This is a genomic window from Tessaracoccus rhinocerotis, assembly GCF_007197885.1.
Classification (GTDB): Bacteria; Actinomycetota; Actinomycetes; order Propionibacteriales; family Propionibacteriaceae; genus Arachnia; species Arachnia rhinocerotis.
Genome location: NZ_VKKG01000003.1, coordinates 1 through 56779, shown reverse-complemented (window position 1 = coordinate 56779; position 56779 = coordinate 1). Strand labels below are relative to the sequence as shown.

52 protein-coding genes (1 of these 52 cut by a window edge) are annotated in these 56779 nt (G+C 71.3%); 21 read left to right on the top strand and 31 right to left on the bottom strand.

From position 1 onward, the window contains the following. Positions 1-42 carry the end of an SGNH/GDSL hydrolase family protein gene (locus tag FOJ82_RS16465; protein ID WP_221933101.1) on the top strand. 1392 nt of this gene lie to the left of the window's left edge, so 42 of the gene's 1434 nt are visible here — the last part of the coding sequence; its start codon lies beyond the left edge, outside the window; it ends in the stop codon at positions 40-42. Between the two features lie 123 nt (positions 43-165). Here FOJ82_RS16465 and glpK read toward each other — a convergent pair whose 3' ends face one another. From glpK to FOJ82_RS08415, 11 genes are all read right to left on the bottom strand, one after another. After that, the gene (gene glpK / locus FOJ82_RS08465; protein ID WP_143938056.1) at positions 166-1686 is read right to left on the bottom strand and encodes a glycerol kinase GlpK; all 1521 of its coding nucleotides are present in this window, start codon (positions 1684-1686) and stop codon (positions 166-168) included. 34 nt (positions 1687-1720) lie between these two features. Beyond that, entirely contained in the window at positions 1721-2491 is a 771-nt protein-coding gene (locus tag FOJ82_RS08460) for an MIP/aquaporin family protein (RefSeq protein ID WP_143938055.1), read from the bottom strand. A gap of 385 nt (positions 2492-2876) precedes the next feature. After that, positions 2877-3794, bottom strand: coding sequence for a hypothetical protein (locus FOJ82_RS08455; RefSeq protein ID WP_143938054.1), 918 nt, complete (start codon positions 3792-3794; stop codon positions 2877-2879). Beyond that, a complete protein-coding gene (locus FOJ82_RS08450; RefSeq protein ID WP_143938053.1) occupies positions 3787-4530 on the bottom strand; it encodes a hypothetical protein in 744 nt (247 codons plus the stop codon). Before FOJ82_RS08450 ends, FOJ82_RS08455 begins: the two co-directional genes overlap by 8 nt. Then, on the bottom strand, positions 4527-5210 hold the full coding sequence (locus tag FOJ82_RS08445; RefSeq protein ID WP_143938052.1) for a hypothetical protein: 684 nt from the start codon (positions 5208-5210) through the stop codon (positions 4527-4529). The genes FOJ82_RS08450 and FOJ82_RS08445 overlap by 4 nt, the downstream gene beginning before the upstream one ends. A gap of 23 nt (positions 5211-5233) precedes the next feature. Then, positions 5234-5860 (bottom strand): hypothetical protein, encoded by a 627-nt coding sequence (locus FOJ82_RS08440; protein WP_143938051.1) that lies wholly within the window; start codon positions 5858-5860, stop codon positions 5234-5236. Between the two features lie 7 nt (positions 5861-5867). Further along, complete coding sequence (locus FOJ82_RS08435; protein ID WP_143938050.1) at positions 5868-6791, bottom strand: hypothetical protein; 924 nt, start codon at positions 6789-6791, stop codon at positions 5868-5870. Between the two features lie 2 nt (positions 6792-6793). Beyond that, positions 6794-8197, bottom strand: a complete 1404-nt coding sequence (locus tag FOJ82_RS16875; RefSeq protein ID WP_185975690.1) for a hypothetical protein — start codon at positions 8195-8197, stop codon at positions 6794-6796. Further along, positions 8197-8889, bottom strand: a complete 693-nt coding sequence (locus FOJ82_RS08425; protein ID WP_143938049.1) for a YbaB/EbfC family nucleoid-associated protein — start codon at positions 8887-8889, stop codon at positions 8197-8199. Before FOJ82_RS08425 ends, FOJ82_RS16875 begins: the two co-directional genes overlap by 1 nt. Positions 8890-9025: 136 nt before the next feature. Further along, a complete protein-coding gene (locus FOJ82_RS08420) occupies positions 9026-11842 on the bottom strand; it encodes a hypothetical protein (protein ID WP_143938048.1) in 2817 nt (938 codons plus the stop codon). Beyond that, positions 11839-14520, bottom strand: a complete 2682-nt coding sequence (locus tag FOJ82_RS08415) for an MMPL family transporter (RefSeq protein WP_143938047.1) — start codon at positions 14518-14520, stop codon at positions 11839-11841. Before FOJ82_RS08415 ends, FOJ82_RS08420 begins: the two co-directional genes overlap by 4 nt. A gap of 232 nt (positions 14521-14752) precedes the next feature. On the opposite strand from FOJ82_RS08415, the gene FOJ82_RS08410 reads away from it, so the two are divergent. From FOJ82_RS08410 to galE, 9 genes are all read left to right on the top strand, one after another. Next, the gene (locus FOJ82_RS08410) at positions 14753-15364 is read left to right on the top strand and encodes a M15 family metallopeptidase (protein WP_143938046.1); all 612 of its coding nucleotides are present in this window, start codon (positions 14753-14755) and stop codon (positions 15362-15364) included. Beyond that, positions 15361-16491: an alanine racemase gene (gene alr, locus FOJ82_RS08405; protein WP_143938045.1), complete on the top strand. Its 1131-nt coding sequence runs from the start codon at positions 15361-15363 to the stop codon at positions 16489-16491. The genes FOJ82_RS08410 and alr overlap by 4 nt, the downstream gene beginning before the upstream one ends. Continuing rightward, on the top strand, positions 16488-17480 hold the full coding sequence (locus FOJ82_RS08400) for a D-alanine--D-alanine ligase family protein (RefSeq protein WP_246099813.1): 993 nt from the start codon (positions 16488-16490) through the stop codon (positions 17478-17480). The genes alr and FOJ82_RS08400 overlap by 4 nt, the downstream gene beginning before the upstream one ends. Beyond that, positions 17477-18493 carry an acyltransferase family protein gene (locus FOJ82_RS08395; protein ID WP_221933080.1) on the top strand — a complete coding sequence of 339 codons (1017 nt, stop codon included), beginning with the start codon at positions 17477-17479 and terminating at the stop codon, positions 18491-18493. Before FOJ82_RS08400 ends, FOJ82_RS08395 begins: the two co-directional genes overlap by 4 nt. Then, positions 18490-19794 (top strand): sensor histidine kinase, encoded by a 1305-nt coding sequence (locus tag FOJ82_RS08390; protein WP_143938043.1) that lies wholly within the window; start codon positions 18490-18492, stop codon positions 19792-19794. Before FOJ82_RS08395 ends, FOJ82_RS08390 begins: the two co-directional genes overlap by 4 nt. Then, a complete protein-coding gene (locus FOJ82_RS08385; RefSeq protein ID WP_143938042.1) occupies positions 19791-20462 on the top strand; it encodes a response regulator in 672 nt (223 codons plus the stop codon). The genes FOJ82_RS08390 and FOJ82_RS08385 overlap by 4 nt, the downstream gene beginning before the upstream one ends. Before the next feature lie 70 nt (positions 20463-20532). Then, positions 20533-21108, top strand: a complete 576-nt coding sequence (locus FOJ82_RS08380; RefSeq protein WP_185975689.1) for a TetR/AcrR family transcriptional regulator — start codon at positions 20533-20535, stop codon at positions 21106-21108. A 4-nt stretch (positions 21109-21112) separates the two neighbouring features. Next, complete coding sequence (locus tag FOJ82_RS08375) at positions 21113-21736, top strand: MBL fold metallo-hydrolase (RefSeq protein ID WP_143938040.1); 624 nt, start codon at positions 21113-21115, stop codon at positions 21734-21736. A gap of 81 nt (positions 21737-21817) precedes the next feature. Then, positions 21818-22807: a UDP-glucose 4-epimerase GalE gene (galE, locus tag FOJ82_RS08370; RefSeq protein ID WP_143938039.1), complete on the top strand. Its 990-nt coding sequence runs from the start codon at positions 21818-21820 to the stop codon at positions 22805-22807. Positions 22808-22815: 8 nt separating this feature from the next. Here the strand turns inward: galE and FOJ82_RS16870 are convergent, their stop codons facing one another. Beyond that, positions 22816-22941, bottom strand: a complete 126-nt coding sequence (locus FOJ82_RS16870; RefSeq protein WP_281279935.1) for a hypothetical protein — start codon at positions 22939-22941, stop codon at positions 22816-22818. Between the two features lie 126 nt (positions 22942-23067). On the opposite strand from FOJ82_RS16870, the gene FOJ82_RS08365 reads away from it, so the two are divergent. Together FOJ82_RS08365 and FOJ82_RS08360 are read left to right on the top strand one after the other, a co-directional pair. Next, the gene (locus FOJ82_RS08365) at positions 23068-24264 is read left to right on the top strand and encodes a sensor histidine kinase (protein ID WP_143938038.1); all 1197 of its coding nucleotides are present in this window, start codon (positions 23068-23070) and stop codon (positions 24262-24264) included. A gap of 11 nt (positions 24265-24275) precedes the next feature. Beyond that, positions 24276-24929, top strand: coding sequence for a response regulator (locus tag FOJ82_RS08360; RefSeq protein ID WP_143938037.1), 654 nt, complete (start codon positions 24276-24278; stop codon positions 24927-24929). A 148-nt stretch (positions 24930-25077) separates the two neighbouring features. Here FOJ82_RS08360 and FOJ82_RS08355 read toward each other — a convergent pair whose 3' ends face one another. Then, complete coding sequence (locus FOJ82_RS08355; protein ID WP_143938036.1) at positions 25078-26403, bottom strand: MFS transporter; 1326 nt, start codon at positions 26401-26403, stop codon at positions 25078-25080. A gap of 3 nt (positions 26404-26406) precedes the next feature. Continuing rightward, positions 26407-27594, bottom strand: coding sequence for a TerC family protein (locus FOJ82_RS08350; RefSeq protein ID WP_143938035.1), 1188 nt, complete (start codon positions 27592-27594; stop codon positions 26407-26409). A gap of 205 nt (positions 27595-27799) precedes the next feature. On the opposite strand from FOJ82_RS08350, the gene FOJ82_RS08345 reads away from it, so the two are divergent. Then, entirely contained in the window at positions 27800-29722 is a 1923-nt protein-coding gene (locus FOJ82_RS08345) for a penicillin-binding transpeptidase domain-containing protein (RefSeq protein ID WP_185975688.1), read from the top strand. Positions 29723-29725: 3 nt separating this feature from the next. Here FOJ82_RS08345 and FOJ82_RS08340 read toward each other — a convergent pair whose 3' ends face one another. The 6 genes from FOJ82_RS08340 to FOJ82_RS08315 all read right to left on the bottom strand — a co-directional run bounded on the left by FOJ82_RS08340 (position 29726) and on the right by FOJ82_RS08315 (position 35549). Further along, positions 29726-31030 (bottom strand): peptidoglycan DD-metalloendopeptidase family protein, encoded by a 1305-nt coding sequence (locus FOJ82_RS08340; RefSeq protein WP_246099832.1) that lies wholly within the window; start codon positions 31028-31030, stop codon positions 29726-29728. 155 nt (positions 31031-31185) lie between these two features. Next, on the bottom strand, positions 31186-32100 hold the full coding sequence (locus tag FOJ82_RS08335) for a rhomboid family intramembrane serine protease (protein ID WP_246099812.1): 915 nt from the start codon (positions 32098-32100) through the stop codon (positions 31186-31188). A 24-nt stretch (positions 32101-32124) separates the two neighbouring features. Continuing rightward, positions 32125-32733, bottom strand: a complete 609-nt coding sequence (locus FOJ82_RS08330) for a response regulator (RefSeq protein WP_221933079.1) — start codon at positions 32731-32733, stop codon at positions 32125-32127. Further along, positions 32727-33830, bottom strand: a complete 1104-nt coding sequence (locus tag FOJ82_RS08325) for a sensor histidine kinase (RefSeq protein ID WP_143938032.1) — start codon at positions 33828-33830, stop codon at positions 32727-32729. The genes FOJ82_RS08330 and FOJ82_RS08325 overlap by 7 nt, the downstream gene beginning before the upstream one ends. A gap of 7 nt (positions 33831-33837) precedes the next feature. Then, positions 33838-34590: an ABC transporter permease gene (locus FOJ82_RS08320; protein ID WP_143938031.1), complete on the bottom strand. Its 753-nt coding sequence runs from the start codon at positions 34588-34590 to the stop codon at positions 33838-33840. Continuing rightward, positions 34587-35549 carry an ABC transporter ATP-binding protein gene (locus FOJ82_RS08315; protein ID WP_143938030.1) on the bottom strand — a complete coding sequence of 321 codons (963 nt, stop codon included), beginning with the start codon at positions 35547-35549 and terminating at the stop codon, positions 34587-34589. Before FOJ82_RS08315 ends, FOJ82_RS08320 begins: the two co-directional genes overlap by 4 nt. A 244-nt stretch (positions 35550-35793) precedes the next feature. Between FOJ82_RS08315 and FOJ82_RS08310 the strand changes: the two genes are divergently transcribed. The 4 genes from FOJ82_RS08310 to FOJ82_RS08295 all read left to right on the top strand — a co-directional run bounded on the left by FOJ82_RS08310 (position 35794) and on the right by FOJ82_RS08295 (position 42866). Then, positions 35794-37818, top strand: coding sequence for a beta-galactosidase (locus FOJ82_RS08310; protein ID WP_246099811.1), 2025 nt, complete (start codon positions 35794-35796; stop codon positions 37816-37818). Further along, positions 37815-40145, top strand: a complete 2331-nt coding sequence (locus FOJ82_RS08305) for a glycosyl hydrolase family 95 catalytic domain-containing protein (RefSeq protein WP_143938028.1) — start codon at positions 37815-37817, stop codon at positions 40143-40145. Before FOJ82_RS08310 ends, FOJ82_RS08305 begins: the two co-directional genes overlap by 4 nt. After that, positions 40142-41569 (top strand): GH1 family beta-glucosidase, encoded by a 1428-nt coding sequence (locus FOJ82_RS08300; RefSeq protein ID WP_143938027.1) that lies wholly within the window; start codon positions 40142-40144, stop codon positions 41567-41569. Before FOJ82_RS08305 ends, FOJ82_RS08300 begins: the two co-directional genes overlap by 4 nt. Positions 41570-41648: 79 nt before the next feature. Next, a complete protein-coding gene (locus FOJ82_RS08295; protein WP_143938026.1) occupies positions 41649-42866 on the top strand; it encodes a YibE/F family protein in 1218 nt (405 codons plus the stop codon). Between the two features lie 30 nt (positions 42867-42896). Here FOJ82_RS08295 and FOJ82_RS08290 read toward each other — a convergent pair whose 3' ends face one another. The 5 genes from FOJ82_RS08290 to FOJ82_RS08270 form a co-directional block, all read right to left on the bottom strand. Next, positions 42897-45581 (bottom strand): aminodeoxychorismate synthase component I, encoded by a 2685-nt coding sequence (locus FOJ82_RS08290; RefSeq protein WP_185975686.1) that lies wholly within the window; start codon positions 45579-45581, stop codon positions 42897-42899. Positions 45582-45654: 73 nt separating this feature from the next. After that, positions 45655-46320 (bottom strand): GNAT family N-acetyltransferase, encoded by a 666-nt coding sequence (locus FOJ82_RS08285; RefSeq protein ID WP_143938025.1) that lies wholly within the window; start codon positions 46318-46320, stop codon positions 45655-45657. Positions 46321-46329: 9 nt separating this feature from the next. After that, the gene (locus FOJ82_RS08280) at positions 46330-46635 is read right to left on the bottom strand and encodes a hypothetical protein (protein ID WP_143938024.1); all 306 of its coding nucleotides are present in this window, start codon (positions 46633-46635) and stop codon (positions 46330-46332) included. Then, complete coding sequence (gene mgrA / locus FOJ82_RS08275) at positions 46632-47669, bottom strand: L-glyceraldehyde 3-phosphate reductase (RefSeq protein ID WP_143938023.1); 1038 nt, start codon at positions 47667-47669, stop codon at positions 46632-46634. The genes FOJ82_RS08280 and mgrA overlap by 4 nt, the downstream gene beginning before the upstream one ends. 74 nt (positions 47670-47743) lie before the next feature. After that, complete coding sequence (locus tag FOJ82_RS08270; RefSeq protein WP_143938022.1) at positions 47744-48409, bottom strand: O-methyltransferase; 666 nt, start codon at positions 48407-48409, stop codon at positions 47744-47746. Between the two features lie 87 nt (positions 48410-48496). Between FOJ82_RS08270 and FOJ82_RS08265 the strand changes: the two genes are divergently transcribed. Genes FOJ82_RS08265 through FOJ82_RS08255 form a run of 3 tightly spaced genes read left to right on the top strand, consistent with a single transcriptional unit; the run spans position 48497 to position 52289 of the window. Next, positions 48497-49693 (top strand): pyridoxal phosphate-dependent aminotransferase, encoded by a 1197-nt coding sequence (locus FOJ82_RS08265; protein WP_143938021.1) that lies wholly within the window; start codon positions 48497-48499, stop codon positions 49691-49693. Between the two features lie 59 nt (positions 49694-49752). Continuing rightward, on the top strand, positions 49753-50976 hold the full coding sequence (locus tag FOJ82_RS08260; protein WP_143938020.1) for an anaerobic sulfatase maturase: 1224 nt from the start codon (positions 49753-49755) through the stop codon (positions 50974-50976). 11 nt (positions 50977-50987) lie between these two features. Then, positions 50988-52289, top strand: a complete 1302-nt coding sequence (locus FOJ82_RS08255) for a hypothetical protein (protein WP_143938019.1) — start codon at positions 50988-50990, stop codon at positions 52287-52289. 6 nt (positions 52290-52295) lie between these two features. Here FOJ82_RS08255 and FOJ82_RS08250 read toward each other — a convergent pair whose 3' ends face one another. The 4 genes from FOJ82_RS08250 to FOJ82_RS08235 form a co-directional block, all read right to left on the bottom strand. Further along, positions 52296-52493, bottom strand: coding sequence for a putative acetyltransferase (locus tag FOJ82_RS08250; protein WP_143938018.1), 198 nt, complete (start codon positions 52491-52493; stop codon positions 52296-52298). A 10-nt stretch (positions 52494-52503) separates the two neighbouring features. Continuing rightward, complete coding sequence (locus FOJ82_RS08245) at positions 52504-52908, bottom strand: NUDIX domain-containing protein (RefSeq protein WP_143938017.1); 405 nt, start codon at positions 52906-52908, stop codon at positions 52504-52506. A 37-nt stretch (positions 52909-52945) separates the two neighbouring features. Continuing rightward, complete coding sequence (locus FOJ82_RS08240; RefSeq protein ID WP_143938016.1) at positions 52946-53371, bottom strand: VOC family protein; 426 nt, start codon at positions 53369-53371, stop codon at positions 52946-52948. Positions 53372-53450: 79 nt separating this feature from the next. Continuing rightward, a complete protein-coding gene (locus FOJ82_RS08235; RefSeq protein WP_143938015.1) occupies positions 53451-53945 on the bottom strand; it encodes a flavodoxin domain-containing protein in 495 nt (164 codons plus the stop codon). 105 nt (positions 53946-54050) lie between these two features. Here FOJ82_RS08235 and FOJ82_RS08230 point away from each other — a divergent pair, with 105 nt between their 5' ends. Then, the gene (locus tag FOJ82_RS08230) at positions 54051-55178 is read left to right on the top strand and encodes a 6-phosphofructokinase (RefSeq protein ID WP_143938014.1); all 1128 of its coding nucleotides are present in this window, start codon (positions 54051-54053) and stop codon (positions 55176-55178) included. Positions 55179-55415: 237 nt separating this feature from the next. On the opposite strand, the gene FOJ82_RS08225 is transcribed toward FOJ82_RS08230, so the two are convergent. Together FOJ82_RS08225 and FOJ82_RS16460 are read right to left on the bottom strand one after the other, a co-directional pair. Beyond that, a complete protein-coding gene (locus FOJ82_RS08225; protein ID WP_143938013.1) occupies positions 55416-56516 on the bottom strand; it encodes a GTPase in 1101 nt (366 codons plus the stop codon). Next, positions 56513-56779, bottom strand: a 267-nt coding sequence (locus FOJ82_RS16460) for a hypothetical protein (RefSeq protein WP_221933078.1), incomplete at its 5' end; no start/stop codon positions are given. The genes FOJ82_RS08225 and FOJ82_RS16460, both read right to left, overlap by 4 nt.

Here is a 56779-nt window from a genome sequence, read left to right as displayed (position 1 = left end):
GAGGGCTGGGTGATGAACAACATGGTCCGCTTCAGGGCCTGACGCCGTCGGCGGCCATCCTGACCCCTTGCCATCGCAGCGGGTCAGGAGAGCGGCCGCGGAACGGAAAGAACCGGGCGGCGTGGGTCACCCCACGCCGCCCGGCCCGTTGAAGGATCGCGGTCATCACTCCACGACGTCGTCGTCCACCCAGTCGAAGGTGCGTGTGACTGCCTTCTTCCAGTTGCGGAAGACCCGGTCGCGCTCCCCCTCGTCCACCTGCGGCGTCCAGCGGGCGTCCTCGGCCCAGTTGTCGATGACGTCCTGCTCACCACCCCAGTACCCGACGGCAATGCCGGCGGCGTAGGCGGCACCCAGTGCCGTGGTCTCCGCGACGACGGGGCGAACCACGTCGACGCCGAGCTGGTCGGCCTGGAACTGCATCAGCAGCTCGTTGCCGGTCATGCCGCCGTCAACCTTCAGCTCCGCCAGCTTGACCCCGGAGTCAGCCTCCATGGCCTCGAGCACCTCGCGGGTCTGGAAGGCGGTGGCCTCCAGCACGGCGCGGGCGATGTGGCCACGGTTCACGTACCTGGTCAGGCCCACGAGGGCACCACGTGCGTCGGACTTCCAGTACGGCGCGAACAGGCCCGAGAAAGCCGGCACGAAGTAGGCGCCACCGTTGTCCTCGACCGTTGCGGCCAGCTCCTCGATCTCCGGCGCACTGCCGATGATCTTGAGGTTGTCACGCAGCCACTGCACCAGCGATCCGGTGACGGCGATGGAACCCTCGAGGGCGTAGATCGGCTTGTTGTCGCCGATCTTGTAGCAGACCGTGGTCAGCAGTCCGTTCTTCGACGGGACGATCTCCTCGCCCGTGTTGAGCAGCATGAAGTTGCCGGTGCCGTAGGTGTTCTTCGCCATGCCGGGCTCGAAGCAGGCCTGGCCGAAGGTGGCCGCCTGCTGGTCGCCCAGGATGCCCGCGATCGGGACGCCGGGGAGGAGTCCGCGTGCGCGGCCCTCGCCGTAGACCTCTGCCGAGCTCTTGATCTCGGGGAGCATCGACATCGGGATGCCCATGTCCTCGGCGATGGACTCGTCCCAGCTGAGGGTCTTCAGGTCCATCAGCATGGTGCGGGAGGCGTTGGTGACGTCGGTGACGTGCACGCCGCCGTCGGTGCCGCCGGTCATGTTCCAGAGCACCCAGCTGTCCATGGTGCCCATGACGAGTTCGCCGGCCTCGGCCTTGGCCCGTGCACCCTCGACGTTGTCGAGGACCCACTTGACCTTCGGGCCCGCGAAGTAGGTGGCCAGGGGCAGTCCGACGCGTTCCTTGTACTTGTCCTGACCCTCCTCCCCACCGAGGTCGTCGATGATCTTGGCGGTACGGGTGTCCTGCCAGACGATCGCGTTGTAGACGGGCTCACCGGTGGTCTTGTCCCAGACCAGGGTGGTCTCGCGCTGGTTGGTGATGCCGATTGCGGCCATGTCGCCGCTGTTGAGGCTCGCCCTCGAGAGTGCGTCGGCCACGACGGAGCGGACGTTGTCCCAGATCTCCTTGGCGTCGTGCTCGACCCAGCCGGCCTTCGGGAAGATCTGCTCGTGCTCCTTCTGACCGGTGGCCACGATCTTGCCACTGTGGTCGAAGATGATGGCACGGGTGCTGGTCGTGCCCTGGTCGATTGCCATGACGAACTTGTCAGTCATGAATTCTCACTTCCTTGTGTCTTGTGCGAATGGATCAGGGGAGCAGGACCTGGGCGGCCAGGCCGCCGAGGACACCACCGATGAGGGGACCGACGATCGGGACCCAGGAGTAGCCCCAGTCGGAGCCACCCTTGCCCTTGATCGGGAGGATGGCGTGCATGATGCGGGGGCCGAGGTCACGCGTCGGGTTGATCGCGTATCCGGTGGGGCCACCCAGGCTGACGCCGATGCCGAAGACGAGCAGTGCGACTCCGAGTGCGCCCAGCCAGCCGAGGTTGACGGCGCCGCCCTCCGCCTGTGCGTTGGTGAAGCCGGAGGCTGCCATGACACCGAAGACCAGGACGAAGGTGCCGATGACCTCAGTGATGGTGTTCCAGAGCGGGTTGCGGATCTGCGGGCCGGTGGAGAACACGCCGAGCTTCTTGGCCTGGTCCTCCTCGGCGTCGAAGTGCTGCTTGTAGGCGAGCCACATCAGCAGCGCGCCGATCATGGCGCCGACGAGCTCACCGGCGAAGTAGACCATTGTGGAGGCGAACGAGACGGCGACCCCGGGGACGAACTCCTCCGCGCCGCTGGCGATGACGCCGACGGTGACGGCCGGGTTCAGGTGGCCGCCGGACGAGTAGGCCGCGATGACACCCACGAAGACACCGATACCCCAGCCCCAGTTGATGAGCAACCAGCCGGTTCCCTCACCCTTCGACCCCTTCAACAAGGTGTTGGCGACAACGCCACCACCGAGCAGGAGCAGCAGTGCTGATCCGACTACTTCCGATAGGAAGATGGTTCCGAGCGTTACATCCATTTTGACTCCATTCCTGACCTCTGTGTCAGCTAGCGAACGCAACCACGCGTCCTGGTCCACCGGGACTGGCCCGGACACCCGATCCGAATGGCGTGTCTCGGGCGCGCCTCGAACCGTGTAGCAACCAGACAATCTGGTCCTGCACGTAGGTGCAATCTGATTGCACGTTCGTGCACGCGCCTCCTCGGCCCGTGCACCTTGATGCCGGGCTGCCGGGCCCGCGCCGTCGGCCGGTCACTGACCGACCCGACCCGAACCGCCGAGCGAAATCGGGCCAGAGGTGGCCCGTAACCCCTGCGGCGATTCCGTGCGGCGTGTCGGGTCGGGCGACGACGACGCGACGGCCGCCCACGACCCGGACGAGGCGGGCGGGGCGGGCGGGACGTCAGGAGAGCCGGGGGATCGCCCCCGCCGTGGGGGCGGGCGGCAGGTCGGCGGAGTCGCCGCCGGTGGGCCAGCCCGTGGGGAGCAGCACGCTCGGCATCCCCAGCAGGGAGTCCAGCTCGGTCGCGAGGCCCTTGGCGGTGTCGCCGTCGGCGATGGAGTCGAGTTCGTGGGAGAGCTTGCCCGCGAGGACGGCCAGCTGGGACTCGATCCCCCGGCTCCGCTGGAACAGTCGGCTGGTGTCCCCCAGCGGCAGTGCCCTGACCCGCGTGGCGGTGAACGAGATCGCCTCGGAGGTGTAGAAGAACGCCGCCCGGTTGAGCAGGGCGCTGTGGTCAAGCGCGTTGGCCGAGCTGTCCTCCACCCCGGCCAGCTCCTCCAGCGCGCCGGCCTGCACGAGTGCGGCCCGACGGTAGCCCTCGGCCGCGTCGCCGGTCCAGTCCTCCACGGCGACGAGCTCGCGGACCTGCTTCGCGATCTCGAGCACCTTCTCACCCTGCCTGCGCTCGAGGTCGCGTTCGGCCTCCAGCTTCGCGGGGACCTCGGCATGGGGGGCGACCCGCTCGTCGACGAGCGCCCGCAGCCCCTCGAGCCGGGCCGCGATGCCCTCGGCGATGGTGTCGGCGGCCGCGCCCAGCTGTTCGGCCACGAGCGTGTACACGGAGGGGAACATGCTGCGCAGCTGGGCCAGGGCCTCCACGCACTGGGCCCGGTCCTCGGCGAGCACGGCGGCGACGGTGGTCTCCAGTTCCTCGAGGGCCGCGGTCACGTCGGCGAACTCGGGCTCGGGCAGCGGCTCCTCCTCGGCGACGTCGTCGCCCTGGTAGCCGATCCTGCGCAGCTCGCGCAGCTGCCCGGCGCCGGAGGCGTCCTCGTGGGCGATGACGCGGCCCGTGGGGCGCGGTTCCTGGTCAGCCATCGGCCGTCTCCTTCCGGATCTCGGCGGCCCCGGTCTCCTCGACCGCCTCGTACTGGGCGGCGACGTCGTGCAGCCTGCTCACGAGGGCGTCGAACTCCGCTCCCGCACCCGTGGTCCAGGCCCGAACCTGCTCCGTGACTGCCTGCTGCGGCCGCTCGGGGGGCAGCACCAGGCCCAGCGCGGCGTCGAACGCCGGGCTCTCGAGGGAGTGGATCTCCTGCGCCAGCTCCGCCCACTTGGAGGCGATCCCCCGCACTGCGACGGGGTCCGCGCTGAACCCGTCGGCAGGACCGGCGCCGCCACCCGCCGGCGCTCCGCCCTCGGGAAGGCCGCCGCCGGTTCCGCCACCCCCGACCCCGCCGCCGATGCCAGGCACCTCCGGCTCCTCGGGTACCTCCTCGGCCAGGGGCGCCTGGGCAGCCTGCACGCCCAGTCCGGTGCTGGCCTGCGGGGGCCTCGTGCTGGAGGCGGCAGCAGCCGCCGCGCCGCCACCGAGCCCGCCGCCGGAGGGAGCGGCACCGCCCGCGCCGCCGGCGCCGATGCCGCCCATCATCATCGGCGGCATCATTCCGGGACCGCCCACGCCGCCCTGGCCGCCCTGCCGGTTCGGGTTCAGCTGCGCCTCGCGCAGCTCCTGGTTGACGAGCACGTCGTCATCGTCGGCGGTGGCCCCGGAGAACCGGCTCACGGCCGCCCGGCGCGCCACCTCTGCCCAGACATCCTCTGGATCGGTCATCGTCCGTCCTTCCCGGTGAGCATCCGCATCAACCCCGCCATGAGGATCTCGTGCTCGCGGGTCAGGTCTGCCAGCTCGTCCCTCGGCTCGGGCGCCGCCTCGTGGGCGGCGTAGGCGCGGTTCGCGGTCTCCACGACCCAGTGGTTGACGTCCTTCACGCTCATGTCCTCCAGCCACTCCTCGTCGAACTCGACGGCGACGGCGTGGCCCTCCGCGTCCAGGCGCACGGTGACTCCCTCCGTCTCGGCCGAGACCGGTCGGGGAGCCTCGATCGGCGTGGTGCGCGCCCGCTCCACCGCGTCCTCCCAGCGCTGGTTGAAGTTCTGCAGCGCCAGCCGGTAGGTGACGAACGGGCTGCGGTTGAACCGCGGCAGGCCGGAGAAGTCGACGCCCGTGAGGTCCGGCTCCTGTGGCTCCTCGACGGCGGGCGCCACCTGGATCCGCGCCGACGCCAGCGCGGCGGCGAAGCACTGGTCGAGCGTCTTCTCCCGGACCTTGTGGTGCCACACGGGCGAGATCTGGACGCGGGTCAGCCGACCGTCGGCCACCCAGACGCGCACGATGTTGTCGCCGTCGGTGAAGCCGGCGTCGTGGCCCTGCGACGGCTCGTCCTCGACGGCGTCGTCACCGTAGTGGACCGGCGCCAGCGGGTCGTACTCGTCGTCCATGAGGCCGCTCATCAATGCCCCTCGCACTCGTCGGGTCAGAACTGGTCGTGGAGTTCGTTGGTGAACTCGGCCAACTCCTCCATGGTGATCACGTCGATGTCAGCCGTGCCCGTCTTCAGGGTGGCGTTGGTGCCCGCGACGATGCACTCGATGCCGTCGCTGCCCTCGAAGCTGTAGCTGCCGCACACGGCGTTGCCGTGGTAGGCAGGGTCAGTCAGCGCAGCGACCCACTCCTGGTAGTGGTGCGATCCGGTGGAGGTGTTGACGCTGATCGAGCGGAACGCCTCCGGGTCGTCGTAGAAGACGCTCGCGCCGCCCACGTTGGAGGTGACCTCCTCCCGCACGAACGGGCCGACCTGCTCGGGCAGCGCCTCCGGGTTGTCCAGGGGCTTCAGCGAGTCCACGTTGGGCGGCGGCATCGGCCCCCACTGCCCGTCGCCGGGGTCCGTGGCCCCGGTGGTCTCGCCCCCCGGGTCGTCGGTGGCGGGGTCGGTGGGCGTCGACGGCGTCGTGGCGGCGTCGGTGGGCGTCGGCGACGGCTCGGCCTCGCCGCGCCCGGCGAGGCCCCACACGACGAGGCCGACGAGGACGACCGCGGCCGCCGCGATGACCACCCAGAGCGCGGTGCGGGAACCCCCCGAGGGGGCTGGTCGCTGACTCATCCCTGCCTCAGAGGTCCACGCCGGGAGTGCCGCCGCCGCTGCCGCCGCCGGTGTTCAGGTTGGTAGAACCACCATCGGGGTCCACGGTGTCGCCGGTGTTGGCCGGGGCCCGCCCGGCCGCGCTGGTGCCGGTGGGCCAGGAGCCCACCTCCAGCAGGTTCGGCAGCGTGATGGTCTTTGCGAGCTCCGAGCTCAGCGCGTTGGCCGAGCCGGCAGCGACCTTGCCACTGACCGCGCCTGCGAGTTCGAACAGCAGACTGCGGCACTCGTTGGTGGCGGTGGCGGTGCGCAGGTAGTACTGGTCACCGTTGCTGCCCGGCGCCGACTTGATCCGTGAGGTGGCCACGCGCACGGCCTTGCCCACCACGTAGAAGATCGCCCGGTTCAGCGTCGCCCCGGCGCCCGCGCCCGCAGCGGTGCTGACCATGACGCCCTCCAGTTCGCTGAGCGCATTGGCCTGGACGGCTGCAGCGGCGGAGTACTGCTCACGCGCCTCACCGGACCAGCCCTCCACGTTGGTCAGGCGCTTGGCCCGGTTGTACATGGCGCGCACCTGCCGCGAGCGCATGGTCCACTCGGCCGCGTCCGAGGTCAGTCGAGCCGGGACGTTCGCGTGCGGGGCGACGTTGCTGTTGCAGAAGTTCTCCACCTGGGCCAGCGCCGCAAGGGCGGAGGCCTTGGCCTGCGCCGCCTGCTGGTTGAAACGCTGGCGTTCGGAGAAGTAGTTGAACGTGTGGCGCCCGAGCCGCGACAGCTCGGTCCAGAAGCTCGAGGCCTCGGCCTCGTCCTGCTGGATGGCTGCGTTCACGGCGGCGCGCAGCGAGGAGATCTCCTCGCGCGCCTGGGAGTACTCGTAGTTCCCCGCGGCGGCCTGCTCGGCCTGCCCGAGCGCCTTCATGACGTTGCTCACCATCTGTTGCACCGGCAGCATGTTCAGCCTCCCTGGTCGATCGACTTGGTCATGGCGGCGTTGTTCTCCTCGGTGGCCTGGTAACCACCCGCCGCGCTGGTCAGCTTGCCGGTCAGCGAATCGAACTCGGCGCTGGCGCCGCCCGACCAGTTGGCGGCCGCGCTGGAGAGCTTCGTGTGCGAGGGCTGGACCTGCTTCACCAGTCCGAACTCACTGACGGTGGTGGACTGGGACTGCACGCTCTTCATCTCGGCCGAGAGCGTGTTCCACTCCTTGGCGGCCTTGCGCAGGGCCTCGGGATCCGCGACGTACCCGTCGGACCCGGACACGCTCCCGCTGCTCGAGCCCGTGGGGCTGGAGCCCGTGCCGGACCCGTAGCCGCTGCCGCCACCGCTGCCCGCCGAGATGCCGCCGCCGGAGCCGCTCCCGGAGCCTCCGCCCGAGGTGCTGCCCGAACCGCTCGGCGCGGTGGGGCTGGTGGTGCCCGGGCCGGTCCCGCCCGTGCCCGGGTCGATGACACCGGTGCCCGGGCCGGGGCTCGTGCCGCCGCCGGGACCGGGGACGTGGCCAGACTCGCCGGGACCCGGGACGTAGCCGGGCTCGCCGGGACCCGGGACGTAACCCGGCTGGCCCGGACCCGGCACGTAGCCCGGCTCACCGGGACCCGGCACGTAGCCCGGCTCACCGGGACCCGGCACGTAGCCGGGATCCCCGGGGCCGGGGACGCCGGACCCGTTGCCGCCTGGCGGCTGGTAGCCCGGGGTGCCGGGGAGGGGGTTGCCGTTGTGGTCGACGTCGGCGATGCCGTCGCCGTCGGTGTCGATGCCACCGACTACCTGGCGGTCGGCGATGCCGTCCCCGTCGACGTCGCCGGTGGTGCCACCGGCACCCGAGCCGATGGCGTTGCCGTCGAAGTCGACGTCGGCCACGCCGTCGCCGTCCAGGTCGATGCCGCCGCTGACGTAGGAGTCCTCGAGGCCGTCACCGTTGACGTCGCCGGGTCCGGCGCCCGCAGCCATCACGCCGCCGCCGCCGACTCCCGTGCCGCCCGCGCCGAGACCGCCGCCGAGGCCCGCACCACCGGCCCCACCGGCGCCGACGCCGCTGCCCAGGCCCGGGGCGCGCATGGCACCGGCCGCACCGACTGCGTTGGCGCCGCCCATCGCGCCGGCGTCCATCACGCCGCCGCCTGCACCGGGCGCGCCCGTGGCACCTGCGGCGCCGCCGCGGCCTCCGCCCATCATCATCGGCGGCATCATGCCGCTCTTGTCGCCCTTGCCCTTGCCGCCCTGCGCGTTCGGGTTGATGGCGGCCTCGCCGAGCTCACCGTCGTCGAGGCTGTCGTCGCTGTCCGCCGTCACGCCGGCCACCGAACTCTCGGCGGCACGGCGCTCCACCTCGGACCAGGGATCCTTGGGATCAGTCATCATCGCTCCTTCGGGTTGAGCATTGCCTTGAGGGTTGCCATCAGGAACCGGTGTTCGTCCTCGAGGTCGTTGAGTTCGTCCCGGTCGTCGTCGCCGGGGACATGCTTGGCGTAGGCGTTCTCCGCGGCCGCCATCACGTGGTCACAGATGGTCCCCGCCTGGGCCGAGTCCAGCCACTTCTCGTCGAACGTGACGCTCTGGGCCAGCCCGGCACCGTTCAGGGCGACGGTGACTCCCTTGGAGCGGCCCTCGACCGTGCCCGGTTCCGTGCGGGGCCGTGACCGGTAGCGCTCGATGGCCTCGTCCCAGCGCTGCTCAGCGTCCGCAACCAGGTTCTGCATGACCGCGAACGTCCGGTTGTTGAAGCGCGGGAGGCCGGAGAAGTCGACGTCGTCGAAGCTGGGCGCTTGCCGCTGCTCCACCACCCCGACCGAGGCGTTTGCGTTGGCCATGCGCAGGGCCTGCGAGAAGCACTCGGTCAGCGTCCGCTTGCCCAGCCGGGTGTACCAGGTGGGAGAGACACGGACCTTCGAGAGCCGTCCGTCCTCGAGCCAGACGCGGACGATGCCGTCGGAGTCCGAGACCCCACCGTCGGCCGCGTCCTCTTCAAGGGTCTCCTCGACCGGTTCGTCACCGTAGATGACGGGGGCCAACGGGTCCAGGTCATCGGTTTGGACGTCCTCGGGGCTCATGGGCCACACCTCCGATCCTTCGAAACGCACCCTGCCAGTATTGCAACCGCCGGGGTCAGACCGGGAGTCCCGAGGGCGTCGGTCTGCCCCGGTCAGGCTCGAAGGCAACCCGGCGACGCGGGCGCGGCCAAACCGGTCAGGCGGCCACCACCCGGCGACGGAACTGGTCGACGGTGAGCTGGCGGCGCGAGGCGATGGCCAGGTAGGACAGCGCGAACGCGATCGCCGCGACGAGCACCGCGACCCCCACCAGGCCGACCGTCCCGGAACCGTCGGCCATCCAGGTGCGGACCAGCAACAGACCATTGTGGACGGGCGAGACCGTGGCCACGGACTCCACCCAGCCAGGCAGGGTGGAGGTGACGCCGAGCGCCACCGTGACCACCAGCAGCAGCGCGGAGATGCCGCGGCCGATGTTGCCGAGCCACGCCGCGAGGGCGTGGTTCACGAGCACGAAGGAGACCCCGAGCCCGGCAAGCAGCACGACCAGTCCGAGCGCGCGACCGAACCCGAGCCCGACGGCGAGCGAGCCGACGACCCCGAGCACGGCACCCAGACCTGCCGCGAGCGCCGACGGCAGCCCGATGCCGGACCACCACAGCGAGATGCTGGACGCCCCCGAGCTGACGACGTCGGTGGGCACCGCCCGGGCGATCACGAAGGACGCGAGTCCCACCACCCACAGTCCCGCCACCAGCAGCAGTGCCGCCAGACCGACGGAGTTGTTCTCGGTGAGCGCTCCGGTGCCCGCCACCGGCGAGGCAACGACGGTGGAGAGCGCCTCGCGCTCCTCCTCGGAGTAGCTGGGCACCTGGTCGGCGCCCTCGTCGAGCTGGGTGGCGAAGGTGTCGACGCCGTCGGCGAGCTGCTGGGCGCCGTCGTCGAGCTGGACCACGCCGTCGGCGAGCTCACCGGTGCCGTCGGCGGCGGTCACGACGCCGTCGGCGAACTGGTCCACACCGTCGACGTAGGTGCCCACGCCGTCGGCGAACTGGCCCACGCCGTCGTTGAACTGGCCGACGCCGAGGACGAACTGCCCGACGCCGCCGGCGAAGGTGTCCACGCCGTCGACGTAGGTGCCTACGCCCTCGGTGTAGGTGCGCACGCCGTCAGCGTAGGTGCCCACGCCGTCGGCGAACTGGCTGACGCCGTCGGCGTAGGTCTCCACGCCCTCGGTGTACTGGCTGACACCGTCGGCGAAGGACGAGACGCCCTGGGTGAGCTGGTCGACGCCGGCGGGCATGGCCGCGAGCTGCTGGTCGAGCTGCTGCATGCCGGTCAGGAGCTGGGTTGCCCCGGATCCGAGCGCCTCGGCGTTGTCGACGAGCGGCTGGGCGCCGTCGACGAGTTGGCCCATGCCGTCGGAGATCTGCTGGAGGCCGTCGCGGAGCGCCGGCACCCCTTCCACGAGGGCCGGCAGCTGCTCGGCGAGCTGGGCGACGCCGTCGAAGAACGGGGCCGACTCGTCGGCCAGCGCGGTGGCGCCGCCGAGGAGGCTCGCGCCGCTCTCGTCCGGGGTGTTCAGGGCGGCGGAGGCGGTCCCGACCCCGGCCGTGAAGCCGGCCTTGACTCCGGCCGTAGCGCCCGCTGTGAAGTACTGCTGGAGCAGCGCACACGTCTCCGGGTCCTCGACCGGGTCCTCGACCGGGCACTTGGGGAACCCCGCCGCGATCTGGCCCGGGATGGCCTGCACCTGGTCGGGCGCGGGGATGGTGCCGGAAGCGTAGCCCCGGAGGGCACCGTCCAGCTGCTGCAGGCCGCCCGCGAGGCCCTGCACGCCGGCGCCGATCGCCTCGGCGCCGCTCCCGAGTTCCTCGAGCTGGGTCAGGTCGGGGGTCTCGCCCCCGGCGTCGAGCCCGGCGATGGCCTGGTCCAGCCCGGCCTGCAGCTCGGAGACCCCGCCGACGACCTGTTCGGTGCCGGCCGTGTACTCGGGGATGCCGGGCAGGAGCTGCTCGGCGCCCGCCACCAGCTGGCCCACGCCGTCGACGAGCGCGGGCACCTGGTCGGCGAACTGGCCGATTCCCTGGTTGAGCTCTTCCGCACCGGCGGCGAGGGTGCTGCCGCCGGAGACCAGCTGGTCGCCACCCGCGGCCAGGGCGCTGCCGCCGGAGACCACCTGGCGGCCGCCGTCGACGACCTGGGTCCCGCCGGCTGCCAGCTCGGAGCCGCCAGCGGTGAGCTGCGAGCTTCCGGAGGCGAGTGCGGAGCCGCCGTCGGAGAGCTGCGAGCCACCGGCCACCACCTCGTCGGCGCCGTCGGCGAGTTGTTCGCCACCGTCGCCGAGCTGCGTCCCGCCGTCGGCGAGCTGCCACATGCCGTCGGCGAGCTCCCCGGTGCCGTCGGCGAGTTCACCGGTGCCGTCGGCCAGTTGGGTGGCGCCGTCGGAGAGCTGCGTGGCGCCGTCGACGATCTCCCCGAACTGGTCGCCGACGCTGTTGAAGCCGATGAACACGTTGTCCAGGTAGCTCTCGGTGAGGGTGGAGTTGATGCCCTCCCTGGCGATCCGGGCGATCTCCTCGGCGACGCGGGCGTCAGTGACGGGGGCGTTGTCCGACATGGTGATGTCGATGCGCGCCTGGCGGGCGACGGAGGCGTCGTTCTCGCTGAAGGACGTGGCTGCGGCGGAGAACTCCTGGGGGATGGTCACCACCGCGGCGTACTCACCGGAGGCGAGGCCTGCGGTGGCGTTGGCCTCGTCAGCGAGGGTCCACGAGATGTTGGAGCCCTCGCGGTCCATGATGGCGGCGGCCAGTTGCCGGCCCATGGGGATGTACTGGTCCCCGACGGTGACGGCCTCGTCGAGGTTGACGACGGCGGCCCGGACCCGTTCCTCGTTGCTTCCGTTCACCAGCCCGATCAGGGCTGCGACGGCGAGCAGCGGAACCAGGACCAGCGCGACGAGCGCGGGCCAGCCCACCTTGTGGCCGGGGTTGATGCTTTCGGGCCTCATGCGTTGCTCCCTACGGGTGCGGCTTCGGTGACGGTGACGATGCCGTCCGGTCTGGTCTCCTCGAGGTGCGCAGCGTTCCCGGCGCACACCACGAGCGCGAACTCGCCGCCCCGGGCCGCCTCGACCAGGCGACCCAGCGCCTGCTTCTCGGCCTCGGAGGCGACCACGTCGACGGAGTCGACGAACACCACGGTGCCGGCGCGGGGCTCGATGCCCTCGAGCGCGGCCACGGGTGATGGGACGACCGCGAGGTCGACGTAGGTGGTGCGACGCCGGACCAGCGACGCGGACTCGGGAACGAGCTCCCCCACCACCCGGGCGCGGCCGGAGGTGACGGCGAGCCGGCCGCTGAGCGCGAGCGCCAGTCCGGTGCGGGCACCTAGGGGTCCGGCGATGCCAATCACGTTGCCGGGGACAGCCTTCAGGCTGATGGGGTCCACGACGCCCTCCACCGAGATCTGGTCGGCGTGCAGCAGGCTGCCGTCGCCGGGCCAGTTCGCGAGCTCCAGCTTCTTGGTCAGGACCTCGCCCTCGACGTCGAAGGACGGCAGCAGCTTGTCCAGCCACTTCGGCAGCCACCAGGCCCTGTCGCCGAGCAGCGCGAGCACGGCGGGGACCAGGGTCATGCGGACCAGGAACGCGTCCGCCATGACGCCGACGGCGAGCGCGAAGGCGATCTGCTTGATCGGCCCCATGCCCTCGGGCACGAAGAACGCGAACACGCCGAACATGATGAGGGCGGCTGCCATCACCACGGGTCCGGAGGCGACGAAGCCGGCGCGGATGGACTCGATCGCGGACTTGCCGTGGACATACTCCTCGCGCATCCGCGACACCAGGAACACCTCGTAGTCCATCGCGAGGCCGAACAGGATGCCCATCACGAGGATTGGCAGGAAGCTGATCAGGGGCATGCCGCGCTCGAGGTTGACCAGTTCCTTCAGCCAGCCCTCGTTGAACACCAGCGTCGAGGCACCGAAGGCCGCCCCGACGCTGAGGATGTAGCCGACAGTGGCCTTCACCGGCACCCACACGGAACGGAACACGGCCGCGAGGAGCACCATCGACAGGCCCACCACGAGGATGGCGAACGGGACCAGCGCCGCCGACAGCTTGGCGGTGACGTCGAGCTGGACGGCGGTGTAGCCGGTGACGGCGGTCGAGACGCCGAGCTCGTCCTCCCACTGTTCGCCCAGCCGCTTCAGGTCCTCCACCACGAGGGCCGTGGCGGCGTCGTCGGAGGCGGTGGTGGGGATCACCTGGATGAGGGCGGTGTCGACGTTGGGGTTGGGGGTCGCGAGCGGGACGCCGGCCACGCCGTCGAGGGCGAGGATGTCGGCCTTGAGCTCCTCGACCAGGCCGAGCGGGTCCTCGGAGGCGATGATGTCGGCGGTCACCACGAGGGGCCCGTTGTAGCCGGGGCCGAAGTGCTCGGCGATCAGGTCGTAGGCGACGCGCGAGGGGGTGCCCGGCTCGTTCTGCCCGGCGTTGGGCAGCGACAACTGCATGCCGGCGGCGGGGATGGTGAGGGCACCGAGGGACAGGACGACCGCGACGATCGTGACCACGGGGTGCTTGGTGGTGACGCCGACCCACCAGGCGAAGAGCCCGCCCCGCTTCCCGGGAGCCTCGGGCTCCTCCTGCGACTTCGTGCTCCTGCGCGGCTTCGGCCGCATGCGCTCGCCCACGAGCCCGATGAACGCGGGCAGCATGGTGAGGGCGATCAGCACGGCGAACACGATGGTCAGGGCGGCGAAGACGCCCATGACGGTCAGGAACGGGATGCCGGCGACGCCGAGGCCCAGCAGTGCGATGAACACGGTCACGCCGGCGAACACGACGGCGGACCCGGCGGTCCCGACGGCGCGGGCGGCCGACTCCTCCACCTCCATGCCGTCGCGGAGCTGGTCGCGGTGGCGGGACAGGATGAACAGCGCGTAGTCGATGCCGACGGCCAGGCCCAGCATGACCGCCAGCAGCGGCGTGACCGAGTTGAGGTCGGCCACCTGGGAGAAGATCAGCATGATGCCCATCGCGACGCCGACGCCGACGACGGCGGTGATGAGCGGCAGCCCAGCGGCCACGAGCGAGCCGAGCAGGACGAACAGCACGATGAACGCCACCACGAGGCCGATGGCCTCGATGATGCTGAGCGCCGGGACGTCGATGTTGAACGCCTCGCCACCCATGGCCACCTCGGTGCCGGCGGGCATCTGCGACTGCAGCTTCTCCCCCGCGTCCGTGATGGAGGCGAGCTCGGCGTCGGTGGGGGTCTCGGTCACGTTCAGCTGGAGCTGGATGATCGCGGCGGTGCCGTCCTCGGAGACCTGGCCCGAGACGAACTCGTCCCACGGCGAGGTGGCGTTGTCCACCACCTCCAGCCCGGCCAGGTCTGAGACGCCCTGCTCGATCTCGGTGCGGAGGTCCGCGATGTCGGTGCCCTCCGGTGCGACGACGATCGCCGTCGCCGTCATGGCCGCACCCTGCGGGAAGGTCATGGAGAGCTTCTCGAGCGCCTCCTGCGAGGAGGATCCGGGGATCTCGAAGGTGCTGCTGAACTTCGGCCCCAGCGCGACGGCGGTGCCACCGAGTACGACGAGCAGGGCGATCCAGACTCCGATCACCTTGAGCCGGTTGCGGAAGCACCAGCGACCAAGGGCGTACAGCTGTGCGGACATGAGCCACCTTCGAAAAGCGTCGTCGGGAGGGGCCGGTTCGGTACACCAGCGCAGTGGATTCTACGTCGATACAGTTCCGTATCCAAATGATTCGCCCGCGGGGCGCAGCCCGGACCCTGATGGCCCCCGGCCACGGCCTGCCCCCGTGGCCGGACGGGGTCGGTACCTGGGAACAGCCGGGCGGTACCGCAGGTGGAGGTTTCCCGGGGCCGCGCCCGGAAAGCTCGTTGCCATGACGATTCTCCTCTCCGACCCGCGCGTGGCCGAGGTGCCGGTCCGCGACGACGGCAGCCACCTGGTCCCGCTCGACTTCGCACCGCACGTCCTGGTCCGGGGCGCGCTGGCGGAACGGTTGGCCAGGGCCCGGACGCACCTGCCCGCCGGCACGGACCTGCTGGTGGTCGAGGGCCATCGCAGCCGCAGTGACCAGCAAGCCATCATCGACGCCTACTCCTCGGAACTGCGCCTCCTCCACCCCGGCGCCGACGCCGTCGAGATCCGCCGCCTCTCGAGCCGCTTCGTCGCGCCGATCGAGGTGGCCCCGCACGTGGCCGGCGCGGCCGTGGACCTCACCCTGGTGGACGCCCACGGCCGGGAACTCGACATGGGCACCCCGATCGACGCGACCCCGGAGCAGAGCGCGGGCGCCTGCTGGTTCGACGCGCCCGTCAGCGCGGAGGCCCGACGCAACCGGACCGTCCTGGCCGACGCCCTCGGCCGCGAGGGGCTCGTCAACTACCCGACGGAGTGGTGGCACTGGTCCTACGGCGACAGGTACTGGGCCCTCAGTCACGGTGCACCCTGCGCCCTGTTCGGCCCGGTCGACGTCGCGTTGGTCGCATGAGCGCCCTCGCCATCCCGCCGGCCCCCGCGCCCACGTCACGTCCCAGGCTGGAGATCGACCCCTCGGCGGTGGCCGCCAACACCCGCCTGTTCGCCCGGCGGGCGGGGGACGCGGCGCTGATGGCCGTGGTGAAGGCCGACGGGTTCGGCCACGGCATTGTCGAGATGGCCCGCGTCGCGCTCGCCAATGGCGCACGCTGGCTGGGCGTCACGTCGCTGGCCGAGGCGCTCCGGCTGCGGGAGTCCGGGATCGGGGCCCCGATCCTGAGCTGGCTCAACCCCGTCGACCTCGACGTCCACGCGGCTGTCCGCTACCGCGTCGACGTCGGCATCCCGAGCCTCCAGCACCTGGCTCGCGTCACCTCCCAGCGCCCCGCCCGCCCACTGCGCATCCACCTGCACCTGGACACCGGCATGGCGCGCGACGGCGCCGCCCCGGCCGACTGGGCAGAACTGTTCGACCGCGCGCGCCGCGCCGAACTCGAGGGCCACGTCGAGGTGGTGGCCGTCATGGGACACCTGCCCTGCGCCGACCAGCCCGGCCACCCGAGCACCCGGACGGGCCTCCGGGCGCTGCTGGCAGGGGTGGCGCTCGCGGAGTCGGCGGGACTGCGGCCGACGCTGCGCCACCTCGCCGCCACCGCCGCCACGCTGACCGACGACAGCACCCACCTGGACCTCGTCCGCGTGGGCGCCGGGCTGGTGGGCATCGACCCCTCCGGCACCGCCCGGCTGGCGCAGGCGATCCGACTGAGCGCCCCCGTCGTGCAAGTGCGCGCACTGCCCGCGGGCACCGGCATCGGCTACGGGCACGCCGACGTCACCGACACCCCGACCAACGTCGGGCTGCTGCCGGTGGGCTACGCCGACGGCCTCCCGCGGACGGCCTCCGGCGTCGCGGAGGTCTGGGTCGACGGCCGCCGCTGCCGGGTGCGGGGACGGATCTCCATGGACCAGACCGTCGTCGACCTGGGCGGGGCACCCGTGCCGCCGGGGACCACGGCGGTGGTCTTCGGACCCGGACACGACGCGGAACCGACCATCGACGACTGGGCCCGATGGAGCGGCACGCTGCCGCACGAGATCGTCACCGGCCTGGGCACGAGACTGGAGAGGCAGTACCTGTGAGCACACGAACGAGGGTCGCCGTGATCGGCGGCGGCCAGAACTGCGAGCACGAGGTGTCCCTGTCGTCCGCGGCCGCCGTCGCCGCCGCGTTGGACGCGCGACGCCACGAGGTGATCGCGCTGACCATCCGCCCCGACGGGCGCTGGGCGGGCGACGACGGGGTGCCGCTGGGCGCGACGACGGCCGCGAGCCTCGCGGCGGCGGTGCGGGTCCTGGGGAGCTGCGACGTCGTGCTGCCGGTGGTGCACGGCCGCCTCGGCGAGGACGGCACCCTGGCGGGCCTGTGTGCCCTGGCGGGCGTCCCGTGCGCCGGCTCACCGCTCGGCGCGGGCGCCCTCGCCATGGACAAGTGGGCCACGAAGCTGGCGGCCGAGGCCGTGGGCGTGACGACGGCCAGGGGCCGGGTCGTCACCGCGGCGGAGGCGCCCACCGTTGAGTTCCACCGTCCCGTGGTGGTGAAGCCGGTCTCTGCCGGTTCCAGCCACGGGGTCTCGCTGGCCCGCACCGCCGCCGACCTGCGCGGGGCACTGGCGGAGGCGCTCGAGCTCGACGACCGCGTCCTCGTGGAGGAGGTGGTCCACGGCCGCGAGGTCGACCTGGCCGTCGCGGAGCTCCCGGGCGGTGACCTGCGGATCAGCCCGCCCCTGGAGGTCCTCGTCGACGGCGGCCTGTTCGACACCGACACCAAGTACGACGGCTCCGCCCGCTTCCTCGTGCCCGCACCCCTCACCGTGGCAGAGCTGGGGCAGCTGCGCGCCGCGACGGAGCGGGTCTACCGGGCGCTGGGGTGCCGGGGGATCGCACGGGTGGACTTCTTCCTCACCCCGTCCGGACCCGTGCTGAACGAGGTCAACACCATGCCGGGGATGACCGGCGAGTCGCAGGTGCCGCGGATGTTCGCTGCCGACGGCTGGGGCTACCCGGCCCTGCTGGACACCTGGATCGAGGCCACCCTGGCGGCCTCCCCGGCCCGCGTGCGGGCAGCGTGAGCGGCGGGTCGGGGCGGGTCGCGGGCTGGGACGTGCTGCGCGGGATCGCCATCGCGCTGGTGATGGCCCGCCACGCCTTCCCCGACCAGTTCCCCGGGGCCGGGGTGGTGGGGGTGGTGATGTTCTTCTCGCTCAGCGGTTACCTGATCACCGGGGTGCTGCAGCAGGAGCTGGAGCGTGACGGCCGCGTGCGGCTGGGTCGGTTCTACTGGCGCAGGGCGGCCCGGCTGCTGCCGCCCCTGGTGGCGATGGTGGCGGTCTTCGCCCTCGTCACCCTCACCCTCGACCCGCTCGACGAGCGCGGTCTCCTCCTGGCCTCGGTGCTGGTGATGCTGACCTTCACCGCCAACCTCCCGATCGCCGACGCCAGTCCGGCCGCCTTCCACACCTGGACGCTGGCAACCGAGGAGCAGTTCTACCTGCTGTGGCCCTCGACGCTGCTGCTCGGGCACCGGCTGCGTCGGCTGCGCACTGTGCTGGTGGTGCTCACCGTGCTGCTCCTGGGCGTCTGCGTGGCCACGCTGTGGCGGCTCTCGCCGCACCTGGACCTGGCCTACCCGCTGCCGACGTCGTGGGCGGTGTGCTTCGTCATCGGCGCGGCCGCACGCCTGTACCTGCAGCGGTGGCAGCCGCCGTCGCAACTCGTCCCCGTCCTGCTGGTGCTCCTGGGCGCGATGGCGCTGGCCCCCCTCCGGGGCCACTTCTGGACCTACCTGGTGGCGGGACCCGTGGTGGCGGCCGCGGCCGCGGTGCTGATGCTCGCCTGGCGGGACTGGCGCGACGTCGGGACCCGTCCGGCGGTGCGGGGACTGGCGGCGCTGGGCGTCGTGTCCTACGGCGCCTACCTGTGGAACTACCCGTTCACGATGTGGCTCCGGCCCCACCTGGGCGGGTGGGCCGGGCCCGTCGCCGCCGCGATGACGCTCGCGGCCGCGGCGCTGAGCTGGCACCTCGTCGAGAAGCCCGTGCAGCGGCGCGTTCGCCAAAGGCCCCGGGTGGATGCACCATTGTGACCGTGCAACCAGCCCGCCGCTACCTCCCAGACCTGGCGCTCGCGCTGCTGGTGCTGCTTGTCGGGGTGCTCGAGGTGGCGGCGCGCCGCTACGGCGCACCGACCCTGCTGGAGGTGGTCACCCGGGGCCGGGGGCTGACCGGGTGGGACAGCCGCTTCGACGTCCTCGGCCTGGGCGACCTGCTGCGGGCCCTCGGGTTCGGCGTCAGCGTCACGGGGCTGTTCCTGGCGGTGGCCGCAGCGGCCGCCTGCGCCCTGGCGCGGCACCACGGCGGCGCTGCGCTGGCGGTGGTCTGGCTCAGCGGTGCGGTGCAGTTGGTCCTGGGCGGCGACATCGTCGTGGCCCAGCTCTCCATCGTCTACGTGACGTTCGCGCTGGCCTGCTGGGGCGGCCCCGCAGTGCTGGTGGCCAGTGCGGTCTCCGTGCCCGTCGGGGCACTGTTCGTCAGCACCCACGCGCTGGACAAGATGGGTGTCGGGCCGGACTTCCTCCCTTGGCGGGACGCGTGGTCCGACCTGGTGCAGTCCTACCTCCTGGCCGCCCCGATGGTGATGCTCATCCTGGGCGTGCCGTGGCTCGTCGGGCTGGCCATGCGGGCCACGCGCAGGGCACGGGTCTCCCAGCAGGCGCGCCTCGAGGCCGAGGCGGAGGCCGCGCGCTCGGACGAGATCGCAGCCCTCCGGGCGCAGCAGGCCCGGCTCGCGCACGACGTGCACGACGTCGTCGGCCACTCCCTCGCCGTGATCCTGGCGCAGGCCGAGTCGGCCCAGTTCCTCGACCCGGCAGAGCAGGACCGGATCCGGGACACGCTGGCGAACATCGCGGCGACGTCGCGGCAGTCCCTCAGCGACGTCCGCACCGTGCTGGCCGGCGCCGACGAGCCGAGCGACGCCACGGCCGGGGTCCGCACCGAACTCAACGACCTCGTCGAAGGGGTGCGCTCCTCCGGCAACGCCGTCGAGCTGTCCGTCGCCGGGCAACCCAGGCCGCTGCCGCCGGAGCTGCAGGTGGTGGCGTACCGGACGTTGCAGGAGATGCTCACCAACGCCCTGAAGCACGGCCGACGCGGGGAGCCGGTGGAGGTCGAGCAGCGCTGGGGCGCGGAGCTGCACCTGCGGGTGGCCAATCCAGTCGTGGGCGCGCCCGCCCATGGAGACGGGCCCGGGCTCGGGCAGCTCGGGATGGCCCGCCGGGTGGAGTCGGTGGGCGGCAGACTGGCCTTCGGCAAGGACATCGTCGACGGGGAGGAGCGCTACGTGGCCCAGGCGTGGCTCCCCGTCCGAGCAGCGAGGACTCCATGAGCACACAGCCACCGATCCGCGTCCTGCTGGTCGACGACCAGGAGCTGTTCCGCAGCGGCGTGGCGATCATGGTCGACGCGCAACCGGACCTGGCGGTGGTGGGCCAGGCCGCCGACGGGCACCAGGCCATCCGCGCGGTCGACGAGCTGGAGCCGGACGTGGTGCTGATGGACCTGCGGATGCCGGAGCTCGACGGCGTGGCCGCCACCCGCGAGCTCTTCGCACCGGCCAGGGTGGCGCGGCGCCGTCGGCCCCTGCGCGTCGTGGTGCTGACCACCTTCGACCTCGACGAGCGCGCCGCCGCCGCGATCCGCTACGGGGCCAGCGGTTTCCTCCTGAAGGACACCACCCCCGCGATGCTGTGCGACGCGATCCGCACCGTCCACCGCGGCAATGCGGTGCTGGCGCCGGGCGACCTCGCGACCCTGCTCGATGGCGAGTACCGGCAGCGCACCCCCGTTCCGCCGGAGTTCGCGCAGCTGACGGCCAAGGAGCTCGAGGTGCTCTCAGCCGTCGCCCGCGGGCTGAGCAACACCGAGATCGCCGCGCAGATCTTCATCAGCGAGTCCACCACCAAGACCCATGTCGGGTCCATCCTGCGCAAGCTCCGGCTGCGGGACCGGGTCCAGATCGCCGTGTTCGCGCACGAGCACGGCCTGGTGCGCTGACCCGGGCCAACCCACCACGGCCCGGGCTGCGTCGCTAAGCTGAGCGGAAACCCAGCAGCAAGGAATGCCGATGAGCGAAACCACCCCGCGCCGTGTGGCCACCCGCCAGCGACTCGTGGAGGCCGCCATCCGCGAGTTCGCCGCCCGTGGCGTGGACGGCACCAGCGTCGAACAGCTCTGCGAGGCCGCCGGGTTCACCCGCGGGGCGTTCTACTCGAACTTCAACACCAAGGACGACCTCTGCGTCGCGGTCCTGGAGCACCACCGCGACGTCGTGATGTCCGGCCTGGACCAGGCGTTCTCCGACGCCCCGGATGCGGTCAGCGTCGAGTGGGCCACCGGCACCGCGCTGTCCACCTTCTTCGCGATCATCGCCCCGAGCGAGGAGTTCCGGATCACGCTGATGGAGATCCGGCTCCGCGCCCTGCGCTCGCCGGAACTCGCAACCCGGGCCGAGGCCCTCGCCACGGAGATCCGGCCCGAGCTGGTCGACTTCATGGGCCGGATCGCCCGCCAGCTGGGGCTGCGCTTCCGGATGCCCACCGAGGACCTGATCGACGTGTTCGAGGCCCTCTACTTCCAGGGCCCCGCCGACGCCGAGAGGCTGATCGGCCCCGTCGCCATCGCCCTGGCCGAGCCGGCGTAGGACCATGGCGTCGGTCACCCGCCTCGTGACCGCCGGGAACCGTGACCCGGCCGGCCCACCCGTACACGAGAACAACGTCTGGCTGGTCGGCGACGCCGAGGAGGTCATCGTCGTCGACCCCGCCCACGACGCCGCCGCCGTCGCCGATGCGGTGGCCGGCCGACGCGTGTCCGCCGTCCTGCTCACCCACGGTCACTGGGACCACGTCCGCGCCGTGCCCGCGTTCGCCGCGCTGGTGGGCGATCCGCCGGTCTTCCTGCGCCCCGAGGACGAGTTCCTGTGGAAGCGCGAGCACGCCGACGCGGGGTTCCAGCCGCTGGCCGCAGGCCGGATGTTCACCGTCGCCGGGGCCACGCTGAGCGCCGTCGCCACCCCCGGACACACGCCGGGATCCACCTGCTTCGTGGCCCCGGAACTGGGCTGCGTCCTCTCCGGCGACACCCTGTTCGAGGGCGGCCCCGGCGCCACCCGCTGGGACTACTCCAGCTTCGAGCAGATCCTCTCCTCCATCTCCGAGCACCTCCTGACGCTGCCCGATGCGACGGCGGTGCACCCCGGCCACGGCGCGTCGACGACGGTCGGGACGGAGCGCCCGAGCCTCGGGCAGTGGCGCGCACGGGGCTGGTGACCGTTTCCCGGCCCGGGTGCGGCCAGGGGCCCACCCAGTCCTAGGATGGAAGCTCTGAGCGGAAACTCTCGAGAGGACACCATGAAGGTATTGATCACCGGCGGCGCCGGCTACATCGGCAGCACCGTGGCATCGGCGTGCGAGGACAACGGCCACGAGGTGGTCATCCTCGACGACTTCTCCACCGGACGCCGCGAGTTCATCGGTGATCGGCCCCTCTACGAGGGCGACATCGCCGACGCCGCCCTGCTGGACCGCGTGTTCACCGAGCACCAGGTCGACGCCGTCGTGCACTGCGCCGCGAAGATCATCGTCCCCGAGTCCGTCGCCGACCCGCTCGGCTACTACGAGAACAACGTCTCCAAGACCGTCACGCTGCTCGAGGGCCTGCAGCGCAACGGCGTGCACCGCTTCCTGTTCAGTTCCTCGGCCTCCATCTACGCGCCCGACGAGAACTTCGTCGTCACCGAGGACTCGCCCCTGCAGCCCGGATCGCCGTACGCGCGCACCAAGTACATGGTGGAGATGGTGCTGGAGGACTTCACGAAGGCCAGCGACGTCAAGGTCCTCAGCCTGCGCTACTTCAACCCCATCGGCACGGACCCGAAGCTGCGCTCCGGCCAGCAGCTCGAGAAGCCCAGCCACGTCCTCGCGAAGCTGCTCGAGGCCTGGGTGAACAAGGAGACGTTCACGGTCACCGGCGTCGACTGGCCCACTCGCGACGGCTCCGGCATCCGCGACTTCATCCACGTCTGGGACCTCGCCAAGGCACACGTCGCCGCGCTCGAGGGCTTCGACCGCGCCACGGCCGACGGTCCCTACCAGGTCTTCAACATCGGCACCGGCAACGGCGTGACGGTCAAGGAACTGGCCGCCTCGTTCGAGGAGATCTCCGGCGACCCGCTGCAGGTGCAGTTCGGCGACCCCCGCCCGGGCGACGTCGCCGGCGTCTACACCGTCAGCTCGAAGGCGGCCGACGTCCTCGGCTGGAAGGCCGAGCTGACCGAGACCGACGCCGTGCGTGACGCCATCGCGTGGCTGCCCGTCCGCAAGGAGATGCTGGGCTACTGACCCGAAGGTCAGACCGGGTCGGTGGCCTCGGCCCACAGCTCGCGACGCTGCTTGGCGTGGCGACGATCGACAAGGCCCGACGCCGCACAGGCTGCGGCCAAGATGGTGAGTACCCAGAAGAACTTTCGAACCATGCCCCGAAATCTACCCGCCCCACGGGGTGGGGGCATGGGGGTAGACCCTGCCGAAGACCTGAGTCGCCCCTGAACCAACCCACGGTCTGACGGATCCGGGCCGGGCGTCGCCCTAAGCTGACCTGCATGATGGGAGCCGGACTGTCCAGTGACCGCCGACGACTGCTGGCCGATTCACTGGCGGCACTCGCGGCCCTGCTGGTGCTCGTGGTCCCCCTCCCGGTGGCGGACTCCTCGCCGGCGACGTGGGTCGCCGTCGCCTGGTCCGCCCTGATGGTGTCCTCCCTCGCCCTGCGCCGCGTCGCACCGCTGTTCGCCGTCGCGGTGTGCGCCCTGGCCGGCGTCGGCATGGTCGCGCAGCTGGACTCCCCCACCCCCGCGGTCGTGGTGGTGCTCGTGGTCATCTACTCGGTGGCCCGGACGGTCTCGGCGAGCGTCTCCATGGTGCTGGTGCCAGTGTTCGTGGCCGCCTCCATCGCCGGGCCGCTTTCCTGGCTCGGCAACGTCGAGGAGGGTGAGCGCTTCGTCGCCGGCTCGATGCTGGTGTGCCTGTGCCTGACCCTGTGCTCAATGGCCTACCTGCTGGGACGACGCGGCAAGGAGAAGGCCCGCTACGAGCAGCTCGAGCGCGAGCTCACCGAGGAGCGGTTCGTCACCGACGCCCAGAAGCTCCGGCAGGCCTCCGAACTCACCACCGAGCGCGTCCGCAACGAGGTGGCACGCGAACTGCACGACGTCGTGGCGCACTCGCTGTCGGTGATAGTCGTGCAGGCGGAGGGCTCGAAAGCACTCCTCACCAAGCGCCCGGAGGCGGCGGCCGAGGCGCTCGACGTGATCGCCTGCACGGGACGCAACTCCATCGGCGAGATGCGCCACATCGTCTCGCTGCTGCGCGGCGACGAGGGGGCGGCCTTCGGCCCGAGCCCCGGCCTGTCCGACATCCCGGAGATGGTCGCCAAGGCCGGCGACCGCATCGAGCTCGAGATGCCCGAGACGCTGCCGATGGTCCCGGAGTCCCTCGGGCTGACCGCCTTCCGGATCGTCCAGGAGAGCGTCACCAACTTCCTCAAGCACGCCGGGGCGACGGCGCGCGCCACCGTCACCGTCGAGTCGAGCCCCGAGGAGCTCCGGATCAGGGTGGCCGACGACGGGATCGGCGGCCATTCCGGCACCGACGGCGGAGGCTCGGGCCTGAGGGGGATGCGGGAGCGCGTGAACGCGATGAGCGGTACGTTCAGGGCCGGGCCACGCACCGGCGGCGGCTTCGACGTGACCGCGATACTGCCGCTGCCGTCCCAGCTCGGGCGCGGCTGGCTCAGATGAAGGGAAACCAGATGATCAAGGTCCTGCTCGCCGACGACCAGTCGCTGGTCCGCAGCGGACTGCGGATGATGGTCGACTCCACCGACGACATGGAGTGCGTCGGGGAGGCCTCCGACGGGGCCGAGGCGGTGGCGATGGTCCGCTCGCGCCGGGTGGACGTGGTTCTGATGGACATCCGGATGCCCAACATGGACGGCACCGAGGCCACCAGGCGGATCGCGGAGCTGGACGTCGACACCAAGGTGCTCGTTCTGACCACCTTCGACCTCGACGAGTACGTCTTCGCCGCCCTGCGCAACGGCGCCTCCGGGTTCCTCCTGAAGGACGCCCTGCCCGAGGAGCTGCTGGGCGCGATCCGGGTGGTCGCGGCCGGTGGCGCGATCGTCGCCCCGACGGCCACGCGTCGCCTGCTGGACCACGTCGCGGCGAAGCTGCCGTCGTCGCAGGCACCGTCCCAGGACAAGCTCGCCGCGCTGACCGAGCGCGAGCGGGAGGTGCTCGTCGAGGTGTCCCGCGGTGCCAACAACACCGAGATCGGGCAGCGGCTCTACATGGCCGAGGGCACCGTCAAGACCCACATCGGCCGACTGCTGAGCAAGCTGCGGGCGCGTGACCGGGTGGGGTTGGTGCTGATCGCACACGAGTGCGGGCTGCTCGACGACTGAACCCCTGCCCACCTCTGGTGGGCGCAGTTCGCCACCCCTGGTGCGGTTCGCCACCCTCTGTGAAGGCCGCTCCCGACAGATCCGGAGCGTCCTGCACCAAGGGTGGCAAGCGCCCGCCGAAGTCCCTTTCGCCGGAGCCAGCTGGACGTCAGGCGAGGGTGAGGTCCTCGGTGCCCCTCTCGAAGGCCGCCCGGCCGATGGCGCGGGAGACGAGCTCGAAGGCCACCGCCAGGGCGAGCCACACGGCCGCCAGCACCGCGAACCCAGCGGCGGCGACGCCTGTCTCCGGCAACGCGAGCGCGACGACCACCGCGGCCAGCACGAAGGCGCCGTTGAAGAGCATGTCGTAGAACACGAACACCCTGCCCTTGAACTCTTCGGCGACGTGGGCCTGCACGAGCGTGTCGACGCAGATCTTGAGCGACTGCGCGGCGAGGCCGACGAAGAAGGAGATCACGAACAGCGCCCACTTCCCGCCGACGAGGACGGGCACCAGCTGGGCGACGCCGCCGAGCAGCAGCACGCCGACCGCGGTCCGGCGCAGCCCGACCCGCCTGGCCGCCACGGGCACGAACGGGGTGGCGAGGATGAAGCCGGCGCCGGTCATCAGGCCCCAGACCGTCAGGTCGGCCAGGGCCGCGTCGGGATTGCCCACGTGGTACAGGTTCCGCAGCGCGAGGATCACGATGACGGTGAGCATGCCGAACAGCAGCCGGGACACGAACATGCTCGCCAGCCCGAGGCCGGCCGGCCCACGGGTGCGCAGGTGCGCCCAGGCCTCCCCGAGTCCGGCGAGCACCTCCCGGGCCGCGGTGACGGGCTGCCCCGGCTCCGGGCCGAGCGCGTCGCGGCCGAACCGGCGCGAGACCAGCACGGAGCAGAAGAACCCGAGGGCCGCCACCCAGAACACGACGGCGTCGGCCTGGTGGGCGGGCAGGAACGGTCCCAGTCCGGCGCGGGCGCCGAAGCCGAGTACCGCCCCGATGACCAGTCCGAGCGGCCCCACCGTCGGCAGGATCGAGGACGCGGACAGGTACTCGTCGTCCTCGACGGTGTACTGCATCCCCGCGCTGAGCCCGGCCAGCATGAACCGGTTGATGCTCATCGCCACCAGCAGGGCACCGAAGAGCACCACCTGCCAACCGCCCTCGGTCAGGTTTGCGGCGATGATGGCCCCGATGACGACGGCGAGTGCACACCGGATGGTGTCCGAGATGACGGTCACCTGCCGCCGCGACCACCGGTCGAGGTACGTGGAGACGAACGGTCCGACGACGGTGAACGGCAGCAGCGTCAGCGCCAGCACCCCGGCGATCGCCCAGGCGTCGGGCTGGCTCTGCGGGGAGAACAGCACGTAGGAGGCCATCCCCACCTGCAGGGTGCCGTCGGCGGCCTGGCTGAGGACGCGTACGGTGAGGAGCCGACGGAACGCCCGGTGCCGCCAGAGCCGCTTGAGCGCGGGACCGATCGCCAAGGGTTACCTGTCCCTGGTGGACAGGTGCAGTTCCTCGACCTTCTCCATGGTCCACGGCAGTCCGGCCTCGTCGGCCATCTGCCTGGCCTTCGGCGAGTCCATCGAACGCAGCTTGGCGAGCTTCTCCTGGATCTGCTCGTACTGGCGCAGGCGGTCGTCACCGTCGGAGTGGTACTCGGTGTGCAGGTAGGCGTGCGCGGCCCGGTCCAGGGACCCGACGGCGCTGGCGATCCGACCGGTGGGGCTGACCAGGGACGCCACGATCGTGACGGCGAGGACCACGACGATCACACTGAGCGAGACGGGGATCGTGGGGTGCCACACGTCGACCGGCTCGCCGCCGTTGATGAACGGCAGCTGGTTGCTGACGAGGGCCTCGAGGACGAGCTTGATGCCGATGAACGCGAGGATGGCCGACAGCCCGTACTTGAGGTAGATGAGGCGGTCCAGCAGGCCGTCGATCAGGAAGTAGAGCTGGCGCAGGCCCATCAGCGAGAACGCAGTGGCGGTGAACACGACGTAGACGTCGGTGGTGACGCCGTAGATGGCCGGCACCGAGTCCAGTGCGAAGAGCAGGTCCGTGCCCCCGATGGCGACCATCACCAGCAGCATCGGCGTGAGGACGCGCTTGCCGTTCTCGATGGTGAAGAGCTTGTCGCCGTCGTAGTGGTCCGAGGTGCGCAGGTACTTCTTCGCCAGCCGGATGATGAAGTTGTTGGCGTCGTCCTGGTCCTCCTTCTCGGGGCCGATCATGCGGCCGGCCGTGATGATCAGGAACAGGCCGAAGATGTAGAACGCCCAGGACCAGGTCTCGATGATCGCCTTGCCGGCGAGGATGAAGGCCGTGCGGGCGATGAGGGCGAACACGATGCCGAACAGCAGCACCTTCTGCTGGTCCTCGCGCGGCACGGCGAAGGATCCGATGATCACGAGGAACACGAACAGGTTGTCGACGCTGAGTGCCTTCTCGATCAGGTAGCCGGTGAAGTACTCACCGCCCATCTGGGCGCCGCCGAAGAACAGCAGCAGGACGCCGAAGGCAATGGCGATCCCGACGTAGATGGAGGACCAGACCGCGGCCTCCCTGAGGGTGGGGATGTGCGCCTTGCGAACATGGAAGAAGAAGTCGAATGCGAGGAGGGCCGCGATCACGGCGATCGTGAGGACCCAGACCCAAGGTGCAACGGACAACGTGCAACAACTCCCAACGGGGTTAGAGAAGAACGCACAGGTACCGGATCCGCCACCTGCGCTGACATCTAGAATAACCCGGCGGGTGAAGCCACACCGAACACGCTGCCGGTGGGGCATCGGGGACACCCGGGCGCGCCTGCCGGAATCAGGGTGCTCGTGGCGGGTACTCTCGACGTGTTGGGCTTGTGGCAAGGGAGGACCCGTGGGACGACGACGTGTGGCCGCCATCGTGCTTTCCCTCGGGATGATGGTGACGGGTGCCTGCGCGCCCCTGTCCCCCGAGCCCGACGAGTCGGCTCCCCCCACCACCGAGAGCATCCCGCCGGTGGACCTGCCCTCGGCCGATCCCCTGGTGGCGGACCTCGCGGCCGCGCTCACCGAGTTCGACGTGACGAAGTTACCCCTCGCCGACCCTGAACGGGCCCAGGAGGACCTCGAAGCGATCTTCGCGGGCATGGACGGGATCCGTCCGACGGTGACCGCCGAGGGCGTGCAGTACGAGGCGGAGGCCGGCACCGCCGTCGGCACCCTGACCCACAGCTACGACATCGGGCTGGAGGGTTGGACGTTCCAGACCACCGTGCCGCTCGAGTTCGCCGACGACCAGTGGCAGGTCACCTGGTCCCCCCAGCTCATCCACTCGCAGCTCACCACCGACTCCCGGATGCGCCACACGCGCACCCTGCCGAAGCGGGCCCCGATCAACGACAACGAGGGCCTGGCGCTCGTGGAGGAGCGCACGCTCTACCAGGTGGGGCTCGACAAGAGCCAGGTGGTGGAGGCCGAGTGGGAGACCGCGGCCGCGGACCTGGCCCGGCTCGTCGAGATCGATCCCGCCGCGTACGTCGCCAAGGTGCTGGCCGGCGGCCCGAAGCAGTTCGTGGTCGCCCGCACCATGACGCAGGAGGAGATCACGCCCGACATCAGCAAGGTGCCCGGGGCGATCGCACTTGCGACCACCGCCAACGTCGCCCCCAGCAGCACCTTCGCCATCAGCATCCTCGGCAAGACCGGCAAGCCGAGCGCGGAGCAGGTGGCCGAGTCCGACGGCGAGGTCTGGCCCGAGGACGTCATCGGCCTCAGCGGCCTGCAGGCGCGCTACCAGGAGCGGCTGCGCGGCGTCCCGGAGGTCAGGATCGACCTGGTGGGACGCAACACCGAGGCCGATCCCAATGCCGCCGAGCAGTTCGAGGAGCAGAACCTGTTCCGCCAGGACTCCAGCGTCGGCGCCCCGCTCGAACTCAGCCTCGACCGCGACCTCCAGACCAGGGCCGAGGAGGTGCTCAGCACCCAGCCGGGGCTCGCGACCCTCGTAGTGGTCCGCCCCAGCGACGGCGCCGTCCTCGCGGCCGCCAACTCCCCCGCGGCGGGCGAGTACCCGCAGGCGACGTTCGGCAAGTTCGCGCCCGGCTCGACGTTCAAGGTGGTCTCCGCGCTGGCGATGCTGCGCAAGGGCTACACACCCACCTCCAGCGTCGAGTGCCCCGCCACCCTCGGGGTGTCGGGCCACAACTTCACCAACTACTCCGACTACCCGGGCAACATGGTCGGCTCCATCACGCTCACCCAGGCGCTGGCGCACTCCTGCAACACCGCGTTCGCCGGGGCCGCGGCGTCGATCACCCCCGACGAGCTGCACGCGGCCGCCGGGAGCCTCGGGGTGGGCACGGACTACGACGCCGGCTTCACCTCGAACTTCGGCACGGTGCAGCCCAACAACAGCGCGATCGACAGGGCCGCCAGCATGATCGGGCAGGGCCAGATCACGATGTCCCCGCTTGGGATGGCAGCAGTCGCGGCCAGCGTCGCCAGTGGGAAGACCACCATCCCCTGGGTGGTCGCCGGCACCCAGGCCGAGGCCACCGCCGCGCCGCTGACAGCCGCGGAGACGGCCGCGCTGCAGCAGATGATGACCGCCGTGATCACCCAGGGGCCGGGCAAGTCGTTGGCCCCCATCATGACGGGCGCCAAGACTGGCACCGCGGAGTGGGGCCCGGTGGGCAACTACAAGCACCACGGCTGGATGATCTCGTGGAACCAGAACTACGCCATCGCGGCGTTCGTCGAGGACGGCGTCTCCGGCTCGACCTCGGCCGCGCCGCTGATCACCGCCCTTTTCGAGTAGGGCTCAGCCCTCTGCGGGGGCCTCCACCGTGCCGGTGGCAGCAGTCGTGGCCACCGCCTCCGTGGCCGCCGACTCCGTGGCCGCCGGCTCCGTGACCGTGACCGCCGCCTCCGTGGCAGCGACGGTGGGCGAAGGTGCCTGTGCCGGGGTGGGGATGGCGCTCGCTTGCGGTGCGGCCGCAGCGGCTGCGACAGGCTCGCTGGCCGGGGTGAAGCGCACCATGTTGTTGAACACCCACTTGGTCTGGGCGTCCACCTCGTAGAGGCCCCAGGCGTTCTTCTGCGCTGAGTACGTGGTGGCCATGATGTAGCTGCGGCAACCGCCCCGCCCGGTGGCGGCGGTGTCGCACTCGGTGTACCAGGAGCGGCCGTCGTCGGAGACCCACTCGGCGGTGTGGCCCAGCGGGTTCTTCGCCCAGGCCGCGCGCGGCAGGGCCTTGTAGGTGAGGTTGTTGAAGGCCCAGCCCTCCACCATCTTGTAGCCGCCGCCGTCGTGGATGACCTGGGTGGCCCAGATGTCGGTGAAGCAGCGCTCGGTCTGCGAGTAGGGCTCGCAGTCGGTGGCCCAGGCGCGGCCGCCGACGGTGTGGTTGCCCTCGGTGATGTAGAGCAGTTCGGCGGTGATGGTGTCGGCGTCGGCGATCACGGGGCGGGTCGTGGAGCGGCTGGGTCCGTCGATGCCGCGGGCCGCCAGGTTGGCAGGGTTCACGATGTTGTTCGCCAGGCTGGGCACCGCGAGGCAGGCGCGCTGGGCGTCGGCGACGACCACGCCGTCGGAGTCCCGGGACCAGAAGCCGCAGTAGCTGCGGCCGGTGGTGTGGATGGTGTAGCCGCCGAGCGAGAGGCCGTCGATGGCCATCTCCTCGCCGTTCCTCATCAGGGTCAGGTGCACGTGGCGGAAACTGCCCCGGCCGCAGGTCTCGGAGCCCGGCATCGCGGTCATGCCCACCCGCTGCCCGGCGACCACCTGCGCGCCGTCGAGGCCGGAGGGGATGGACCTGAGGTGGTAGTACTGCGTCTGCCAGCCGTCGGCGTGGGTCACGGTGACGCTGCAGCCCGGCTTGACGGAGGCGACGCCGTCGGCGACGGCGGTCACGGGGATGCTGGCGCCGTTGAGGGCGCCGAGGTCCACGGAACTGCGCACGCCGGAGGCGTGGGTGTGGGTGCCACCGGCCTGGACCGTGGCGCCCCAGGCGACGGGCAGGGCCATCGGGAAGTCGGGGAGTTCGGCGGCGTGGGCCGGTTGCGGGAGCAGGCCGGCCAGCGTCAGGACGACGGCAGCCACCGTCGAGTGGATCAGGACTCGCATTCGACGCACAGCCGCACGCCCCCCTCGAATAGCTCTGGGTTCCGGTGAAACAGCATGAGCGTACGCGAACATCCTGAGAATTCACAAGGAAACTTCAGAAATCTCCCTGGAATTCCCCGTCGGATGGGGTATGGAAAAGAACAGGCTGAGAGCTCTCAGCCTGCCAGCGCGACCGCCCGCACCACGGAGGCCACCAGCGCGACCACGCCGACCGCGGCCACCAGGACCCACTGCCAAGGCTTGCGCCGCTCCTTCGGCAGGTACATCAGCGCCAGGGCGGTGAGCAGGCCGCCGACGAAGCCACCCAGGTGGCCCTGCCAGGAGATGTAGGAGGACCCGACGACGGTGATCACGACGTTGGCGCCGAGCCACATCAGGATGGTCTGGTAGTTGCCCTTGTGCTTGTAGGCCACGAGCAGGATGGCGGCCATCAGGCCGAAGACCGCGCCCGAGGCGCCCACGGTGGCGGTGTGCGGGTCGGAGAACCACATCACGAACGTCGAGGCCATCAGCGCCGAGGCGAAGTAGACGGCGAGGAACCGGGCGCGGCCGAAGACCTTCTCCAACTGGGGGCCGAGCACCCACAGCGCGAGCATGTTGAACCCGATGTGGAGGGGCTCCGAATGCGTGAACGCGTTGGTGAGCAGCTGCCACCAGGATCCTGTGGCGACGCCGTCGACCCAGGTGTAGCCGGCGGCGAGGCATTGGGACTCGCCGCCCGGCAGGTAGTGCGACTCGTCCACGGTGCAGATGCCCTGCGCCTTGATCGCCAGCGTGTCGAAGACCCGGCCGAACGCGCCGCCGGTGAGCATCACGCCCACCCACACCAGCGCGTTCATCGCGATCAGGATGATTGAGGTCAACCGGGGGTCCCTGCTGCGCCGTCCCCCGTAGGGCAGGACCAGCTGGCGGGTCTCGCGCTGCCCGATGGCGACGCACTCGGGGCACTGGAACCCGACGGCGCCCGGAATCATGCACTGGGGGCAGATGGGTCGGTTGCAGCGCTGGCACACGATGCGGGTGAGCACGTCCGGGTGGCGGTAGCAGACGGGCTGCACGGCGGAATCCATGCGGGCAAGCGTACCGGGGCCCCGCTAGAGCCAGCCCCGCTGCGCCGCTGTGTTGGCCGCCTCGATTCGATTGGCGGCCCCGGTCTTGCCGATGGCCGAGGAGAGGTGGTTGCGCACCGTGCCCGGGGAGAGGTGCACCTGCCTGGCGATCACGGCCACGGCGACGCCGTCGCGGGCCATTGCCAGCACCTGCCGCTCCCGCTCGCTCAGCGGGTTCGAACCCTCCGCCAGCGACTCCGCGGCCAGCTGCTGGTCCACCACCCGCAGCCCTTGGTGGACACGACGGATGGCATCGGCCAGCTGCGCGGCGGGGGTGTCCTTGACCACGAAGCCGCTCGCGCCCGCCTCGAGCGCGCGTCGGAGGTAGCCGGTGCGGCCGAAGGTGGTGACGATGAGCACCCGGCACCCCGGCACCGCGGCGCGCACCTGGGCGGTGGCGGCGATGCCGTCGAGCCGGGCCATCTGGATGTCCAGCAGGCAGACGTCGACGGCGTGCTCGCGGACGGCGTCGAGCACGCCGTCGCCGTCGGGGACCTCGGCCACCACCTCGATGTCGGGCTCGAGGTTGAGCAGCGCAGCCAGTGCCCCGCGGACGAGGGCCTGGTCGTCGGCGACGAGCACCCTGATCACCACGTGACCGCCACCCTCGTGCCCGGTTCGGTGCGGTCCTCGATGCGCAGTTCCGCGCCGACGGCGGAGAGCCGCTCGGCCATGCCGCGCCGACCGTGCCCGGCCGGGGCCTCCCCCAGGCCGACGCCGTCGTCGAGCACCTCGACGGAGCGGTCGCTGAAGACGATGGTGCAGCGGGTGGCGCCGGAGTGGCGCAGGATGTTGGTGCCGGCCTCGCGCAACACCCAGCCGAGAGCGGTGCGCAGGTCGGGGTCCACCTCGGCCGGGTCGCCGCGGACCTCCACCTCGAGCCCGGCGCCCTCGAGCGCCAGGGTGAGCGCCGCCAACTGGTTGGGCAGGTCGGCGGCGCGCAGGCCGCCGACGGTGATCCGGACCTGGTCCAGCGCGTCGCGGGTCAGGCGGCGCAGGTCCGCCAGCTCGCTGCGTGCCCGCTCGGGGTCCGCGTCCATGATGCGCTCGGCGAGTTCCGCCTTCATCGCCACGACGGTGAGGGTGTGCCCGAGGCCGTCGTGGACGTCGCGCGCCACCCGCTCGCGCTCGGAGATCACCGCCAGGTCACGCCGGGCGATGGTGGCGGCCTCGTCGGCCTCGATCAGGGTGCGCATCACGATGCAGATCGCGAACACCCCGATCATGACCACCACGATGTACCAGAACGACTCCTGCGTCCGGGTCCAGGCGAACACCGACACCCCTGCGATGGTGACGCCGGCGACCACCCATGACACCAGCGGCCTGAACATGTAGGCCGCGTAGGCCAGCGTGAAGGGGCACATGTTCACCGCGGCCGGGCCGATCAGGGCGATCTGCGCGGCGATGCACAACCACAACAGCGCGAGCCCCGCCCAGCGCCAGCCCGGGAACCGGAGCCGGCACAGCGCGCCGCCCATCAACATGTTGAAACCGACGAGGTACGCGGCCCCGTAGACGACGACCAGCGCGAGCCCGACCACGGTCAGGCCGGCGCCGAGGTCCGCCTCGAACACGCCCAGCACGGTGTAGACGAGGAAGAGCAGCCAGATCCCTGGCATGAGCCAACCCCAGGACTGCCAGGTGCTCGCGCCCTTGGCGGCCCGGGGGTCGATCGGCCGCGTAGTCACGGCGTCGTCACTGCCTGTTGCGACCGCGGCGCACACCGACGACGGCGAGCACGCCGAAGATCAGGGTCCATGCGCCCACGTTAGCGAGAAGCAGCCACAGCGGGTCCGGATCGGCGGGCGCCATCACCTGGAAGCCCTGCATCAGCGGCCAGCGCACCAGCCCGACGAAGCCGTACATCGGCGTGAACCGCGACGCCTCCAGCATCCAGCCCTCCAGCGGCATGAACACGTTGCCGACGAAGCTCATCAGCACCAGGACGCCGGTGGCGACACCGAGGGCGGACTCGCTCTTGAACAGTTGCGCGACGGCGAACCCGTACAGCGCGAACATCGACGCGCCGGCGAGGGTGATGCCCACCGTGGCCGCCCACAGGCCGAGGGGTGCGCGGGCGCCCGTGAGGAGGCCGCCGAGGTGGACGATGGCTAGGGCCACGAAGGTGACCGCGAGGGCCACTCCCACCTTGCCGAGCACGAGCTGCACCGGCCGCACCGGCGTGAGCGCCACCTGGCGGCCCCAGCCCTGCATCTGTTCCATGGCGGCCGTGCCGGTCGACGACGTCGCGGCCAGGGCGGCGCCGTAGGCGGCCATGGAACTCATCACGAAGAAGCCGACGTTCGCGTCGCCGATCGGGTTGGACGCCACCGACATCGAGACCCCGAAGACGAGGTACATCAGCAGCGGCAGCAGGAAGACGAACATGATGTTGCCGACGTCGCGCAGCTGGCGGGTCAGGTCGATGGCCATGTAGGTGGCAGTCATCGGAGGCTCTCCTGGAGTTCGGGGCGCGCGGTGGCGCCGCTGGTGAGGTGGACGAAGGCGTTCTCGAGGCTGGGCGCCGAGATCTGGAGGTCGTGGGCGCCGTGGTCGCGCAGGAGGACCATGGCGAGGGCGTCGGAGTCGGTGGTGACCGCCGACACCCGGGGGCCGTTGCGCTCGACGTGCGTGACGCCGTCGAGTTCCCCAATGGCGGCGATGGTGGCGTCGAGGTCGCCGTTGACGTCCGGCAGGGCGGCGGAGACGGTGCGCCCGACGGCCATGGACTGGATGCGGGCGGTGGTCCCGTCGGCGACGATCTTGCCACCGGCGATCAGGATGGTGCGCTGGGCGAACTGCTCGGCCTCCTCGAGGTAGTGGGTGGCGAACACGACGGTGCGGCCGGAGTCGGCGTCTTCGCGCATGGTGTCCCAGAACTCGCGGCGGGCGTTGACGTCCATGCCGGCGGTGGGTTCGTCGAGGATCAGCAGGTCCGGGTCCGGGAGCAGCGCCAGCGCGAACTTCAGGCGCTGCTGCTCGCCGCCGGAGCACTTGGACACCTTGCGGGAGCCGAGCCCGGTGATGGCGGTGCGCTCCATCACCTCGGCGACTCGGTGCCTGGCGCCGTGCAGCGAGGCGATGGCGGTGACGGTCTCGCGGACGGTGAGGTCGCGCAGGAGCCCGCCGGTCTGCATCACGGCCGAGACCCGGCCTGCGTGCACGGCGCGCTGCGGCGTCGTGCCGAGGACGCGGACGGTGCCCGAGGTCGGTTCGGTGAGGCCGAGGACCATGTCCACGGTGGTGGTCTTGCCGGCCCCGTTGGGACCGAGGAAGGCCACGATCTCGCCCTGCCCGATCTGGACGTCGATGCCGGCCACTGCCTCGAGGTCGCCCTCCTTCGTGCGGAACCGCTTCCGCACGTCGGTGAGCCGGATGGCGGGGGTGGTCCCAACTGTGTCTGTCATACCTCCAATGGTTCGCCGCGCGGCGGGATCCCACCATCGGGAGGCGTCACCGATGGGGCGTGACAGTTGTCATGCGATCCGCAGGCGTCTCGGGCGTACGGCTTTTGTTGCCGCCCCGGCCATAAGTCCTTGACGGCGGCCACCGAGGCTTCCTAGACTCCTTGCCGAAGCGCTTCGACTGAGGCGGTGGACGACGACGGGGTCGAGGCGGAGCAGCATGTCCGAGTTGGGTGGTCCTCGACCTGTGTCGAGGGACGTGTGGTTCGGGGGCGACTACAACCCCGAGCAGTGGAGTCGGACCGTCCTCGACGAGGACGACGACCTGATGCGGCGCGCCCGCGTGAACACCGCCACCGTGGGCGTCTTCTCCTGGTCCAGCCTGGAGCCCAACCCCGGGAAGTATAGCTTCGGGTGGCTCGACGAGGCCCTGGACCGCCTCCACGCCAACGGCGTCCGCGTCGTCCTCGCCACGCCGACGGCCTCGCCCCCGCCCTGGTTCACCCGCCTGCACGCCGAGGCGATGCCGGTGCGCGCCGACGGCGTGCGGCTGAGCCACGGCAGCCGCGACACCTACAACCCCGCCGCGCCCGCCTACCGCGAGGCCGCGCGGCGCATCACCAGGGTGCTCGCCGAGCGCTACGGATCGCACCCCGCGGTGGTCCTGTGGCACCTGCACAACGAGTACGGCACCGTCTCCCACGGTCCGGTCACCGACGTCGCGTTCCGGCAGTGGCTGCAGCAGCGGTACGGGACGCTGGCGGACCTGAACCGCACCTGGAACACGGCCTTCTGGTCGCAGGGCTACTCCAGCTGGGACGACGTGCTCGCGCTGCCCGCCACCCAGTACCTGCCGAACCCCTCACAGGTGCTGGACTTCAAGCGGTTCTCCGCCGACCTGCTGCGTGACTGCCTGGCCGAACAGGTCCGGATCGTCCGGGAGCTGAGCCCGGACGTGCCCACCACCACCAACTTCATGCTGCCCACCTGGAACCACTACGACCAGTGGGCGATGGCCGACGAGATCGACGTCGTGTCCATCGACCACTACCTCGACGACGAGGGCCCGGCCGGCGAGGTCCACGTGGCCTTCGCGTCGGACCTGGCGCGTTCCTTCGCCGGCGGCCGGCCCTGGCTGCTGATGGAACAGTCCACCAGCCTGGTCTACGACTACGACGACGGCCGGATGCTCGTGAAGGCGCCGGGGCGGATCCGGCGCAACACCTACCAGTACCTCAGCCGGGGCGCGTTCGGGTCCCTGTTCTTCCAGTGGCGGGCCCCGCTGACCGGGGCGGAGTTCTTCCACTCCGCGATGGTTCCCCACGCCGGAGCCGACAGCCGCATCTTCCGGGAACTGGCCGCGCTGGGGCAGGAGCTCGCCGGGCTCGCCGAGATCGTGGCACCGCCCGTCGACGGCAGGGTCAACGACGCCCGCGTCGCCATCGTGTGGAGCGGCGACGCGTGGTGGGCCGCCGAGACCCCGGCGATGCCGTCGGCGGACGTGGCGTTCCTGCCCGCGGTGCGCGCGTTCCACACCGCGCTGTGGCGGCTGGGGCACACCGTCGACTTCGTCTCCCCCGACGCCGACCTCTCGGCCCACGACGTCGTCCTGGTCCCTAGCCTGCTGCCGGTCAGCGACGAGCAGTCGCGACGGTTCGCGGACTTCGTGGCGGCCGGCGGCACCCTCCTGGTGGGGGCGTTCTCCGGTTCCACCGACGAGCACCTGCGGGTTCGCACCGGCGGCTACGGCGGCGCCTTCGCCGGGGTGCTGGGCGTCCACGTCGAGGAGCACGTTCCGCTGCGCAGCGGGACCGTGCTCACCCTCTCCGACGGCTCGCGCGCCGGTGACTGGTCCGAGGTCGTCCACCTGCGCGGCGCCGACGTCGTGGCCTCCTACACCGACGACGCACATCCCGTGATCGCCCCCGGGAGCCCCGCCGTCACCGTCAACCGCCACGGCCGGGGTGCGGCGCACTACTTCTCCACCCGGTTCGACGAGGCCGGCCTGTCCGCGCACCTCGCACGCATCCTCGAGGGCGCCGGGGCGGCGCCGGAGAACCCGTGGGCCGCCGACGGTGTGGAGGCGGTCCGTCGCCGCAGCGGCGCCAGCACCCACCTGTTCGTGATCAACCACTCCGACCAGCCGCGTCGCGTCGCTGCCGTGGGCTTCGAACTGGTCACAGGGACGACGGTCGACGGCCACCTGCTGGTCGACGCGGGGGACGTCCGGGTGGTCCGCGAGGATCCCGCCGCCGGGGCGGGAACGCCGTGACGCGGCTGGTCCACCATCGTCCCTCGCGGTCCTGGCTGGACCGCTTCCCGCTGGGCAACGGGCGGCTGGGAGCGATGGTCGGCGCAGGTCCGGGCGAGATCAGGCTCGGGCTCAACGAGGCGACGCTGTGGTCCGGCGGGCCGGCCAGCCAGGATCGCGACCCCGTCGACCCCGGAGCGGCCCGCGCGGCCCTGGCCCGGGCCGAGGAGTTGTTCGACGCGGGCGACCCGGTGGCGGCGCAGGCCGAGCTGGGCGCGATCCAGCACCGCTACTCACAGACCTTCCTCCCCGTGGGCGAGCTGCTCGTGGAGTTGCTCGGCCAGCGCGGCGACATCGCGGTGGGCCGTGAGCTGAGCCTGGACGACGCCGTGCACACCATCCGCCACACCGGCCCCGGCGCCGAGGTGGTCTCCCGCACAGCCACCCTGCGGCAGGCCGACGTGCTGCTCCACGAGTGCCGCGTGGCCGCCGGTGGGGGCATGGGATTCCGCATCTCCTTCACCTCGCCGCTGCGGGTCGAGTCCAGCACAGCGTCCCCGGACGGCCTGCTGCTGGTCCTGGCCGCCCCCGCCGACGCCGCCCCCGGCCACGTGCCGCAGGAGCCCGCCCAGACGTGGGAGCTGCCGGGTATCTCACCCGTGCGGGTGGCGGTGTCGGTCCGGCTGGTCCACGACGGCCACGCCACCGCAGACGACGACGGCGTCACCGTGACCGGCGCCCGCTGGCTGCGGGCCACGGTGGCGGTCGAGACCAACTTCGTCCGCGTCGGGCTGGCCCCCGGTGCCGTGTCGGAGGCGGTCGACCGTGCCGTCCGGCGCGCCACCGCCCCGCCGGCCGAGGGCGCGTTCGAGGACCATGCGGCGGCGAGCCGGGAACTGCAGGGCGGCGTGAGGCTGGTGACACCCGGGTCCGTGGGCCTGCTGGACCCCGAGGCCGAGCTCGCCGCGCCCGACCCCGAGCGTCTCCTGCCCGCGCTGTTCGACCACGGCCGCTACCTGTTGCGCAGCAGCTCGCGCGCGGACGGTCCGCCCGCGAACCTGCAGGGGCGCTGGAACGCGGAGCTGCAGCCGCCGTGGTCCTCGAACTACACCACCAACATCAACACCCAGATGAACTACTGGGGCGCGGAGCCAACCGGGGAGTCCGACGCGCACCTGGCGCTGCTGGAGCTGCTCGAGGCTCTGGCGGACCGCGGCCGCGGGACTGCCGAGCGGCTCTACGGCGCCGGCGGCTGGGTGGCCCACCACAACACCGACGTCTGGGGGTACTCGCTGCCCACCTGCGGCGACGCCTCCTGGGCCATCTGGCCCTTCGGGGGTGCCTGGCTGGTGAGGCAGTTCGACGAGCACCGCCGCTTCGGCGCCATGACCGCCGAGACGCTGGCGCGGTTCTGGCCCGTCGCGCGCGGCGCGGCCGAGTTCCTGCTGGACTTCGCCGTCGGCCCCGACGGGGAGCCCGCCACCTTCCCGTCCACGTCGCCGGAGAACAGCTACCGCACCGGCGCGGGCACGTCCGCGCTGACCCGCTCCGCCGCGCTGGACCTGGCCCTCCTGCGAGAGGTGTTCGTCATGGTGGTCGAACTGGCGGCGGCGGTCGGGCAACCCGGCGACGACGTCGCCCTGGCCTGCGCGGAGGTCCTGCCGCGGGTGCCCGGACCGCGTCGCACCGGCGACGGCGCGGTGCTGGAGTGGGGCGAGGACGTGCCAGCCGTGGACCCGCAGCACCGGCACCTGTCCCACCTCTACCCGTGGTTCCCCGGCGACACCGCCGCGGATGAGCCAACCGATGCCGTGCGGCGCACCCTGGACCGACGCGGCGACGACTCCACCGGCTGGTCCCTGGCCTGGAAGCTGGCGCTGGCCGCCCGGTTGCGCGACACCGACCGCATCGAGCGGCTGCTGCCGCTGGTCCTGCGCTCCGCGGAGGATGGCGCCGGGGAGCGCGGCGGTCTCTACCCCAACCTGTTCGCGGCCCACCCGCCGTTCCAGGTCGACGGCAACCTCGGGTTCGTCGGCGCGGTCTGCGAGATGCTGTTGCAGAGCCACCGCCCGGGACGCATCGACCTGCTGCCGGCGCTCCCCCTCGCCCTGCGCGACGGCCGCGTGACGGGCCTCGTCGCCCGCCCCGGGGTGCTCGTCGACATCAGCTGGTCCGGCAGGCGGCTGGTGGGGGCGAGCCTGACCGCGCGCAGCCCGGCGGCGGCAGGCACCCTGCTCGTCACTGCCGGAGAGCTCACGCGGAAGGTCCGGGTCCCCCACGGGACCCGGGTGCTGCTGGACGCCAACCTGACCCCCACCGACACCGACCCAATGGAGAACACCCAATGACCACCATCGGCAACCCCGACCACCGCGACTCCGGCCTCGTGTTCCCGCCCGGCTTCGTCCTCGGCTCCGCCACCGCCGCCTTCCAGATCGAGGGCGCCGCCGACGAGGACGGCCGCGGGCCGTCCATCTGGGACACGTTCAGCCACACCCCCGGCAAGGTCTGGAACGGGGACACGGGCGACGTGGCGTGCGACCACTACCACCGCTGGGAGCAGGACCTGGACCTGATGGTGGACCTCGGGCTCGACGCCTATCGGTTCTCCATCGCCTGGCCGCGGATCCAGCCGACGGGGCGCGGGCCCGCCAACCCGGCGGGCCTCGACTTCTACGGCCGCCTCGTCGACGGCCTCCTCGAGCGCGGGATCAAGCCGGTGGCGACCCTCTACCACTGGGACCTTCCCCAGACCCTGGAGGACGAGGGCGGCTGGGCCGTGCGCTCCACCGCCGAGGCGTTCGCGGACTACGCCACCATCGTCGGGGAGGCCCTCGGCGACAGGATCGACACCTGGACGACGCTCAACGAGCCCTGGTGCTCCGCCTACCTCGGCTACGGCCAGGGTGGCCACGCACCCGGCCGCACCGAGCCCGCGGCCGCCCTGGCGGCGGTCCACCACCTGAACCTCGCGCACGGACTGGGCCTGCAGGCGCTGCGTGCCGCCAGCACCGGCGATCCCGACTACTCGGTCACCCTGAACTTCCACGTGCTGCGGGGCGTGGGCGACGGCGCGGCGGAGGCCACCCGCCGCATCGACGCACTGGCGAACCGCGCCTTCACCGGGCCGATGCTGCGCGGCTCCTACCCCGAGGACCTGCTCGCCGACACCGCGTCGGTGACCGACTGGTCCTTCGTCCGCGACGGTGACCTCGCAACGGTGCACCAGCCCATCGACGTGTTGGGCATCAACTACTACTCCACGACGACGGTCCAACTCTGGGACGGGCGATCGGAGCGGCAGGGACACGACGGACACAAGGCCTCGGCGGGCACCGCCTGGCCCGGCAGCGACGGCGTGGTGGAGTTCGTCGCCCAGCCCGGCCCGCACACCGCGATGGGCTGGAACATCGCGCCCGAGGCGCTCGAGGAGCTCCTCCTCGACCTGCACGCGCAGTTCCCCGACCAGCCGCTGATGGTCACTGAGAACGGGGCGGCCTTCGACGACGTCGTCGGCCCCGACGGCAGCATCGCCGACGTCGAGCGGATTGACTACCTGCGTCGGCACTTCACCGCTGCCCACCGTGCGCTGGAGGCCGGTGTGGACCTGCGCGGCTACTTCGTGTGGTCACTACTGGACAACTTCGAGTGGGGCTACGGCTACGCGAAGCGTTTCGGAATCGTCCGGGTGGACTTCGACACCCTCGAGCGCACCCCCAAGGACAGCGCGACCTGGTTCCGGGAGCTCACCGCGACGCGGCACCTCCCCTGACGACCCCGGGAAGCTCGGCCTCGGGGCGTCGGTGCCGAAGCGCCGGCACCGCCGCCCACGGTGGGTAGGCTGACGCCCCATGGGACACGGACACTCACACATCCCCAGCCGCGGGAAGGTCGAGGTGGGCACGCGGGCACGCAACGGCCTGATCGCGTTCCTCGTGGTCGTGGGCGTCGTCGCCGTCGCGGGTCTGATCTGGCTGTGGCCCTCCCAGGGCGAGATGGCCCAGGCCATCGTCCCGGTCTACGACGCCCCGGGCGTCACCTACGAGCACGGCACCATCGCTTCCGTGGAGCCCGGCTGCGAGATGATGCAGGACTCCGGCTCCGAGGCCCCCTGCCAGACGGCGAACGTGGAGATCGCCACCGGCGAGGACGCCGGCGAGGTGGTCGCCGTCGAACTGCTGGGCCCGCAGGCGCAGGCGGGGCTGCGCGCCGGCGACAGCATCGAGGTGGCCCGGATCGCCACCGAGAACGGTCCGATCTACTCCTACTCCGGCACCGACCGACTCCCAGTCCTGATCACCCTGGCCGTGCTGTTCGTGATCTGCGTGGTCGCCGTCGCCCGTTGGAAGGGCCTGTTCGCGCTGATCGGACTGGGCGTGGCCGCCTACGTCCTGATGGGCTTCATGCTGCCCGCGCTGATCGTCGGCAGGCCCGGCATGCCCGTGGCGCTGGCGGGTTCCACGGTCATCATGTTCGTGGTCCTCTACGTCGCCCACGGCATCTCCGTACGGACGTCGACGGCACTCGCCGGCACGCTGCTCGGGCTGGCGGTGACGACGGGGCTGGGGATGGTCGCGGTGCGCGCGGCCCGCCTGTCCGGGTTCGCGGACGAGGCCGAGTACGACCTCTCCCAGCTGGTCGGCGGCCTCAACTTCCAGGAACTCCTGATGGTGGGCATCATCATCGGCGGCCTCGGCGTGCTCAACGACGTCACCATCACGCAGAGCTCGGCCGTGTGGGAGCTGCGCGGCGCGGCTCCCGAGTGGACGCGCCGGAAGGTGTTCGCCGCGGGGATGCGGATCGGCCGTGACCACATCGCCTCCACGATCTACACCATCGTGTTCGCCTACGCGGGCAGCGCGCTGGCGATCCTCCTGCTGCTGTACTTCACCAACCGCGACACCCTCGCCCTGTTCGGGGTGGAGATGTTCGCCGGGGAGGTGGTGCGCACCCTCGCGAGCGCGATCGGGCTGGTGCTGTCGGTTCCCATCACGACGGGAATCGCCGCCCTGACCGTCGGCCCGGCCAAGGAGCCGATCGTGACGCCCCACCACGCGGCCATCGACTGACCGACGCCCTGGCTCGCTCCCAGGCAACTGTCAAGGGCCCGGCGGGCGTGCGAGGAAGTTCGCGAGCATGTCATGTCCGCGGTGGGTGAGGATCGACTCGGGGTGCATCTGCACGCCCTCCACGGGGTGCTCGCGGTGCCTGACCCCCATGATCACGCCCGACGCGGTCCGCGCCGTGACGACGAGGTCTCCCGGCACCGACGTCGGCTCGATCACCAGCGAGTGGTAGCGGGCGCACGACAGCGGGCTCGGCAAACCGGTGAAGACGCCTACGCCGTCGTGGTGCACCAGCGACGGCTTGCCGTGCACCACCTCCGCGGCGCGCACCACCCGCCCGCCGTAGACCTCGCCGATCACCTGGTGGCCCAGGCAGACGCCCAGGGTGGGGGTGGTGGGGCCGAGCCTGCGGACCAGCTCCGCGCTGATGCCCGCGTCGTCCGGGGTGCCGGGGCCGGGCGAGATCACCAGGTGGGTGAACTCCCCGGCCGACCGCCTCGCCACCAACGCGTCGACGTCGGCACCGTCATTGCGCAGCACCTCCGTCGTGGCGCCCAGCTCACCGGCGTACTGGACCAGGTTGTGGACGAACGAGTCGTAGTTGTCGACGAACAACACGCGCGCCGGCCCCGCAGGCCGCGTGCTCCCCCGGCGCCCGCCCGTCGGACCGGGAGCAGGCGCGGCCCCGCCGTCGCGCAGCAGGGCCGCGACCGGGCCCGCCGACCACCGGCCGACGCCCGGGCAGTTCGTGACGGGCACCGTACCCCGCAGGGCGTTGGTGACGAACACCTCAGAGGCGCGGGTCAGGTCGGCGGTGGTGAGCCGACGCTGGTGGACTCCGATTCCGGCCGCCCGCAGCCTCTCCAGCACGCGGGCCCGCTCGGTGCCGGGCAGGATGCGGCCGTCCAGCGGCGGGGTGTGGACGCCGTCGTCGAGCACCACGAACAACGATCCCCGGGCGGTCTCGAGGACGGAGCCGTCGGTGTCCACGAGCAGCCTGTCGCGGCCCGGGACGTGGGGGCCGAGGGCGTCGCGGTCGGCCCACTTGTGCGCGCCCCAGCCCCCGGCGACCACCTGCACGTCCAGTTCCCACGCTGCCGGCTCCTCCCGCAGTGGGGCGAGGGCCAGCCTCAGCGCCACCTCGGATCCGCCGCTGGGCACGGCGTCGATCCTGAGGCGCTGTCGGCCCGTGGAGCCGGCCACCCTGGCGGCGACGGCAGACTCCAGTCCGGCGCGCACCGTCGTGCCGTGCAGGGCGCGCACCGAGGCATCGAGGCGGGCCAGGTGGGCGTCGAGGTCGACCGCATGGCCGTCCACCACGAGGACCGTTTCGAAGACGGCACGGGGTCCTTCGAGGCTCGCGGCCGTTCGCACCCCAGGACGACTGGAGGTGGGCACAGTTCTCCCCCCGGGGTGCGAGCTCGTGAGCCTCGAGGGGCCAGCAGGCCGGGCCCCGACCGCCAACAGGATCGGCTCGGCCTTGGTGAGGCACTCCGTCTGCTCCAGCGAGGGCACGGAGTCGGCGACGATGCCGCCGCCCACTCCCAGCCAGGCGCGGTCACCTGACAACTCGAGGGTGCGGATGGCCACGTTCAGCTCCAGCCCGGCATGGGGGCTGAGGTGGCCGACGGCCCCGGTGTAGGCCTCGCGGGCGGTGGTCTCCTGCTGGGCGATCACCTGCATGGCGCGCACCTTCGGCGCCCCGGTGATCGAGCCGGGCGGGAACGTGGCGCGCAGCAGGTCGGCATCGGTGAGGTCGCGGCGGAGGTGGCCCACGACGTCGGAGACCAGGTGCCAGACGCTGTGCCGCTCGGCGCGGACCATCGCCGGCACCCGCACGGAGCCCGGTTCGCAGACGCGGCCGAGGTCGTTGCGCATCAGGTCGACGATCATGATGTTCTCGGCTCGGTCCTTGGTGGAGGCGACGAGTTCCGCCGGGTCGGCCGTCAGCGGCGCGGTGCCCTTGATGGGCGAGGTCAGCACCTCGCGGCCGGTGCGGCGCAGGAAGAGCTCGGGGGAAAGGCTCACCACGGCCCCGTCGTCCCAGGCCACGTAGGCGGCGTAGGCCGGGGCGATCGCCTCGACGCCGGCGCAGAACACGTCCAGCGGGTCGCCGGTGAAGCGCGATTCCAGCCGCTGGCACAGGTTGGCCTGGAAGATGTCGCCGGCGACGATGTGCTCCTGGACCCGCGCGACGGCGGCCTCGTGCTCGGCCGGGGCCGGCACGGAGCGGAACGGGGTGAACTCGAACGGGAGCCGTCGGGAGGCGCCGGCGCCGTCTGCCGGGAACAGCTCGGCGGAGAGCTGCTCCACCCAGGTGGCCAGGGCGTCGGGGCCGTCGAGGGACTCGGCCCACCAGGTTCCGCGGGTGCGGCGCAGGACGTGGCGGTAGTGCGCCAGCACGTGGTCCGGTTGCGGGTCCGGGCGGGGCGGCTCGGGCCCGACCTCCTCCAGGCGACGCGCCAGCCGGTAGCCCCACACGCCGAGCCAGCCGCCGCCGAAGGTGCCGTCGGTGGGGGCGGGCGGCACGTCGGCGATGTCGAAGGGATCCTCGTCGGGTCCGAGTTCGCGGTCGGGGTCCAGTGCGAGCAGCGCCTCGCCGTGGTGCCAGGCACCGACCAGCGCGACGATCCGCCGTCGGTGCCGCAGCCGTCGCAGCACCTCGGTGGGCGAGGCCGACAGCTGGTCGATCCGCTGCCGGCTCGCGCCCGTGCTCATGCCCGGCCCCGGGGGTCGGGTTGGCGGCCAGCTGGTCTGGTCGGGTTCACGGTCCCAGCCTTGGCAGGCACCCTCAGGACCCCGCCGGGACGGCGCCCAGCAGGGTCCGCAGTTCGGGTGTGACGCCGCTGACGGTGACTTCGACGTCGGGCCGCACGAACGTCTCGGGCGTGACCGCCACCCGCTGCAGCTCGACCCGGCGTTCACCGTTGAGCGAGACCTCGAAGCCGTCGAGGGCGTAGCCGCAGTGGCGGGATACGGCCAGCGAGGCCGCGTTGCCGACGACGGCGGAGGACTCCGCCCGCACCGCCCCGAGGTGGTCGAAGGCGAGCACCAGCACCATCTGGCGCATCAGCGTGCCGATGCCGCGTCCCTGCGCGTCCAGGCGCAGGTAGGAGCCGGAGCCGACCACGCCGAGCTTGGCGAAGTGCTTCGCGCTCAGGTCCTGCGACCCGACGAGGCGCTCGCCCTCGAACACGCCCAGCGGCAGCTGCCAGTCCTCGGGCCCGACCGACGAGCGGGCCGCCCACTGGAACTGCAGCGAGTCGGTCAGCCGTTTGGCCGGGTCCCCCTGGGTCCAGGCGAACACGTGGGGCGCGTCGTCGTCGGCGAAGATCGGGGACGAGACCAGCTCCGCGTAGGCGGGCAGGTCGGAGTCCCGGAAGACCCGCAGGGTGATGTCCCCGGCCCGCACGGACAGGCCGAAGGGCGGGTAGAGCTGCGCCAGTTCGTCGATCACCCCGTCACACTAGTGCTTCGCGGGACCCGTCCCGTTCCCGGCGAGCGCCCAGCCCTCGAGGTCGATGGCGACGTTGACGGCGTCGCGGATCCTCGGGCCGTGGTCGGTCCAGGTGTGGTCGTCGGCAAGCCAGGTGACGACGGCGCCGTCCTCCAGGACGACCCGCGTCAGGACCCCGTACTGCAGCAACGGTCCGAGGGTTCCCGGGGCGGCGTCCACCTCGCCGACCCCGAGCTCGCCCGTGTCCACCACCCAGCGGACCGCCTGCGGCTCGCCCTCGACCGCCGTCGGCTCGATGGGGCGGCGGCGACTCACTCCTCGATCGACTTCGCCCACAGGTTCACCCCGGCATCGACCGCGTGCTCGTCGATCGCGGCCAGCTCGTCGTCGCTGAAATCAAGGTTGTCCAGCGCACCCAGGTTGGTCTCTAGCTGCTCCACCGACGACGCGCCGATGAGTGTCGACGTCACCCGCTCGTCGCGCAGCACCCACGCCAGCGCCATCTGCGCCAGTTTCTGGCCGCGGGACTCGGCGATCTCGTTCAGCGCCTTGATGTGGGAGAACGTCTCGGCGGTGAGCTGGCTCTTCGGCAGGCTGCCGGGCCGTGCCATCCGCGAGTCCTCGGGGATGCCGTCCAGGTAGCGGTCGGTGAGCAGACCCTGGGCCAGTGCGGTGAAGGCGATGATGCCAAGGCCGTCGTTCTCGCAGGCGTTGAGCACGTCGGGCTCGATCCAGCGGTTGAACATGTTGTAGCTGGGCTGGTGGATGAGGATCGGGGTGCCCAACTGGCGGGCGATGTTGGCCGCCTCACGGGTCTTGGCCGCCGAGTAGGAGGAGATGCCGATGTAGAGCGCCCGGCCGGAGCGAACCGCCTGGTCCAGCGCCATCATCGTCTCCTCGATGGGGGTGTCCGGGTCGAAGCGGTGCGAGTAGAAGATGTCGACGTAGTCCAGCCCCATCCGCTTCAGGGACTGGTCGAGGCTCGCGAGGACGTACTTGCGGCTGCCGCCGCCCTGGCCGTAGGGACCGGCCCACATGTCGTAGCCGGCCTTGGTCGAGATGATGAGCTCGTCGCGGAAGGGCAACAGGTCCTGGGCGAAGATGGTGCCGAAGTTGATCTCCGCCTGGCCGTAGGGCGGCCCGTAGTTGTTGGCGAGGTCGAAGTGCGTGATGCCGGCGTCGAAGGAGCGACGGATGATGGCGCGCTGGGTCTCCATCGGCTTGTCGTCGCCGAAGTTCTGCCACAGCCCCAGGGAGATCAGGGGGAGCTGCAGGCCCGAGCGGCCCGTGCGGCGGTACGGCATCCGACCGTCGTAGCGGTCCGGATCCGGTGCGTAGGTGGGGTACATGAGCCCATCCTGCCCGATCCGCGCCGACTCGGGCGGCCCACCCCCTGCGGGACCGGCCGAATCCCCGGGCGCGGTCAGGCGAGGATGCGCGCGAGCGCGAAGCCGTCCCAGCCCTTGGCGCCGACGGTCTGGAGCGCGACGCCGTCGAGGCGCGGGTGGCTGCCGATGAGCTCGATCGCGGCCCGCGTCCCCGTGACGTCCGGGGCGTGCACGTCCGGGTCCACCACCTGCCCGCCGCGCACCACGTTGTCCAGCACGACGAGCGAGCCCGGGCGCCCCAGCTCGAGGGTCCACTCCAGGTAGTAGGGGTTGTTGACCTTGTCGGCGTCGATGAAGAAGAAGTCGAATGGCTCCTCACCGACGAGCCCCGGCAGCGACTCGAGGGCGGCGCCCACGCGGACCTCGACGACGTCGGCGAGGCCTGCGCGTGCGACGCTCGCCTCAGCCACGCGGGCGTGCTCGGGTTCGTACTCCAGGGTCACGAGCCGGCCGCCCTCGGGCAGGGCGCGCGCCAGCCAGATGGTGCTGTAGCCGCCGAGGGTGCCGATCTCCAGGATCCGCCGCGCCCCCATCAGCTGCGCCAGCATGTGGATGAACTTGCCCTGGTTGGTGGCGACGGCGATGTCCGGCAGCCCCGCCACCTCCCGGGCGCGCCTGGCCTCGATGAGGGCCTCGTCCTCGGCCACCAGGTGGGAGTCGTAGTAGTCGTCCAGCTTCGTCCAGAGTTCCTCGGCAGTCATCGCCAGCCCTTCCGGTGGATTCTCGAGGCCAATCTACGCCAGCCCCGGCCCGGATCCGGCGCCGCGAGCCTGTGGCAGGCTGACCCCATGAAGTTGTCGCGCCGGGCGCAGGTGCCGCCGTTTGAGGTGATGAGCGTGCTGGACCGGGTGGCCCAGCTGCGTTCCCGGGGCAGGGACGTCATCTCGCTGTGCGCGGGCGAGCCCAGCGGCGGGGCGCCGCCGGAGGTGCACCGGCTGGCCGCGGAACAGCACCTGGGCGGCGAGCCGCTCGGCTACTCCAGCGCGCTCGGGCTGCGTGAGCTCCGGGAGGCGATCGCCGGCCACTACGGGCGCTGGTACGGCCTCGACCTGGGCGCCGAGGACGTCGCCGTCACCACCGGCTCCTCCGGGGCGTTCGTGCTGACGTTCCTGGCCGCCTTCGAGCACGGCGACCGCGTGGCGCTGGCCGCCCCCGGCTATCCCGCGTACCGCAACATCCTCGCCGCGCTGGGGTGTGAGGTGGTGCAGTTGGAGTGCGGCCCCGCCACGCGGTTCCAGCCGACGCCGGCGCTCCTCGACGACGCCGTGGCGCGGCACGGTGAACTGGCGGGGCTGGTCGTCGCGTCTCCGGCCAATCCCACCGGCACCATGGTCACCCGCGCCGAGCTCGCCGACCTCACCGCGTGGTGCCGCGCCCACGATGTCCGCCTGGTCAGCGACGAGATCTACCACGGCATCACCTACCCGGCACCGGGCGCGAGCGACCCGCGCGGCGTCTGCGCCTGGGAGCTGGACCGCAGCAGCATCGTCGTCTCCTCGTTCTCCAAGTTCTGGGGAATGACGGGCTGGCGGCTCGGGTGGGCGTTGCTGCCCCAAGACCTCCGCGGCGGCGTGGACGCCTTGGCCGGGAACGTCGCGCTCTGCCCGCCGGTACCCGCCCAGCGGCCGGCGCTGGGGGCGTTCACCGAGGAGTCCTACCGGCACGCCGAGCAGCGGGTGGCCTCGTTCGCCGCCACGCGGGAGGTGCTGCTGACGCAGTTGGAACGGCTGGGCTGGGGCCCGGTGGCGCCCGCCGACGGCGCGTTCTACCTGTACGCCGGGCTCGGGGACAATCTGGGCGACCTGGCGGACTCCGCCGCGTGGTGCGGCGAGCTGCTCGAGCGGACCGGCGTCGCCATCGTCCCCGGCACCGACTTCGACCCCTTCCACGGCCGGGAGTTCGTCCGGTTGTCGTTCGCGGCCGGGGCAGACGCCGTCGCCGAGGCCGTGGAGCGGATCGTGGCGTTCCAGGCGTCGCGGGGCTGACCGCCCGGAACCGGACCCCCGGGGCGATTCCCCACCATCGCGTGGCGTAGGAATGGGGCATGCGCAGCCTGCCGTTCAGCGTCGTCTCCAAGCCCGCGGGCGCAGCCTGCAACCTGGACTGCTCGTACTGCTTCTTCCTGTCCAAGGAACTCCTCCACGACGCCGGGTCGCAGCAGATGTCGCCGGCCACCCTGCGCGCCTTTGTGGCCAACCAGCTCGACTCGCACCCCGACGGCGAAGTCACCCTCACCTGGCAGGGCGGCGAACCCACCCTGCGGGGGCTCCCCTTCTACCGGGAGGCCGTCCGGCTCGCCGAGGAGTTGAGGCGCCCGGGTCAGCGGGTGACCCACGCCCTGCAGACCAACGGCACCCTGCTCGACGACGACTGGTGCGAGTTCCTCGCCGCCGAGGGGTTCCTCGTGGGGCTCTCCGTCGACGGGCCGGCCGAGTTCCATGACGTCCACCGCGTCAACAAGGCTGGCCGCGGCACGCACGCGCAGGTGGTCCGCGGCTGGGAGTACCTGCAGCGCCACGGCGTCGAGACCAACGTCCTGTGCACCGTGAACTCCGCCAACGGCGACCACGGCCTGCGGGTCTACCGCTGGTTCCGCGACGAGCTGGGCGCGAGGTTCCTGCAGTTCATCCCGATCGTCGAGCGGGTCCCGGCCGAGGACCTGGCGCTTGCCGAGCAGGGCTGGACCGGGCCCGACGGCGCCCGACTCCTCTACCGGCAGGCCGGAAACGCCGTCACGTCACGCTCCGTCGGCCCGGCGCAGTGGGGCCGGTTCCTGTGCGAGGTGTTCGACGAGTGGCGGGCCCGCGACGTCGGCACCGTGTTCGTGCAGCACTTCGACACGATGCTCGCCGCCCGCTTCGGCCAGTACTCGCTGTGCGTGCACGCGCCGGAGTGCGGGACCGCCCTCGCCGTCGAGCACAACGGCGACATCTACTCCTGTGACCACTACGTCGAGCCCGGCCACCAGCTCGGGAACGTGCACACCGACGCGTTCTCCGACGTGCTCACCGGGCCGCAGCAGCGGGCGTTCGGCAGCGCGAAGCGCACCGCGCTGACCGCGCAGTGCCGACGCTGCCCCGTGCGCTGGGCCTGTCACGGCGGCTGCCCGAAGGACCGGTTCGGCACCTCCGTCGACGGGGAGGACGGGCAGAACCACCTGTGCGAGGGCTACTTCCAGTTCTTCACGCACTCGAGCCCCACCGTCGAGCGGATGGCCCAGTTGCTCAACTCCGGGCGCACCGCCGCCGAAGTCATGCGCGAGGGCTAGGCTGACGCCTCGTGGAGGGAACTTGGGGGAGGACGCTGTTCCTCGACGGCGTCGTCATGCCGGGGGTGCACCGCGGTGCCGACGCCTCCGCCGTGCTGCAGCGCCTGCGGCACAGAAACGTGCTCGGGTCGGTCGGGCGGCAGTCCTCCGACGCCGAGACCATCTCCCAGGGCGTCCACCCGTCCCGGTTCCCGCTGCTGCTGTGCATCGCGGCGACGCCGGACCTGCGCGTGCTGCTGCACACCCCCGGCGGCGTGCACCCGGGGCCGCACGTCAGCGTGCTGGCCGCCGACCTCGCGGAGGCCACGCAGTGCGGGGTGGAGGTCGCCGGGCACCGGGAGTCCGCCCCGCCACCGAGATTCGCCTCGCCCTCGTCGGAGCAGTTCAGCCGGGCCGAGACCGCACCACTCCCCGAGCCCGAGTTCCTCGCCCCCGCGGTCGCCACCCACGACGAGCCGCGGCCCACGGCGGTCGTGGTCCTGAGCCGGGGACCCATCGACACCATGACCTACCTCGCGGGAGTGGCCGGCGCCGCGCTGGACCTGTCCCGGTCCGGCTCCTGGTGGGTCGCCCGGTTCCCGGAGGCGCCACCGGCCCTGCACAAGGTGAACTGGGGCGAGCGGGACCTGCCCGTCCTGGTCCTGTCGAACCACCTGGGCGCGCGCCACGTCTCGCTGCTCGCCGACGAGGGCGTTCTCCCCGGGCCGTTCACCCTGACCCGGCTCCCGGACATGCGGGTCCCCTACTCGGGCGAGGAGCTCTCGCCGGAGGCCTCGCGGATCACGACGGTGCTGACCAACATGGCGTTGCAGCCCGGCTCCCAGGTCCTCGGCCTGCTGCAGCACCCCTCGTTCGGGCACTGCGAGGCGCGGTTCGTCGCGGCCGCCGTCCAGTCCGCCGCGGACGAGGGCTGGTTCTCCCGGGTGCTGGCCTCGCTCGGGATCCCCACCCTTGCGGGGGAGGTGTTCGAGGGGGCCGAGCCACCCGACTCGTTCCGGTTCAACCCGGGCGGGTTCTTCAACATGCTGCAGCAGTACCAGCGCTTCGACCGTGAGGTCGAGGTGATCCCGGGCAGGCCGTGGCACAACGCCATGGCGCGCCAGCCCTGGCTGCACGCGGCGCTGACCGCCTCGAGGCTGCTCCTCGGCCTCGTCGTGGCTGCGCTGGCGGTGTGGTCGGGGTTGTCCTGGTGGGGGATCGCGGTGGTGGTCCTGATGCTGCTGAACGCCTGGGACGCCGTGGCGACGTTCCGCACGGTCGCCTTCCGGTTGGAGCGCCGCCGGGAGCCGGGCCGTGAGGTCTCGCCCGGCTGAGGCGCCTCAGCCGGGGATGATCCTGGCGGCGATGACGGTGTCGAACCGGATCCGGACCGCACCGCGGCGCCGCGTCTCGACGACGAGGGTTTCCTCGTCACGCTCCGTGAGGGGCCCCACTGCGTCCGTGGCGGAACCGTCCTCGAGGCGGAACCTGACGGTCACCCTCTGCCCGATCGGGGCGCTGCGCAGTTTGTCCGTCATGCCGCAAACCCTAACCACTCAATTGGCCGGCCAGCACGGGGATGGCGGCCAGGTCACTCGGCAGCCACTCGACGTCGTACACCTGCGCGGCGGTGAGCCAGCGAACGGCGTCGTGGGAGTCGTGCGGCGTGGCCTCCCCGGCGGTGGTGCACCACCACAGCTCCATCTCCAAGGCTTCGTTGATCGGCCAGCGACCACCGCTGGGCGCGTCGAGCCGGCGGTGCACCACGACGTCCACCAGCAGCTCCTCGCGGATCTCGCGCTCCAGTGCCGCCGGTGCGCTCTCCCCCGGCTCGACCTTCCCACCCGGGAACTCCCACCGACCCGCAGGGGGCGTGGTCCGACGCGCCGCCAGCACCCTCGAGGGCGCGGCGACGTCGTCGACCAGCAGGGCACCAACCACGAGCCGCTTCACGCGGTCAGGCTAGCGCCAACCCGACCCAGCGAGGGCCTCAGCTCTCGGGTCCGGGGGTGTCCACCTGCCACATCACCCCGAACTGGTCGCGCACCTGGCCGTAGGTGTCTCCCCACGGCGCGGGCTCGTACGGTAGCTCGACCGACCCGCCGGCAGCGGTGAACTTGTCGATCAGGTCCCGGGCCTCCTCCTGGGTGTCCGTCAGGATCATCATCGAGTAGACCTCCGACGAGGCGCCGGGTGGATCCTCGCTGAGGGAGTCACCCGCTCGGAGCTCCAGGGCGCCGCCGGTGAGGCTGGCGTGGGCGACGGTGTCCGGGCCCGGCTGCACGGGGAAGTCCGAGGTGTCCAGACCGGTGTAGTCCATCACCTCCAGCTCCCCACCGAAGACGGACTGGTAGAACTTCATGGCCTCGGCGGCGGTGCCGGGGAACTCGATGTAGGCAACGGTTGAGATGGGCATGTGTTTCCTCTCCTGTCGGCTGCCAACATCGTCACACGCAGCACTGACACCAGGGAAGAGCCCGGCGGCCCGGATGCGATCAGGCGGCGGGCACCCGATCGGCCAGGACAGCCGCCCACGCGCGGATCGTGCCCGGGGAGACGTGGTCCTTGGGGGCCGCCTGCATGGTGCGCATGAAGACCCGCTTCCAGAAGCTGACCCGCTCAGGCACGTAGCGCCCGGCGAACGACTCCTGCGCCACCGGCGCCACCAACTGGGCCGCGGGGCGGTTGTAGTCGAGGGTCTCGTCACGCTTCATGGGGTTCGCGGCGTTGAGGCAGACGTTGAACAGCGCGGTCCGGCCCGCGAGGACGGAGCCGTGGGCGGACAACCAGTCCAGGGCCTCGGAGTACCAGGCCGTGGCGTGGATGCCGCTGCCGACGACCACCAGGTCGAAGCCCTCGGGCGAGGGTCCCTCGGCCACCGGCACCGTGTCGACGTCGTGCCCGGCCCCCGCGAGGGCGTCGGCGAGGATGTCTGCGACGTCGGCGGTGGCCCCGGCCCGGGTTGCGTGGGTGATGAGGATTCGTGCCATGCCCGGCACGTTAGGCCCGGGGCCTCTGGAGATAACGGGCGGGGTCCCCCAAGCAGGTGCACGGCCGGTATCGTCGGGACTCCCAGAGCCGAACAGGGAGTAGTCATGGGCGCATCGAAGCGAATCGGAGTCCTCACGGCAGGTGGCGACAGCCCCGGCCTCAACGCCGCCATCCGCGGTCTCGGCAAGGCCGCGATCGGATCCCACGGGATGGAGCTGATCGGTTTCCGCGACGGCATCCGGGGCCTGGCCACCGACCGCCACATCGAGCTCGACAAGGCGATGCTCTCGGGCATCCTGACCACGGGCGGCACCATCCTCGGGACGAGCCGGGACAAGGTGCACAAGATGGAGGTGGACGGCGAGGTCCGCGACATGACTGGCGAGATCGCCGACATCGTCGAGAAGAACAAGCTGGACGGGCTGGTGCTGCTCGGCGGCGGCGGCACCGCGAAGAATGCGTTGCGGCTGGCCAAGGCTGGGCTCAACGTGATGCACCTGCCGAAGACCATCGACAAGGACGTCGCCCACACCGACAACACCTTCGGGTTCTCCACCGCGCTCGAGATCGCCACCGACGCCATCGACCGGCTGCACTCGACCGCGCACAGCCACCACCGCATCATCCTTGCCGAGATCATGGGCCACAAGGCCGGGTGGCTCACCCTCGGCGCAGGCATCGCCGGTGGCGCGGACGTGATCCTGCTGCCCGAGATCCCGTTCACGGTCGAGTCGATCTCCACCGCCATCCAGCACCGCCGGGAGAAGGGCACCAACTTCAGCGTCGTGGCCGTCGCCGAGGGCGCGCGCGACCTGGTCGCCACCGCTGAACTGCAGGCCGCCGAGCGCCTCGTGAAGGACGCGAACACCCCGGAGGCCAAGGCCGCAGCGAAGAAGCACCTCGCGTCGGTGGAGTACGAGCACCGGGAGCACACCTTCAAGCTCGCGCACGACCTGGAGGAGGCCACGGGGTTGGAGACCAGGGTGACCATCCTCGGCTACGTCCAGCGCGGCGGAATCCCCTGTGCCGAGGACCGGCTGCTCGGCTCACGCATCGGCTCCGCCGCCGCGGACCTGATCGCCGAAGGCGAGTGGGGAGTGATGGTGGGCTCCAAGGGCGACGACACCGAGCCCGTGCCGCTGGAGGACGTGGCGGGGAACCTGGCGCTGGTCCCCACCGACCATGCCTGGATCCGCACCGCCCGGAACGTGGGGACGAACCTGGGCGACTGAGAGTTTCGACGACGCTCGTCCCTCGCTGCTCAACCTGCTCCGCTAGGTTTCGACGACGCTCGTCCCTCGCTGCTCAACCCCCGGTGGTTGAGCAGCCCGCGCGAGCGGCAGCGAGCCGGGCGTCGTCGAAACCAGGGCGGGACCCCCGTCTGAACTGCAGCAAGGCCTGCCACGCTCCAGTGCAACACGACGCCGAGGTGTTCCCACCTATCAACTGCTAGTCCGCGGCCGACCATGTCAGACCGTCGTATCACCCGGTTTCCTCCGAGCCTGCTTGAACGCCTCGGCCAAGGCATCCCCCAACATCCCGCTGAGGGCGAGGTCATTCAGGTCCAGTTCGCCCTTCCAGTGCCGGCTGCAAAGGTCCGCCCAAGCCCACCCGACGAGCCCGGTGATGGAGGCCGCCACCCCTGCGTTGATGACAGAACCTGCACCGGGAATCAATTTCAAGAGTTGGCCAACGATAGTCCTGCCCGCCACCACGGTCAGCGACTGGGTAAACGCGGCCACCATGGCCATTGTTTCAAGCGAGATACCGTACATCCGCGCAATCTGTCTCATCATCCCGAGTTGAATCGCGATCAGAACCGGCGCATCGGCTGCTGGCAGGGGCACGGCCCCTACCGCCGCAGCGGAAGCAACAGCCGCCGCAATAATCTTCTTAGTCGCCACACTTTTGCCACGTTCGCTTACGCGCTGGGCCTGGTCTAGGGCCTGAGTCACCCCCTCTGGTGCGACCCGTCGTGTAGCGTCAAGAAGATCCTCAAGGCCGAACGCCTCGGTGCCGACGAACGGGTCGGGCTTCGCACTGACAGCGACGACCTCGCGTGCAGCTAGTCCCCGTGACAGTAGGTGTCCCAGAAACAGGTCAGCATCAGGAGACAAGGTCCCACTCCTCCGCGGTGTCTGGGTAACCACCAAGATCACAGGCAACCCCTGTTCACTCAGTTTTTCGAGTAACTCCACCTGATTGTCGTCAAACCGACGATCAGAAGCCTTGATGCAGTACCACACCCCGTGGATGGCATCCGCGCGATCCGATTCGATACGTTCTTGGTAGATGCGCCGAAAGTCTTGGATGAAGCCCTTCATTTCCTCAAAGCTCTCAGCACCCCGGAAGTCGTAGAGCCCCAAGGTTTCTTCCTTATTGACATGCAGGCGAACAGCGTCAGTCACCGGCCTCCCGATGCCCGTCCTAGCTACTTCCTCACCAAACATCGCGTTGATGAGAGTGGATTTGCCGACACCCGTCGCCCCTAGCACGGCCAAGTTGAACCTGGCGAGGGCAGGAACGTCGTTCCAGCCTTCCTCGGCGGCCCTCTCCTCTGCACTCGTCACTTTGCTCGCCCCCGTAGGTCGTTGATGGCCTTCTCGACAGAATCCAGCTTGCGTTTGGCGGACTTGGACGCAGGAGATCGCTTGCCCTTGTCATCGAGCGCCCAATGCAGTTGGGCCTGCACTAGGAGTTCGTCCCGCATCGCCTCCAGCAGTTGAGTATTCGAGCCTGACGGGACCACTGGATATTGCCTCTGGGAGCCAGCGATATTGACGTTGGGGGCCACCGGTGGCGCTGGTGGGGGCCGGGGGCCGTCCACCAGCGC

What these genes read in the sequence shown, in the direction of transcription:
- FOJ82_RS08290 (WP_185975686.1), bottom strand. Translation starts at nt 45,581, where the DNA reads ATGAGCACGGGCGCGAGCCGGCAGCGGATCGACCAGCTGTCGGCCTCG.
- FOJ82_RS08415 (WP_143938047.1), bottom strand. Translation starts at nt 14,520, where the DNA reads ATGTCCGCACAGCTGTACGCCCTTGGTCGCTGGTGCTTCCGCAACCGG.
- FOJ82_RS08265 (WP_143938021.1), top strand. Translation starts at nt 48,497, where the DNA reads ATGAAGTTGTCGCGCCGGGCGCAGGTGCCGCCGTTTGAGGTGATGAGC.
- FOJ82_RS08455 (WP_143938054.1), bottom strand. Translation starts at nt 3,794, where the DNA reads ATGGCTGACCAGGAACCGCGCCCCACGGGCCGCGTCATCGCCCACGAG.
- FOJ82_RS08295 (WP_143938026.1), top strand. Translation starts at nt 41,649, where the DNA reads ATGGGACACGGACACTCACACATCCCCAGCCGCGGGAAGGTCGAGGTG.
- FOJ82_RS08360 (WP_143938037.1), top strand. Translation starts at nt 24,276, where the DNA reads ATGATCAAGGTCCTGCTCGCCGACGACCAGTCGCTGGTCCGCAGCGGA.
- FOJ82_RS08460 (WP_143938055.1), bottom strand. Translation starts at nt 2,491, where the DNA reads ATGGATGTAACGCTCGGAACCATCTTCCTATCGGAAGTAGTCGGATCA.
- FOJ82_RS08410 (WP_143938046.1), top strand. Translation starts at nt 14,753, where the DNA reads ATGACGATTCTCCTCTCCGACCCGCGCGTGGCCGAGGTGCCGGTCCGC.
- glpK (WP_143938056.1), bottom strand. Translation starts at nt 1,686, where the DNA reads ATGACTGACAAGTTCGTCATGGCAATCGACCAGGGCACGACCAGCACC.
- mgrA (WP_143938023.1), bottom strand. Translation starts at nt 47,669, where the DNA reads ATGTACCCCACCTACGCACCGGATCCGGACCGCTACGACGGTCGGATG.
- FOJ82_RS08425 (WP_143938049.1), bottom strand. Translation starts at nt 8,889, where the DNA reads ATGAGCCCCGAGGACGTCCAAACCGATGACCTGGACCCGTTGGCCCCC.
- FOJ82_RS08335 (WP_246099812.1), bottom strand. Translation starts at nt 32,100, where the DNA reads ATGGATTCCGCCGTGCAGCCCGTCTGCTACCGCCACCCGGACGTGCTC.
- FOJ82_RS08450 (WP_143938053.1), bottom strand. Translation starts at nt 4,530, where the DNA reads ATGACCGATCCAGAGGATGTCTGGGCAGAGGTGGCGCGCCGGGCGGCC.
- FOJ82_RS08365 (WP_143938038.1), top strand. Translation starts at nt 23,068, where the DNA reads ATGATGGGAGCCGGACTGTCCAGTGACCGCCGACGACTGCTGGCCGAT.
- FOJ82_RS08315 (WP_143938030.1), bottom strand. Translation starts at nt 35,549, where the DNA reads ATGACAGACACAGTTGGGACCACCCCCGCCATCCGGCTCACCGACGTG.
- FOJ82_RS08270 (WP_143938022.1), bottom strand. Translation starts at nt 48,409, where the DNA reads ATGACTGCCGAGGAACTCTGGACGAAGCTGGACGACTACTACGACTCC.
- FOJ82_RS08240 (WP_143938016.1), bottom strand. Translation starts at nt 53,371, where the DNA reads ATGCCCATCTCAACCGTTGCCTACATCGAGTTCCCCGGCACCGCCGCC.
- FOJ82_RS08235 (WP_143938015.1), bottom strand. Translation starts at nt 53,945, where the DNA reads ATGGCACGAATCCTCATCACCCACGCAACCCGGGCCGGGGCCACCGCC.
- FOJ82_RS08300 (WP_143938027.1), top strand. Translation starts at nt 40,142, where the DNA reads ATGACCACCATCGGCAACCCCGACCACCGCGACTCCGGCCTCGTGTTC.
- FOJ82_RS16870 (WP_281279935.1), bottom strand. Translation starts at nt 22,941, where the DNA reads ATGGTTCGAAAGTTCTTCTGGGTACTCACCATCTTGGCCGCAGCCTGT.
- galE (WP_143938039.1), top strand. Translation starts at nt 21,818, where the DNA reads ATGAAGGTATTGATCACCGGCGGCGCCGGCTACATCGGCAGCACCGTG.
- FOJ82_RS16875 (WP_185975690.1), bottom strand. Translation starts at nt 8,197, where the DNA reads ATGACTGATCCCAAGGATCCCTGGTCCGAGGTGGAGCGCCGTGCCGCC.
- FOJ82_RS08435 (WP_143938050.1), bottom strand. Translation starts at nt 6,791, where the DNA reads ATGCTGCCGGTGCAACAGATGGTGAGCAACGTCATGAAGGCGCTCGGG.
- FOJ82_RS08250 (WP_143938018.1), bottom strand. Translation starts at nt 52,493, where the DNA reads ATGACGGACAAACTGCGCAGCGCCCCGATCGGGCAGAGGGTGACCGTC.
- FOJ82_RS08445 (WP_143938052.1), bottom strand. Translation starts at nt 5,210, where the DNA reads ATGAGCGGCCTCATGGACGACGAGTACGACCCGCTGGCGCCGGTCCAC.
- FOJ82_RS08420 (WP_143938048.1), bottom strand. Translation starts at nt 11,842, where the DNA reads ATGAGGCCCGAAAGCATCAACCCCGGCCACAAGGTGGGCTGGCCCGCG.
- FOJ82_RS08440 (WP_143938051.1), bottom strand. Translation starts at nt 5,860, where the DNA reads ATGAGTCAGCGACCAGCCCCCTCGGGGGGTTCCCGCACCGCGCTCTGG.
- alr (WP_143938045.1), top strand. Translation starts at nt 15,361, where the DNA reads ATGAGCGCCCTCGCCATCCCGCCGGCCCCCGCGCCCACGTCACGTCCC.
- FOJ82_RS08380 (WP_185975689.1), top strand. Translation starts at nt 20,533, where the DNA reads ATGAGCGAAACCACCCCGCGCCGTGTGGCCACCCGCCAGCGACTCGTG.
- FOJ82_RS08320 (WP_143938031.1), bottom strand. Translation starts at nt 34,590, where the DNA reads ATGACTGCCACCTACATGGCCATCGACCTGACCCGCCAGCTGCGCGAC.
- FOJ82_RS08385 (WP_143938042.1), top strand. Translation starts at nt 19,791, where the DNA reads ATGAGCACACAGCCACCGATCCGCGTCCTGCTGGTCGACGACCAGGAG.
- FOJ82_RS08375 (WP_143938040.1), top strand. Translation starts at nt 21,113, where the DNA reads ATGGCGTCGGTCACCCGCCTCGTGACCGCCGGGAACCGTGACCCGGCC.
- FOJ82_RS08340 (WP_246099832.1), bottom strand. Translation starts at nt 31,030, where the DNA reads ATGCGAGTCCTGATCCACTCGACGGTGGCTGCCGTCGTCCTGACGCTG.
- FOJ82_RS08260 (WP_143938020.1), top strand. Translation starts at nt 49,753, where the DNA reads ATGCGCAGCCTGCCGTTCAGCGTCGTCTCCAAGCCCGCGGGCGCAGCC.
- FOJ82_RS08230 (WP_143938014.1), top strand. Translation starts at nt 54,051, where the DNA reads ATGGGCGCATCGAAGCGAATCGGAGTCCTCACGGCAGGTGGCGACAGC.